Genomic DNA, 42,274 nt, shown 5'->3' on the forward strand with positions numbered 1-42,274 from the left:
CCGGTCAGTTCGCCGAACTTCGTGACCAGGCGGTGGAATCGCGCGTTGGACAGCGGATCCACCAGCTGGACGCGGGCGGTGCCGTCGACGTGGGTGACCGCGCCCAGCTCCGCCCGCCGCTCCGGCAGCACCGGGACCACGAAGGACATGAATTCGTACGCCGCAACCGTGTCGGGCAGGTCGAAATAGGACTTCGCGTCTTCGGCGGCGACCACCGGGGCGAACGGCCGGAAGCTCTCGCGCTTCTTCACCATCGCGTTGATCCGGGTCTGGTTCTCCGCGGGCCGCGCGTCGGCGATGATGCTGCGGTTGCCGAGGGCGCGCGGACCGAACTCCGACCGGCCCTGCGCCCACCCCAGCACCGCCCCGTCCGCGAGCAGCCGGGCCGCGGTGTCCACGACGTCGGCCTGCCGCTCGACCTCCACCACCGCGTCCCAGGCGGCGAGCCGCGCCTCGACCTGCGCCTCGGTGCCCAGGTCCGGCCCCACGCAGGCGTTGCGCAGCCGTTCGCCGGGCGGCAGCCGGTGCCCGAGCTCGGCCATCGCGACGAAGGCCGCTCCTTCACCCGCGCCGGCGTCGTGGGACGCCGGGTGGATGAACACCTCGCGGAACAGGCCGGAGGCCAGCAGCACGCCGTTCAGGCTCGAGTTGTGGGCCACGCCGCCGCCGAAGCACAGGCCCGGCAGGCCGGTCGCCGCCGCCCAGTGGCCGAACACGTGCAGCGCAATGGTTTCCACCGCCTCCTGCAGTCCCGCGGCGAAGTCCTTGTGCTCCTGGGTGAACGGCTCCCCCTTGCGCCGCGGCAGGAACCCGTGTTCCAGGAACAGCGGGCTGACCAGGTTCGGCACGGTCAGGTTGGGGTGCAGGTCGTAGGCTCCGTTTTCCCGCAACGTGTACAGCTGCGCGAAGAGCTTCCGGTAGGTCGCCGGATCACCGTAGGGCGCCAGCCCCATCACCTTGTATTCGTCGCCGAAGCCGTAGCCGAGCAGCTGGGTCGCGTTGAGGTAGAGCACCCCGAGGGACTGCATCACCGAGTAGTCCGCCAGCTTTTCCAGCCGGCCGTCGGACCCGTGGTAGACCGTGCCGGAGTTTTCCTCGCCCCGGCCGTCCAGCACCACCACCAGCGCTTCCCGCATGCCCGAGTGCATGTAGGTCGACATCGCGTGGGCGTCGTGGTGCGGGGCGTAGACCAGCTTTTCGTCGGGCAGGTCCCAGCCGAACTCCTCCCGGAGCCGGAGCTTGACGAGTTCCCGCGAAAAGCGGACCGGCACCCGCTGGTGTTCGGTGTAGAGGTGGTTGAGCACGGCGTCCATGTGGTTCTCGCGGAAGTAGAAGCCGACCGCGTCGATGTCGCCGGGCGTCACGCCGGCCGCGTCGAGGCACGCCCGGATCGCGTTGACGGGGAACTTGGTCGTCTTCTTGATGCGGTTGAGCCGTTCCTCCTCGACCGCGGCGACCAGTTCGCCGTCCCGGACGAGCGACGCGGAAGCGTCGTGGAAGAAGAACTCGGACATCGACGGCACGAGGTCGGCTCCCCCGGTCGAGAAGTTCCCGTTCAAGCCAAGCACCAACACGTTCGACCACCCACACCTTCGGCAACGGACAGAACATCCGGGCACCGGCCCGTGACCAGTCTTGCGCAGGATGCCGCGCCGCTTCCCCTAACTGGCCCCCCTGCATCCCCTGCATTGCCTGCCGGCACGGGCTTTCACGTGGTCCAGAACCCGATTTCGTCGGGCAGTTCCTCGCGCCGCTTGAGGCCGAGCTTGCGGAACACCCGGGTCAGGTGCTGCTCGACGGTGCTGGGGGTCACGAAGAGCCGCTCGGCGATCTCCCGGTTGGTGTAGCCGATGGCCGCGAGGGAAGCCACCCGGCTTTCGGTGTCGGTCAGCTGTTTGGCGCCCTCGGGCCGCTTCGCCGCGGCGGCCGGCTCCTCGCCGCCCGCCGGCAGCAGTTCGTCGCACAGCGGCTGCGCCTCGCACCGCTTGGCGACGTACCACCCCCGGCGCATCACCCGGCGCGCCTGCTTGTGCTCGCCGGCTTCGTAACAGGCGCCGCTGAGGTCGCGCAGCGCCCGGGCCAGCTCGTACTTGTCCCCCAGCTCCTCGAGGGTGTCGACCGCCTCGTTGAGCAGCTGCACCCGGCGCCGCGCCGAACTCGTCTCGGCCAGCAGCCGCAGCGACAGCGCCCGCGACCGGTCCCCGTCCGAACCGGGCCGGGCCAGCTGCTCGTTGATCAGCCGCTTGGCCTGGTCGCGGTTGCCGAGGGAAAGCCACGCCTCGGCCGCGCTGGTCCGCCACGGCACGAGGCCGCTGCCGTTGAGTCCCCAGGTGTCGATGAGCTCGCCGCACAGCAGGAAGTCCGCGAGGGCCGCCTGGCGCCGTTCCGCGGCGAGGGAGAACGTCCCGCGTGCGTGCAGGTAGTGCAGACCGTAGCGGTTCTTCAGGCCGGCCGCCGGAATCGACTGGTCGACATACCTGGCCGCTTCGCCGAACTTGCCCATCCGGGTGTACGCGACGATCAGGGCGCCGAGCGGCAGCCCGACCGCCGTGCCCCACGACGCCGGCGAAACCTCCGCGAACGCCTGGTTGGCGAAGCTCACCGCGTCCGGCAGGTCTCCCCGGCGCACCGCGATCTCGGCCTTGCAGGCCGAGAACAACGACCGCCACACCGGCAGCCGCGACGGCCCCGCCGCACCGAGCAGGTCGTCGCACCAAGAGTCCGCGGCGTCGAGCTGTTCGGCGTAGACGAGGGCCAGCACCGCCAGCAGCCCGTCCTCCTCCTGGCCCGTCACCCGGTGGGCGACGTGCAGTTCCCGGAGCACCTCCTCGGCCCGGGGCTTGATCTCCTGGCTCCGGCCCCGGACGAGGACGTCGGCCAGCACGCCCGACGCCCGGGGCAGGCTGACCGCCCACGCGGCGGCGGCCCCGCGATCGGCGGGCGGCCGGACGCCGCGTCGCGCGAGCCCCGGGTACGTGCAGGTGAGCCACTGGTCGACGAGGTAGAGCTCGTCGTCGATGCCCGGCGTCTCCCGCAGCCGCGCGAGCAGGTCCTCGGCTTCGTTCACCCGGCCGCGCCACAGCAGCTGCCGCACCACCGAAACCGATTCGGACACCGCCAGGTCACCGGCACCGGCCGCGTCGATCAGCGGCCCGAGGTGCCGCGCCGCGGTGGCCGGGTCGAGCCGCCATTCGGTCTCGGCGAGCTTGGCTTCGACGGCGGACCGCTCGTGCGGGGCGCACGAGGACAGCGCCCGCTCCAGCAGTTCGGCTGCGGCTCCGGCGTTCCCGGCGATCGACGCCAGGTCGGCGGCCTCCAGCAGCACATCCCGGCTCCACGGCGCGTCGACGGCGCCGGCGTTCATCAGGTGGCGCCCCACCGTGACCACGGGCGCACCCGTGTCGTGCAGCAGCTCGGCCGCCCGGCGGTGCAGGTCCGCACGCAGGCCCGACGGCATCTCGTCGAGCACGGACCGCCGGGCCGATTCGTGGCGGAACGAGCCGGAGTGCATCAGGCCCGCCTCGTTGACCGCGCGCAACGCCTGCGTCACGAGGGCCGGCTCGGTGCCGGCGACGCGGGCCAGCTCGGCGTCCGAGACGTCGGTGTCGAGCACGGCCAAGGCGCGCACCGTCGCCAGTGCGATCGGTTCGTTGCGGTACAGGCAGCTCAGGAACGCCCGGCCGTAGCCCTCGTCGCGCACGTCGCCGCATTCGGCGTAGTCGTCGATCAGCGCCTGGAGCAGCACCGGGTTTCCGCCGGACACCTTGCCGAAGTCGGTGACGCACCGGTCTTGGAGCTCACCGCCGAACCGCTGCGCCAAGATGCCGCCGAGGACCTCGGGCGGCAACGGCTCGACCTCCAGGTGCCCGACCTCCGGGCGGTGCAGCAACTCCGCCCGCAGCGGCGGGTACGACGGCCGCAGGGTCAGGTTGTCGCCCACGACCACCGTGATGGCGCTCCGGGCCACCCGGCGGATCAACTGGGCGAGACAGATGGCCGAAGCCAGATCGGCGTGCCGCAGATCATCGACCACCACCAGGATCGGCTCGCGGGCGGCCGCCTCGATCAGCTTGGCGCACAACCGGTCCCCGCGGCGGACGATCGCCGCCTCACCCGTTTCCGGCGCATCGGCCGCCGGTTGCCCGGGGCAACCCGACGGCAGCAGGTCAGCCGGAAACCCGCCCGCCCGGAGCAACTGCGCCATCACCCCGAACGGCAGCTCCCGCTCGGCGTGCGCACAACTCGCCGTCAGCACCGAAAAGCCGCGTTCACCCGCGTTCGCCGCTATTGCCCGCAATGCGGTCGTCTTGCCGCAGGCCATCGGGCCGGTGACCAGCAAAGCTCCACCCCGCCCCGCCGAACAGCCGGCCAGCAACCGGTCGACGCTGCCCGGGTCCACACCCTCCGCGATCAGGTTCACCAGTTCAGGCGCATAGGAAGTCATCCCCACCATCTCCACAGCGAATGGACCGAAGTCCACCTCGAAGATCCTCTCGCAATCCACCGTACTCCACGGAACCCATGCGTTCCCTGGAGCGATTCCACTTTCCGCCCCGGACCATGTTTCGAAACGCTGACATTTGCCGTCGAAATGTCTCACATGCCCGGATAAGCGCACCTCACACCATTGCTGGAGTAACTCCAACTCCAGTCGATCGCCTGCGAGGCAACGTGCTCAGATGAGCGGCCCCGGCCGCGAACCGGCGCCCGAAGGTCGGCTGTAACGTCGACGAAAGCTTCGTGCAATCGAGGTCACCATTACCACGGTCTCTCCCGGAATCCACGGCGGCAGCAGAGTTCACCACGTCCCCACACGGCATCGGCTTGAGCGCGAACACATAAAACCCGGACCCTCGGCAGTGGTTCGGAAAACACCACAAAGGGCCGGGCGAGAACTGGGTTGTTTTGCGAGCTGCGAAGTCTCCACGTCGTCGTGAAGAGAAGATCGGACTCAAGCTACTGCGACGCCAACATCCGTGGTGAATCCTTTACTGGTTGAGCGTCACACGACTCATCCTAGCGAGGAGACGCAAGTATTCGCAAGATTTGCCCATCCGGGTCACACCCGGGCGGCGAACACTCCGCACCCCGATCGGACCACCGATACCCGTCTCGCCTCGCCGCGCTGCAGGAAAGGTCCGCCACCCAGGCGGATTCCCACGAATTCGAGCGGATTCGACGCACACCGGCGTCGAATCCCGGACGGGTACCGGTCCGGGGCGGCGGTCCGGACCGAGGGTACGAAAGGGCCGATTTCGTGCCCGCCCGCGCCCCTTCGGCCGCGGGCGGGTTCACACCTTGGTTCAGGACTTCGACAAAGGCTTCGATCAGGGCGAACCGGTCACCAGGTCCGCTGCGTCACGACGGCTCCTCGGGAACGATCCAGCCGCTGGTCCACGTGATGTGCATCTCCACCGCCGAAAACCGCCATCCCTGCTCGGTTCTCCGCAGCGTCGCCTCGTACCAGCCGCCGGCTTGCGAATGCTTGTCCGGCTGGGCCGCATCGAACACGTTGGTCGCGATGACGTGCCACCGGGCCCGCGCTTCGTCGCCGTCCACCTCGATGCGCTGGGTGCCCACCAGGTGGTGCGAGGCGGTGGGCGGTGGCGCGGTGGGCATCGCGGCGATCGCGTCCCGCCCCTCGAACGTGCCGAACGGCAGCCGGAGCGTGGCGTCGCCGGTGAAGGTTCCGGTGTAAGCGGCGTGGTCGTGTGCGTCCATGCTGGCGGCCAAGACGCTGATCAACTCGGTGACAGCCACGTGGTCGGCCAGCCACCGGACCTGCTCGGCGGGTTCCACGGGTACGTCCACCAGACCTCCTCGGGTCGTCCGGGCCCGGTTCCGGGCCGTCAGCGCCGGAGCGTACGGCGTGCGCCGGCGCGTCGATGGGGGCGGCCGGAGATCGGTATGCCGTACGCCGAATGGCGCATGTCCGTGACATCCGCTTGCACGCCAACGGGTGCACGCCGCGCCGGGATAGGCTGGCCCGCATGTGGCCTGGGGTGTCGGTGTCCGGAACCGGTGGTGTCGTCGCGGCGGCCGGGATCGCCGCGTTCGCGCAGAAGCACGGGACGCCGCTGCCGGCCGCGTTGGCCGAGCTCTACCGGCAGGCGGGCGTCGGCACGTTCGGTGGGTTCCTGCACTTCGAACCGCCGGACGGCATGGGCACGCACCGGGAGCTCCTCGGGGACCTGATCGACGAGGACGACGAGGAGGACCTGGCACCGACCGCCGACGTGATCGTGTTCGCCCGCAGCGACAACCGGGACATGTGCGGCTGGCACGCCGCCGACCTCGCCGCGGGCGAGGACCGCGTCGTACGGCTCGACGGCTTCGACGAGGAACCGCTCGCCGGCTCGACACGTCAGTTCCTCGACGGCTTGCCCGGCACCGACTACTTCGGCATCGGTGTCCTCCCCCCGACCTACCGGCGCCACGGCTGGCTGGTAACTGAGACGTAACTCACCACGGTCCCGCCGGAAACGAAGCGGCCGACAATCGTCACCTATGACCGCGCGGATAGGACCGGTTCAGGCAGACCCCTACCCCTGGCCGTACGACTCGGTGGTGCCGATCGACCGGGTCGCGCTGCTGTGCATCGACTGGCAGACCGACTTCTGCGGACCTGGTGGCTACGTCGAGCGGATGGGCTACGACCTCGAACTCACCCGGGCCGGCCTGCCCGGCACGCAGAAGCTCCTGGCCCACGCCCGCGACGTGGGCATGTTGGTGATCCACACCCGGGAAGGTCATCTGCCGGACCTGACCGACCTGCCGCCCAACAAGCGGTGGCGTTCGGCCCGGATCGGTGCGGAGATCGGCAGTGCGGGGCCGGCTGGGCGCATCCTGGTCCGCGGTGAACCGGGCTGGGAGATCGTCGGCGAGGTCTCGCCGGCGCCCGGCGAGGTCGTGATCGACAAGCCGGGCAAGGGCGCGTTCTACGCCACCAACCTGGATCTGGTGTTGCGCGCCAACGCGATCAGCCACCTGATCCTGACCGGCATCACGACCGACGTGTGCGTGCACACCACGATGCGCGAGGCCAACGACCGCGGTCTGGAGTGCCTGATCCTGTCCGACTGCACCGGCGCGACCGATCCGGGCAACCACGCGGCCGCGCTGAAGATGGTGACCATGCAGGGCGGCGTGTTCGGGGCCGTGGCCACGTCCGATGCCGTGATCGGGGCGACCACCACCGACGGCTGACCGGAAACGAAAGGCACGAAAGCGGATGACCACTCCCCTCGCGGTCGGCGCCGACCCGACGTCGTTCCGGTTCGAGCCGGCCACGACCGCGCTCCTGGTGATCGACATGCAGCGGGATTTCGTCGAACCGGGCGGGTTCGGCGAAACCCTCGGCAACGACGTGAGCCGGTTGCGCGGGGTCATCGCCCCGCTCCGGCGCACCCTCGCCGCGACGCGGGCCGCCGGCGTGCGGGTGATCCACACCCGCGAGGGCCATCTGCCGGACCTGTCCGACTGCCCGCCCGCCAAACTCGAGCGCGGCCGCCCGTCGATGCGCATCGGCGACCCCGGTCCGAACGGCCGCATCCTCGTCCGCGGGGAACACGGCCACGGCATCATCGACGAACTCGCGCCCGTCGACGGCGAAACGGTGATCGACAAGCCGGGCAAGGGCGCGTTCTACCGCACCGGACTGGGCGAGGTGCTGTCCGCGGCCGGCATCACCTCGCTGGTGGTGACCGGCGTGACGACCGAGGTCTGCGTGCACACCACCGTGCGCGAGGCCAACGACCGCGGCTACGAATGCCTGGTGCTGTCGGACTGCGTCGGGTCGTACTTCCCCGAGTTCCAGGCCGCCGGCCTGGCCATGATCTCCGCGCAGGGCGGCATCTTCGGCTGGGTCGCCCCGTCGGCCGCCTACGTCGCCGCGCTTTCCGTCCTCGCCACCCCGGCCCGTTGAGACCCGCGGAAAGGTTCCGGTCATGTCGATGTTCGCGCGCAGCCGCTCCGAGTCCGATGTCCGGCTGCCGTTGTGGGTCAGCGGTGACCTCAACGCGTTCTTCGGTCTCGGCTTCAACGTCCTGGTGAACGTCCTGGTGCTCTCCGGCCTGTGCCTGGGCGTCGCGAAGATCTCCTCGGGCGACGTGTACGGGGTCATCCTGCCGGCCCTGGGCATCCAGCTGCTGATCGGCAACGTCTACTACACCTGGCTCGGCCGGCGCCTGGCCCACCGGGAGAACCGCACCGACGTCACCGCCATGCCCTACGGGCCCAGCGTGCCGCACATGTTCATCGTGACGTTCGTGATCATGCTGCCGGTGTACCTGCGCACGAACGACCCGGTCAAGGCGTGGCAGGCGGGCCTGGCGTGGTCGTTCATCATCGGGCTGATCGTGCTGGCCGGGGCGTTCATCGGCCCCTACATCCGGCGGTTCACGCCGCAGGCGGCGATGCTGGGCACGCTCGCCGGCATCTCCATCGCCTTCATCTCGATGCGCCCGGCCGGCCAGATGTGGGCGGCCGCGTGGATCGCGCTGCCGGTGTTCGCGTTGCTGCTCATCGGTTTCTTCGCCGGTGTGAAGCTGCCGTTCGGCATCCCGATCGGCCTGGCCGCGCTGGTGGTGGGCACCGCCGTCGGCTGGATCGGCGGCTACATGCACCCCTCGGACGTGTCGGCGGCCGCGCACGACATCGTGACCGGCCTGCCGTCGTTCCGGTTCGACCTGCTGGGGCACGGCCTGTCCGAGATCGGGCCGCTGCTGGCCACCGCGATCCCGTTGGGCATCTACAACTTCACCGAAGGCATGACCAATGTGGAGAGTGCTGCCGCCGCCGGCGACAACTTCAATTTACGCAGCGTGCTGCTGGCCGACGGCGTCGGCGCGATCGTCGGTTCGGCGCTCGGCTCGCCGTTCCCGCCCGCTGTCTACATCGGACACCCGGGGTGGAAGGAGGTCGGCGGCCGCACGGCGTACTCGATGCTGACCGGCGTCGTCATCGCGCTCCTGTGCTTCGGCGGCCTGTTCGGTCTGCTCAGCGCGCTGCTGCCGGTGCCGGCGATCGTGCCGATCCTGCTGTACATCGGCCTGCTGATCGGCGCGCAGGCCTTCCGGGTCGTCCCGCGGCCGCACGCGGTGGCGGTGGTGATGGCCATCATCCCCAACGTCGCGGCCTGGGCGACCGGCCAGATGGACAACGTGCTGTCGGCGGCGGGCACCAGCGCGGCCAAGGTGGGTGAACCCGCCCTGGAGAGCGCGGGCGTGGTCTACCAGGGCCTGCACCTGCTCGGCGACGGCGCGATCCTGGCCGGGCTGGTACTCGGCGCGATCACGGCGTTCCTCATCGACAAGCAGTTCTGGTGGGCCGCCGGCTACGCGGCGGCGGGCGCGGTGCTGTCGTTCGTCGGCCTGATCCACGCCGAGCAGGTCGGCTGGAACGCGGGTGGCGGCCAGGTCGCGTTGGGCTACCTGTTCTTCGCCGTGGTCTGCGCGGCGTTCGCCTTGTTCCACCGCGATCCGGCGTCCGGCACCGAGCCGCACCCAGCCGCCACGGACCTGATCGACGCGAAGGCGTCATGAGCACCACCGACCGGGTCGCGGCCGGCCCCGCGGTCGACGACCCGGCCGTGCACGCCGAGGTGGCGGCGGCCTTCGCCCGCTACGAAGCGGCCCTGGTGGCCGGCGACCAGGCGGTGCTGAACGAGTCGTTCTGGGCCAGCCCGGACACCGTCCGGTTCGGCATCGCCGACCACCAGCAGGGCATCGACGAACTGCGCGCGTGGCGCGCCACCCAGGGCCCACTCGACGGCCGGGACACCCACGACACCCGGATCACCACGTTCGGCACCGATACCGCCGTGGTGACCACCCTGTTCCGCTATCCCGGCCGTCCGGTCGTGGGCCGGCAGAGCCAAACGTGGGTACGAATGTCCGTGGGCTGGCGGATCGTCAGCGCCCACGTTTCGGAGATCGGAAGCGCCTCGACATAGCACCGCTTTAACAGTCGTTTCAGGTTCGCTCGATATCAAGACGTCAGCCGCCGGTCCCGTATCGGACCGCGGCTGCACCGTCCGCGCGCCCCTGAAAGGCAGCCGTTCATGATCTCTGTGCTCGTGGCAGGCTCCCAGCCGCTGCAGCGCTTCGGGTTTCGCATGCTGCTGGAGAGCACCCCCGACACCGAGGTCGTCGGCGAGGCCGAGACCAGTGCCGAGGCCGTTCGGCGGACCGCCGAGCTGCGTCCCGACGTGGTGCTGATGGGCATCCGCCTGCCGGGCGCCGACGGGATCGAGGCCACCCGGCGCCTCGTCGCCACCGGGGGGCGTTCGCGGATCCTGGTGCTGACGACGTTCGACGTGGACCGGTACGCGTTCGCCGCGTTGCGGGCCGGTGCAAGCGGTTTCCTGCTCGAGGACACCCGCCCGGAGGAGCTGCTCGCCGGCATCCGGGCCGTCGCCGCCGGGGACGCGGTGATCGCACCGGCGCTGACCCGGCGGCTGCTCGATGCGTTCGGCGACCGGCTCGGCGACGACCTCTGCGGGCCCGTGCGGGACCCCCGGCTGGACTCCCTGACCGGCCGCGAGCGCGAGATCCTCGTCGCCATCGGCCACGGCCTCACCAACGGCGAGATCGCGCACCGGTTCACGCTGTCGGAGTCGACGGTGAAGTCCCACGTCGGGCGGGTCCTCGCCAAGATCGGCGCGCGGGACCGGATCCAGGCCGTCATCCTCGCCTACGACCTGAAACTCACCCGGCCGGTTCAGCGCGGCCCGGTCATGCGGTGACGACCTGCCCGCCGACGACTCGCACCGGCACGGTGGTCAGGGGTTTCGTGGCCGGCCCGCCGGTGACCTGGCCGGTGCCGTCGAAGGTGGAGCCGTGGCACGGGCAGCGGAAGCCGGAACCGGCGGGCGTGACGGGACACCCCTGGTGCGTGCAACCGGCGAGGAACGCCAGGAAGGTGTCGGCCGAGGGGCGCACCAGGTAGGCGGCGGAACCGTCCGGCGTGGTGAAACTCGTCGACGAACCGACGGCGACGGCAGCCACCGCAGCGATCACCGTCGGGGAGTTCGTTCCCGGTTCCGCCGGCCGGCCGGGTTTCGGGTCGGTGCCGAGACGGGTGAGGGCGATGACGCCGCCGCCGAGGGCCGCGGCCGTCGCGGTGATCAGGCCGCCCCGGAGCAGCATGCGTCGCTCGTCGTCCGGGCTCAGGTCCGGCCGGTGACGGCGGATCGCGGCGCGCAGCCGAGCCGTCGTGGAGAACAGGCCGGCGTCACCGGCGATCAGCAGCGGCGTCCAGGCGACGGCGAAGACGATGTCGGCGCCGAAGTAGTACGGGCGGGTCGTCCAGCTGACGGTGAGGTAGAAGCTCAGCGCGAGGACGAACCCGCCCACTGCGGCGACCCGGGTGAACAGCCCGAGCAGCGTGCCCAGCCCGGCAGCGACCTCGCCGAAGGCGATCACCAGGCCGATGACGGTCGGGTGTTCGGCCGCGAAGGACACCAGCGGGCCGATCGGCGAGGTGGTCGCGGCCTGCAGCATCTGAGCGTGGACGCCGAGGGGTGAGGTGTCGTCCAGGTAGTGGGGGTCGAAGATTTTGGAGAGGCCTGCGTAGAGGAACGTGCCGCCGAGGAAGAGGCGCAGCGGCAGGAGTGCCCAGGAAGGCTGGAGGGACAACAGAAGTCGCCTTTCGGGTCGCAGGTTCGGCGATGAAAATCCCGGTGCGGACGTGGGTGAGCTCGATGAGCTCACCCACGTCCGTTCCTTCGTCAGGACTTGCGGGGCGAGACCGTCATGATGCCCGTGCACATCTCGTCGCTGGTGCCGTCGCCCCAGACCACGTAGCGCGGCGGCAGCTTGCTCAGCTGCGGCAGCCGCTTGCGCAGCCCCGCGTCGTGCGTGCACGTCACCCGCAGCGTGTCACCCGGGCCGATCTCCACCGGCGACGGCAGCTTCACCAGCCGCTGGTTGTCGAAGTCGAACTGCGGCACGTCCAGCACGACCTTGGCGTTCGGCGTGCCCGGGTTGAGTTCGACCTTGATGGCCCGCCCGAGCAGGTGCATGTGGCCGAACCCGGCGAACAGCGTCATCGGCGCCGGCACCTTGTGGTCGCACGTCTGGGTGGCACCGGGCTTCGGCGCGCTCTGGCCGCACTCCCTCAGCTGCTGGTCCGCGGTGCCGCCGACCTCCGGCCCGAACCGTTTCGTCACGTCCGCGATCGAAGTCGCCCGGTCGCAGAGCGGACCCGACTCCTCGGCGGTGCAAGGCAAATCGGTCGGCGCGTCGAGCGGCAAGGTGTCGAATTCCCGGGTCTGCGGCGTGCCGTCCGTCAGCCGCAGCCGCACCGCCGAGCGGTCCGAACCGGCCGGCTTGCCGTCGGTCGCGAGCAGGTTGTAGTGCATCTGGAGGACGATCAGGGTGCCCGGTTCCAGCTTGAAGCCGGCGTCCTCGGTGAACAGCGTCTCCGACGCGCCCGGCGCCCAGGTGTCCACCCACGCCGCTTCCCCCTTTTCCACCTCGGCGCCGTCCACGCCGGTCCCGCCGAAGCACTCCCAGCCGGGGCCGGGGGTCTTCGCGTCCTGCGCGCGCACCGCGGCCGCGCCGGCCGGCGGCACCGCGTACACGATGGCGTGGTGCGCGATGGCGACGTTCTCCGGCGTGACCTGGGTCCCGGTCAGGAAGGCCGTCGTGGTCAGGCCCGGATCGATCACCTGGCACCGGTACTCGTCGGTGCCGCCGCCCTCCGGCGGCGCGGGTGTGTAGGCCTCGGCCATCTTCAGGTCGACGAACCGCTCGCCGGCGCGCAGCGGCTGCGGTGGAGCCGCCGGCTGGCCCGCATGAGCGCCGTGCGGGCCGGCTGCGGGGGGCGCCGCCGTGGTGCCGGAGCCCGATCCGCAAGCGACGACAGCGAACGCCGTCGCCACCGCCATGGCGGCCGCCCCGAGCCTCCGCAATGGACTGTCAGGTTTCGTCATAACCTGAACGCTAGGCCCGATTCCGTCCCGTTTCATCGTACTGCGGTCGGCATTCCCGGGCGGGTGGTGGTACCACGGTACCTGGCCGATGTGCTTGCACACCAAGGACTCCCGCGGAAATCGACGGCGCCGGGAGGTCGACCCGGAGCAGCGCGCCACCGCGTGCGGACCGGGCGACGGCGACCCGGCCGCCGTGGGCGTCGACGACCCGCTGCACGATCGACAGCCCCAGCCCGGATCCCGGCAACGCCCGGGCGCTGTCGGCGCGGTAGAACCGGTCGAACACCCGCGGCACGTCGGCGGCGTCGATGCCTGGCCCGGCGTCGTCGACCTCGAGCACCGCCGACGCGCCCTCGGCGCGGAGCCGGACCTGGACCGGCTGGTCCGCGGGAGACCACTTGCCGGCGTTGTCGATCAGGTTGAGCACCGCCCGTTGCAGGCCGGCGGGACGCCCGCTCACCCACACGGAGGTCACGTCGAGCGCGACCTCGATGTCGGGCACCCGGGAACGCGCCCGGGCCGCGGCGGCCACCACCACGTCGGCGAGGTCGAGCACCTCGGTGCTCTCGTCGCTGACGTCACCGCGCGCCAGGTCGGTCAACTCGGCGGCCAGGGTGCTCAACTCGGCCACCTGGGCGCCGAGGTCGTCGAGCAGCCGGGTCCGGCTCTCCGGCGGCAGTGCGCTGTCCAGGGTGCCGCGCCGATCGAGCCGGATCAGCAGCTCGGCGTTGAGGCGCAGGCTGGTGAGCGGGGTCTTGAGCTCGTGCGCGGCGTCCTCGGCGAGCAGCCGCTGGGCCCGGCGGGATTCCCGGAGCGCGGCGAGCATGTCGTTGATCGACCGGATCAGCCGCCGGATCTCCCCACCGCCCTCGTCCGGGATGTCGGCGTCGAGATCCCGGGTGTGCGCGACACGGACGGCGGCGGCGGTCAGCCGGTCGATCGGGGCCAGCCCGGTCCGCGCCACGGTCCGCCCGACGAGAGCGCCGCCTGCCACGCAGAGCAGCCCGATCAGCAGCATGCCCAGCCCGAACTCGTTGAGCGGGCTGTCATCGGCGACGCGGGCCACCTGGACCGCGCCGCCGCCCGCCCGCAGCGTGTAGACGAGGTAGCCGTCGTCGTCGGCGTCGCCCGACTCCATCAGGTCGGCCGACGCGCCCTGCGCCACGCGCCCGGCGGCCTCGCTGACCGGGGGCAGCGCGGGCTGGCCGGCCGGCGTCCGGATCGAGCCGTCGGGCAGGATGACCCGCACCAGCGTGCCGAACCCGGGATACGGCGGGAGCTGGACCAGCGTCGGCCCGGCACGCTCGGTGTTCGCCGCCAGGACGCGGGAGTCGGCGCGCAGCTGGTCCTTCGCGGTGCCCTGCAGCTCCCAGGCCATCAGCTGGCTGGCCACCTGGAAGGCCACGAACACGCTGACCGCGATGGCCGTCGCCGCGATCACCGTCAGCCGGGTCCGCAGGGACTGCCGTCGCCACCAGCGGGTCAGCCGGCGCGGGCCCCGCCCGGGGAGCCTGCTCACGGAGGAGTCTCCCGCAACGTGTACCCCAAGCCGCGCAGCGTGTAGATCAACCGCGGCTCGCCTTCGGCCTCCATCTTGCGGCGCAGGTAGCTCACGTAAACCTGGAGGTTGTTGGCGGTGACGCTCATGTCGAAGCCCCAGATCGCCTCGAACAGCGCGGCGCGGGTCAGCACCCGGGTGGCGTTGCGCACGAGGACCTGCAGCAGGGAGAACTCGGTCCGGGTCAGGCGAAGCGGCCGCCCACCCCGCCACGCCTCGAACCGGTCGGGATCGACCCGGACATCGGCGAAGGACAGGATCGGCGACTCGTCATCACCCGGCCCGCGGCGGCGCAGCAGGGCCCGCACCCGCGCCAGCAGCTCCTCGGTGGCGAACGGCTTGGGCAGGTAGTCGTCGGCACCCGCATCCAGCCCGGCAACCCGGTCGAGAACCTGATCCCGGGCGGTCAGCATCAGCACCGGCAGCTCCCGCCCCGCCGCCCGCAACCGCCGGCAGGTCTCCAGCCCGCCGAGCCGGGGCATCATCACGTCGAGGATCAGCAGATCCGGCGCGTCATTTCCCACGCCGTCGAGCACGGCGAGACCGTTGGCGACGGTGCTGGTGTCGTAACCCTCGACCTGGAGCACCCGCTCCAGCGACTCACGGATGGCCGCCTCGTCATCCGCGATCATGATCCGCACGCCGGCCCGCCCCCTTCCCGTCGATGCTTTGCCGCTTCATCCTTCCCGCTCAACCTGAAGGCAGGATTAAAGCGTCGGCGCTGTGGTGCTCGCGCCGCCGGTGGTCGGTGAGCTGAGGTGCTGGCCGCCGCGGCGGGCTGGCTCCTCGTGCAAGCGCCGCTCGACTGGCCGGTCGTGGGGCAGCTCGTAACACCACAGTCGATCAAAACGCCTTACCTATCACCCCTCAAAGGAAGGAACCGCCCATGGACACCGGCCCGTCGACCATGACCACGCCGAACGGCCGCCCGGCCAAGCCCAAGAAGCGTCGCCACCGGCCCTGGGTCCTGGGCGTCGTCGGGGCGCTCACGCTCCTCGTCGCCGCAGCATGCAGCATTCCCGCGAAGTCCTTTGTCGCCGCTTCGTCCAGCCAACCCGCCACGCCCACCAGCCAGGCCGCGGCACCCACGAGTCAGCCGGCCACGCCGCCGCAGTCCACTCCCGAGGTCGTCGCGGCCACGACGAGCGAGGCACCGCAGTACCCACCGCAGGTGGAGCAGGCCCGAACTTCCGCCGAGAACTACCTGAGCTTCACCGCGTTCTCGCGCAACGGCCTGATCCGGCAGCTGTCCTCCATGGCCGGCGAGGGATTTCCGAAAGACGTCGCAACCAAGGCCGTGGACAGTCTGTCGGTGGACTGGAACGAGCAGGCGGCCAAGGCCGCAGAGAACTACCTGAGCTTCACCTCGTTCTCCTGCTCGGGGTTGAAGCAGCAGCTGTCATCGTCGGCGGGTGAAGGCTTCACGAAGGCCCAGGCCGCTTTTGGAGCTGGCCAGACTGCCGCCTGCAAGTAACCTCGCTCGAGTACCCGGGCGTGACGCGGCCGGCGGGCCTGCCCGAGCGCAGTCGCGCCGTATGAGCGCCGGGCTTGCGAAGCACCGGTGCCACGGAGGCAGGCCGCGCGATCAGCCCAGCAGGAAGCCGAACACCGCCGTGCGCAGCTCGTCGCCTGCCAAAGCGCCCTGGTGGTCGCCGGGTACGTGCTGCAGCCGGGCCTCAGGGAGGCGGGCGGCCACCGTCTCGATGCCCGCCGTCATGGGATCGGCCGCGCCCGCGAGGACCAACGTCGGGACCTTCGGCACCCCCGCCGCCGGGTCGAAGGGCTCGCGGCCCAGGCCCTCCACCAGCCGCAGCAGGGAGTCCGCGTCCCCGGCCCGGATCAGCGCCGCGATCCCGGCCGTCAGCGGGTCCTCCGCCGCTCCGGTGCGGACCGCGGCCCGCAGCGCCGCCGGGTCGAGTGCGGCGAAGGGGTCCATGCCGCTCAGGCCGCCGAGCACCAGCCGGCGGACCGGCAGCACCTCCTCCGCCGCCAGGCTCCACGCCAGCCGGGCGCCGAGGGAGTAGCCGACGACGTCGACCTCGCCGGCCGGCACGGCGGCGGCCAGCCGGCGCAGCAGCACCCCCGTCGTGACGTCCTCGACGGCCGCGACGGCGGGTCCGTCCGGGTGGCCCGGCAGGTGCACGACGAAGGTCTCGCGGCCGGCTTCGGCGAGGGGGGCGGCCCACCGCCGCGCGGGCCAGTCCCCGGCTCCGCTGGCGGCGAAGCCGTGCAGCAGCACGACGGGCGGTCCGGCGGCCGTGCCGGCCGGGGAAGTGCGGGTGACCGGAAGAGCAGGTTTCATTCTACGAGTGTAGACGAAAACCGCTCAGCCGGTGATCCGCGCCAGCAGGCTGTCGGTGTAGGCGCGGTACCGGGTGACCAGCTCGCCGACCGGGTACATCAGGCTCGACACCGTGGCCCCGATGGTCACCGAAATGATCTCGTCCGCCAGCACGCCGACCGCGCGCGCGGTCGGCCGCTCCCCCTTGCCCCGCGCGGCCGCGAGCCGGCGGCACAGCTCGGCCCGCCAGCTCGTCAGCAGCTCGCGGTACTGCGCCGCGAGGCCGGGGTTGGCCACGGAGTGGTCCCACAGCGCCAGCAGCACGCGCCCGGCCGCGATCCGGTCCGGGGTCAGCGGCAGGGCTCCCTCGACGAACCCCCGCAGCGCCTCGGCGGGCCCGAGCCCGGGATCCAGGCCGGCCAGCAGCGCTTCGGTTTCCCGCAGCACGCTCTCGAAGGTCGCCGCGATGATTTCGTCCTTGCTGGCGAAGTAGTGCTTGAGCGCGCCGTTGGCGAACCCGGCGGCGGTGACGATGCTGCGCATGGTCGCCGCCTCGAAGCCGCCTTCGATGATCAGCTTCTTGGCGACGGCCACGATTTCGCGGCGTCGTTCGTCGTGGTCGATGACCTTGGGCATGGCTACCGACTCTAGGTCATGCCGGCTCGCGCAGGCTGAGCCACGTGGCGCGGCGTTCGGCCTGGCGAGCCGGGTCGGCGACGGGGGACGCGAGCCGCAGGCGCTGCGTGTACGGGTGCTCCGGCACCTCGGTCACCGCGCGGGTCGGCCCCGCTTCCACGATCTTCCCTTGGTACAGCACGCAGACCCGGTGGCAGACCCGCCGCACGACGCCGAGGTCGTGCGAGACGAACAGGTACGAAACCCCGGTCTCGCGCTGCAGGTCGACGAACAGGTCGAGGATCGCGGCTTGGGTGGTCAGGTCCAGCGCGCTGACCGGCTCGTCGCAGACGACCAGCCGCGGCCGGCGCACCAGGGCCCGCGCGATCGCCACGCGCTGGCGCTGCCCGCCGGAGAACTCGCTCGGGTACCGGTGCACCGCGCCGGCCGGCAGCCGCACGCGGTCGAGCATCCCGGCCACGACCGCGCGGGCGTCGGCGCGGGACGTCCCGGCCACCAGCAGCGGCTCGGCCAGCACCTCCCCGACGGTCATCGTCGGGTCCAGCGAGCCGTACGGGTCCTGGAACACCACCTGGATCTCCCCGGCCAGCCGGCGGCGGGCGGCGCCGCGCAGGTGCGTGATGTCCCGGCCCGCGAACGTGATCCGCCCGGAGGTGACCCCGGCGAGGCCGAGCACGGCCTTCCCGAGCGTCGACTTGCCCGAGCCGCTCTCCCCGACCAGGCCGACGCACTCCCCCGGCCCGACCGACAGCGAGATGCCCTCCAGCGCGCGGAACCCGGCGCCGCGGCGCAGCCGGTAGTCCACCACGAGGTCGTCGACCTCCAGCAGTGCGGTCATCGGGCGGCTTCCTCTCCGCGCGCCCCGGCCGGGGACCACGCTTCGTCGAGTTCGTCGCGGCAGGCGGCGTCGTCCAGCGAGGCGCCGATCAGCTCCGCGGTGTAGGGGTCCTCCGGCCGGCGGAAGATCCGCTCGACCGGGCCGGTCTCCACGACGCGGCCGTCCTTCATGACGACGACGCGGTCGCAGATGTCGGCCACGACCCCGAAGTCGTGGGTCACGATGACCAGGGCCATCCCGTACTCGCGCTGCAGCTCGCGCAGCAGCTCGAGGACCTCGGCCTGGACCGTGACGTCGAGCGCGGTCGTCGGCTCGTCGGCGACCAGCAGCGACGGCCGCCCGGCGACGGCCCCGGCGATGAGCACGCGCTGGGCCATCCCGCCGGAGATCTGGTGCGGGTAGGCCTTCAGCACCCGGTCCGGGTCCTGGATGCCGACCCGCACGAGCACGTCCCGGGCCCGCTGCCGGGCCGCCGCCTTCGACAGCCCGTGCACCCGCCGCAGCGGCTCGGCCAGCTGGTGCCCGATCGCGTAGCTCGGGTCGAGGTTGGTCATCGGCTCCTGCGGCACGTAGCCGATCGCCCGGCCGAGCAGGGCGGCCCGCTCCTTCGGCGACCGCTTCCCGACCTCCTGGCCGCCGACCCAGATGCCGTCGGCGACCGCGGTCCCCCCGGCCGGCAGCAGGTCGAGCACGGAGAAGATGGTCTGCGTCTTGCCCGAGCCCGACTCGCCGACGATCCCGAGCACTTCGCCGGGCGCCGCGTCGAACGACACCCCGCGCACGACCTCGCTGACCCCGTCCCGGGTCGCGTAACCCACCCGGAGGTTTTCGACGCGCAAAGCGCTGTCCGCGACCTCGTGCACGTGCGTGCCGCTGGCCACCGCCTCGGGCAGCGCGGACGGCGCGGCGGCCAGCTCACGGCGGACGCGGGCGCGGCGGCGCGCGGTGGGCAGCTCGACCCGGACGCTGACCAGGTCGGCGAGGGTCGACCCGATGAACGCCAGTGCGGCGATCGTGAGGCCGAGGGCGATCGACGGCCAGAGCAGGATCAGCGGGTAGCTGAGCATGGTCTGGAAGCCGTCGTTCATCATCTGGCCCCAGCTGGGCGTGGCCGCCGACCCGACGCCGAGGAACTGCAGCCCGGCCTGCAGGCCGATGGCGATCCCGGCGGTCAGCGCCGTCTGCACGATGACCGGGGCGTACACCGCGCGCAGCATGTGCGTGCGCAGGATGCGCAGGGTCGTCACGCCGGACACGCGCGCGGCGTCGATGTAGGGCTCCCGGCAGACCGTCAGCGCCCGTGCCCGGGCGATCCGGTAGTGGCCGGGGGCGAGCAGCACGCCCAGGGTGACCATCAGGACCGCGAAGTTCTGCCCGGTGCCCGCGGCGACCACCAGGAGCACGATCATCACCGGCACCGACTGCAGCGCGTCGCTGATCCAGGACGCGATCCGGTCGGTCACCCCGCCGAAGTAGCCCGCGGCGACCCCGGCGGGCACCCCGAGCACCACGCAGGTCAGGCAGGTGATCAGGGCGCCGTAGAGCGTGGTCCGGGCGCCGAAGAGCAGCCGGCTGAGGATGTCGCGGCCCGCCGAGTCGCCACCCAGCGGGTGCCCGTTGCCCGGGGTGGCGTGGGACAGCGCGAAGTCGAGGTGGTCCGGGTCGAACGGCGCCAGCCAGGGGGCGAGCACCGCGACCGCCACGACGATCGCGAACACGGCGAGGGCAGCCACGCCGAGCGGGCGGCGCAGGAAGCGCCGGCCCAGGGAAACCCGCTTGACGGGGGCCGGGCCGACGGGGAGCGGAACGGCGGTCATCGCTGGCGCACCTTCGGGTTGACCCACCCGAGCACGAGGTCGAGCAGGAAGTTGACGACGACGACGAACACCACGGTCACGGCGGTCAGGCCGAGCAGCACCGGGATGTCGCCGATCTGGGACGCCGACTGCGTCAGGCTGCCGATGCCGGGCAGGTTGAACACGATCTCCACCACGATCGCGCCGCCGAGCAGGCCGACGAACAGCAACGCCAGCACGGTCAGCGCGGCCGGGGAGGCGTTGCGCAGCACGTGCGCGGTCACCCGGCGCTTCGACAGGCCCCGGGCCCGCAGCGTCCGGACGAAGTCCTGCCCGGCGACCTGCAGGAAGCTGTTGCGCAGCTGCTCGGCGATCATCACGATCGCCCCGAGCGCCAAGGCGATCGCGGGCAGCGTGATCGACTGCAGCCAGCCACCCACCGACTCCTCCGGCGAGACGTACCCGACCGCCGGGAACCACTTGAGCCGCAGCGCGAACCAGGTCACCAGCACCAGGCTGAGCCAGAACCCGGGCAGCGCGAACAGCACCACCGACGCCAGCTTGAGCACCCGGTCACCGAGGCCGCCCGGGCGCAGCCCGCACGCCACGCCCGCGGCGACGCCGACCACCGCGGCCAGCACGGTGGCGGCCACGACCACCGACAGCGTCACCGGCACGCGCAGCGCGATCTGGTCGCCGACCGGCTGGAAACTGCGCCACGACGTGCCGAAGTCGCCGGTGACGGCGTGGGAGAACCAGGTCCAGAACTGGGACAGCAGCGGCTGGTCGTAGCCGATCTTGGCGCGCAACGCCGCCTGCTGGGCGGGGGTCGCGCTGTTGCCGAGCAACCCGGCGGTCGGGTCGCCCACGGCGAGGTGCGCGAGGAAGAAGGTCCCGCTCGTGACGAGCACGAGCAGCAGGACCCCCGACGCCAGGCGCTTGAAGACGAAAGTCAGCATTTCCGGCTCCCTCGGCGGCGGGTCCGTCCGGTGTGGACGGACCCACCGCGGGACGGGCGCGTCAGCCGCGCTGGATGAACCGCAGGGTCGGGAACATCATGCCGGTGACCGGGGTGACCGTGATGCCCTTGACGCTGTAGTAGAGGTTGTCGGCCTGGTACCAGACGTCCCACCAGGCGAGGTCCACGAGCTTCGTGTTGAGCTGCTTGAGCAGGGCGGTCTGCGCCGGCCCCGGCTCGGCCTGCTCGGCCTGGTCGACGAGTGCCTTGACGTCGGGGAAGGCGTCGACCGACGGCTTGGGGTTGTACCACTGGGCCGAGGTGACCTGGTCGGTGAGCGTGGCCATGTCGTTGCCGTCCATGGCGATGACCGCGAGGAACATCGGGTAGGTCGGCGCGTTCTTCTGGTAGTCGGCCATCGCCATGTCCTGCCACTCGACCTTGATGCCGAGCTGGCCGAACGTCTGGTTGGCGGCGGGCTGCCACGCCTGGAAGATCGGCGACATCGGCATCTTCACCGAGAAGCCGCCCGGGTAGCCCGCGTCGGCCAGCAGCTGCTTGGCCTGGGCCAGGTCGGTCTTGTACTTGCCGTTGAGGCCCTCGTCGTAGGTCGCGCTGCCGACCGGGAACAGCTGGTCGGTGACCGTTCCGGCGTCGTTGCCGACCGCCTTGAGGATGCCCGCGGCGTCGAAGGCGTGGCTGATCGCCTGCCGGACGCGCGGGTCGCCGAGCGCCTTGACCTGCTCACCGGTGCGGTCGGCGAACTGCACCCCGACCCACGAGGCCGCCTTCTTGGCGACGTTCCAGCCGTTCTGCTGGGCCTTGGGCAGGTTGGCCGCGTTGGCGAACTGGACGTTGAGCTGGCCCGAGAGCATCGCGTTGAAGGCCGCGGTCTGGTCGGTGATCGGGAACAGCCGCACGGTCGGGAACGGGTAGGTCGCGCTGTCCCAGTGGTTCGGCTTCTTGGTGAACACGTACTGGGACTGCGGGGTCGACTGGCCCTTGTCGTAGGTGTAGGGCCCCGAGCCGGCCGGGCCGTTCGCCAGCGTGTTCGCCTGGATCGCCGCGGGCGAGGCCATCCAGCTGCGGCCGAGGCCCATGAAGTACAGCAGCGCGTCGTCGCGTTTGGACAGGTGCAGCTCGACGGTGTCGGTGCCCTTGGCGTCGATGCTCGCGACGTTGAGGTAGGCCTGCCCGGACCGGACGCCGGACTTGAGGTGCTGCAGGTTCGCGACCGCGGCGGCGGCGTCGAACTTCTGCCCGTCGTCGAAGGTGACCCCCGGGCGCAGGTGCAGGGTCAGCGTCTTGCGGTCGGGCGTCCAGTCCCAGGAGGTGGCCAGCGCGGGCACCGGCTTGGCGTCCTTGTCCAGCGCGACCAGCGGGTCGTACACGGCCGAGAGGTACGGCCCGTCGAAGCCGATGTCGGCGTTGGCCGGGTCCCAGGACGTGACGTCCAGGAACACCCCCGCCTTCAGCTCGTCGGTGCCGCCCGCCCCGGACGCGGTGGCCCCACCGGATCCGGTGCACCCGGCGACCGCGGCGGCGACCAGCGCCACCGCCGCGGCGAACGCCGCTCTCCGTGTCCTCGTCATTGAGTCCTTCTTTCGGGTACTCCCGGAGTGCGGGTGAGACCCGGCTCACCCTCGTCCGGGTTAGTCTACGACTGTCGGCTATAAAATCAACGGGCCGCCGCCACGGCGTTGCACACTTTCGGGTCAGATCGCTTCGGCGACGAGCACGCGCGGGCTTCCCGGCAGGGCCAGAACTTCCCGCACCCGCCACCCGGCCTCGGTCAGCCAGCCGCGCACCTCGGCCTCGGGGTAGACCACCGTGCCGTCGATGACGAAGTACTCCCCCGCGTGCAGCGCGTCGATGGGCCGCTGCCGCTCGTCGTCGTCGAGGAAGAAGTCGAGCAGCAGCAACGTCGCGCCGGGCGCGGCGGCGGCACGGGCGTTCGCCACGATCGCCCGGTTCTGCTCGGCGGCGAACCGGTGGACCACGTGGTTCAGCAGGACGATGTCGTGGTCGCCGCCAGGGGCGGCCGTTTCGGTCTCGGCCGGCTCGATCCGCACCCGCTCCTCGAATCCGGCGGACTTCACGGCACTCGTGACGCCTTCGGTGAAGTCCGGCGCGAAGACGAATCGCACCGCCAGGTCCGGGTTGGCGCGCAACGCACCGAGGGCGAACTCGGGCGAAAGGCCACCGAGGTCGAGCAGCGAGCGGTAGGGCGTGAAGTCGAACGCCCGGGCCAGCATGGCGGCGTGCAGGGCGTTGTACCGCATCACCCCGCCCATGAACGTGGCCCAGCGCCCGTCGTCCATCTGCAGGTCGCCGGGCTCACCCGAGTCCACCGCGGTGTCGAACTGCAGCCAGTGCCCGTAGCTGATTTCGTTGAGGAACTGGACGAACGGCGTCAGATCGGTGGCTCCCCGGCCACCGAGGTACTCCTGGGCGTCGGCGGCGAGGCGATACCGGCCGTGTTCGCGGTCCAGCAGCCCGAGCGCGTTCATCGCGTCGGCGAGGATCCGGGCCAGCCGGGGGCTGACGCCGGTGGCGCCGGCGAGCTCGGCGGCCGTCCGGGGACCGTCGGCCAGCGCCGGGAACAACCCGATCCGCGACGCGGCGAACAACTGCTTGGCTCCCATGTAGCCGATCGCGATGTCGACGATGCGGTCCGGGACGGGGGCGGTCATCGGGGAACTCCTCTCGGGAGGGCGGGAAGTTTCTACGACTGTAGACATAAACCGGCGCCGTCACCAGGTCCCGTCGGCCGCAACTTCGCGATCGAGCGAGAATTCTTCGGTGAGCGCGCGGATCCGCTCCGCACCGAGGGTGTCCGCCAGCTCGACGACGGCGGCGTTTTCCTCCAGCTGCGCCAGCCGGGACGCCCCGACGAGCACGTTCGCCGTCGCTGGATTCGCCAGGCAGAAGGCGATGCCGAGCTGCGCCGGGGACACGCCGAGCTCGCCGGCCGCCCGCCGCACCGCCGGCCACGCGCCGGCGATCCGCTCCCGGATCCCGCCGACATCCGCCCCGATCTTGCGGTCCGGCCGCAAATTACCGACCAGCAGACCGCCTTCGAAGATGTCCGACGCCTGCAGGGCGAGCTCCCCTGATGCAAACAGGGGCGCGTAGTACTCGCCCTCGGCCATCGACCGGCGCACCAGGCTGTACTTCAGCTGGGCGAAGGACGGCGGCACCAGACCGCGGCGGCGCGCGATGTCGATCGCCGCGCGCACGTCGGCGAACCGCCAGTTGTTGACGCCCCAGGCGGTGAACCGGCCGGCGTCGAGCTGCTCGGCGACGTCGGCGACCACGCGTTCGACGTCGAGCTCGCCGAAGTAGTCGCCCACCACGACGAAGTCGGCGTGGTCGGTGCCGACCCGCTCCAGCGCGGTGCGCAGCTGCGGCCCGAACCCGGTGCGCGGGTAGTCCCAGAGCCAGAGTTTCCCGCAGTAGAGCCAGTCTTCGCGGGCCAGGCCCGCCTCGCGCACCGCCTCGCCGAAGATCAGGTCGGTGCGGGCGTTCTCGGCGTGCGGGCCCATGTCGTAGTGGGCGACGTCGAAGAACGCGCAGCCGAGCTCGGCCGCGCGGGCGATCATGGTCACCGCCTCGCCGAACTCCACCCGGTCCCAGGTGTTCCACGAACCCAGGGACAGGACCGGGACCGCCCGGTCGCCGAGCTGACGTCGTCGCACTGTTTCCTCCCGCGCGCCGATGGTTTATTTTCTACGTTTGTATACTATAAAACGCTTTCCGCGAAAGGAATCGCTGATGAGCACTCCCCGTACCGTGCTGGTGACCGGAGGGGCGGGCGGGATCGGCCGCGCCATCGCCGCGGCGTTCCGCGACGAGGGCGACGACGTCGTGCTCGCCGACGTCCGAGGCGCGGGCGAGGCGGCCGCGGAGCTGGGCGTGCGGGGCGTCGACGCCGACATCACCGACGAGGACTCCATCGCCCGCGCGCTCGCCGAAGCCGGTCCGGTCGACGTCCTGGTCAACAACGCGGGCCTGCTCAGCGTGCACGGCACGCTGCTGGACCTGCCCGCCGACGCCATGCTCGACATCCTGCGCACGAACGTCCACGGCACCTTCCTGGTGACCCAGCAGGTGGCGCGGCAGCTGGTCGCCGACGGCCGGTCCGGGGTGATCGTGAACCTGTCCTCGATCGGCGGCCGCCAGCCGACCCCGGGCATGGGCGGCTACGAAAGCAGCAAGGCGGCGGTCGACGCGCTGACCCGCTGGGCGGCGGTCGAGCTGGCCGCGCACGGCATCCGCGTCAACGCGGTCGCCCCGGGCCCGGTGCTCACGCCGATGCTGGCGGCGGGCATGCCGGAGGGCTCGCCGGCGCGGGAGGCCTGGGTGAACCGGATTCCGTTGCGGCGCATGGCCTCCGTCGAGGACGTGGCCGGGCTGGTGGTGTTCCTGGCGAGCGAGCGGGCCGCGCACATGACGGGCACGAGCGTCCCCGTCGACGGCGGCCAGCTGCTCACCTGACCGGCCGGGGTGGCCGCCCGCGAGCGGCCACCCCCGTCACCGCTCGTACACCACACGGCCGCCGAGGATCGTCAGGTCCACCTCGACGTCCGGCAGCTCGGCCGGGGTCAGGGCCAGCGGGTCCGCGGACAGCACGCAGAGGTCGGCCACCATGCCTTCGGCCAGGGTGCCCTTCCACGTCTCGGCGCCGTCCTGACGCGCGGGGTGCACGGTGTAGCAGCGCAGCAGTTCCGCCATCCGCTCGCGCGGGTCGGCCGCCGGGCCCATCCAGGCGTCGGCCGCCGCGATCTCGCGCCGCCAGTCGGGGGCGAGGACCGGGGCGTCCGACGTCAGGCACAGCGGGATACCCGCGTCCAGGGCCGCCCGCAGCGGCCAGGCCTGTTCGGCGTGGCCCGTCCCGAGCGCCGCGTCCACCACACCGGCGGTCCGGACGGCGATCCCGGCCTGCGCGGACAGCCCGACCCCCAGCCGGGCCATCCGCGTCAGCTGCGCCGGGCTCACCAGGTCACCGTGGATGACGTAGTGCCGCAGGTCGGCGTCGTGTTCGGCGCGGGCCCGCGCCACCGCGTCCAGGACCAGGTCGACTGCGCGGTCTCCGGTCGCGTGCACACCGACCTGCAGCCCGGCGCGGTGCGCGGCGAGGATCATGTCGGTCAGGTTCGCCTCGCGGTCGGCGTCGCTTTCGCCGTGCACCAGCAGCTGCGCCCGGCTGCCGTCGGCGTAGCAGCGGTGGGTGTAGGCCGAACGCATCGGCGGGATGCCGTCGGCGAAGATCTTCACCCCGGCGAACCGCAGCATCCGCTCGTCGGGGCTGTGCGCGTCCAGGGCGGCCAGACCGGCCCGGTAGTCCTCGACCGTGCTCGGGCCGTCCAGCTCGCCGTAGAGCCACAACGCCGTGACGCGCGCCCGAAGCAGTCCCTCCGCCGCGAGCGTCCGGTACTCCTGGACGACGGAGGTGCCGAACGCGCCGGTGCTGCCCGCGTCCTCGCCAGGGCCGAGGCCTGGCTCGGTGTAGCTGGTGATGCCGAGCCGGGCGAGCAGGTCGCCGGCCTTCAGGATCGCGGCCCGGCGTTCGGCGCCGGTGCGCAGCGGCCGCTCCGGCCCCGGGCCGGGTGCGCCGTGGTCGCCGAACAGAGTGTCCGGCCACAGCGCGCCCAGCCAGGTGGCGTGCAGGTGGGCGTCGTTGATGCCGGGCAGCACCGCCCGGCCGGCCAGGTCGACCACCTCGGTGTGCAGGCCGGTCAGCGCGCGGACGTCGGCGTCGGTGCCCGCGCGCAGGACCCGCCCCGAACGCACGGCCAGCGCGGTGGCCCCGCGCGTGCCGTCGAAGGTGTGGACGGCACCGCCCCGCAGGACCAGATCAGCGACAGGTGTCGGCACAGGCGCTCCCCGAAGTTCGTGTGAGGTCTCGACATTTTCGTCAACGGCCGTAGACTAACCCATCACGCGGCCGATCTCCTACGGCCGCGGCCGGAAGGAGCGCGATGAGCATCCCCACCTCCACCCGCGCGGCGGTGCTGACCGGGCACGGCGAACCGCTGCACCTGACCGATCTGCCGCTGCCCGCCGAGCTGGAGCCCGGCGCCGCGCTCGTGCGCGTCTCGTGCGCGACGCTCTGCGGCACCGACGTGGAAATCTGGTCGGGCAAGATGTCCTTCCCGGGCATGCTGCCGATGGTGCTGGGCCACGAAATGGTCGGCGAGGTCGTCGCCGTCGGCGAGTCCACCCGGGACGCGCTCGGCCGCGAAATCCCGGTGGGCGCCCGGATCGGCTGGTCGGAGTCGACGTGCGGCGAGTGCCACGGCTGCACCGTGCTGCGCCAGCCGGTCGCGTGTTCCCGGCGGGGTTACGGGTTCCTGCAGCGTTCCGACGTCCCGCCGTACGCCACGGCCGGGCTGAGCGAGTACGCCTACGTCGTCCCGAACGCGGCGAAACTGCTGCTGCCGGACGAAGTCCCGGACACGTGGGCGGCCATGGCGGGCTGCGCGGCCAAGACGGTGCTGCGGGCCTACGGGCGCGCGGGCGGAGTACGTCCAGGGTCGGCCGTCGTCGTCCAGGGTTCCGGCGCACTCGGCCTGTTCGCCACCGCCGTCGCCCGGATCTCCGGCGCCGGCACGGTGCTCACGGTCGGTGCCCCCGCGTCCCGGCTCGCCCTGGCGGCGGAGTTCGGGGCGGACGCCACCGTGGACGTCGGCGGCACCGGCTCCGAGGAGATCGCCGAGCGGGTCCGGGAGCTGACCGGCGGGCACGGCGGCGACCTCGTCCTCGATTTCGCCGGCGCCCCTTCGGTGGGCCGCGAAGCCGTGGCGATGGCCGCGCAGCGGGGCACGATCGTGGTCGTCGGAACCACCGGCCCCGCCGATGTCCCGGTGCCGCTCGGTGCGGTGATGGGCAAGGAGCTCACCGTCGTCGGTTCGCTCAACGGCGACATCGCCGACTACCACGAGGCGATCTCGTTCTTCCGCACCTTCGCCGGCCGGATGCCGTGGGACAAGCTCTTCGGGACGCCGTCCGGGCTGTCCTCGGCGTCCGGGCGGATCACCGCCATGCACCGGCTCGACGAAGTCAAAGCCGTCATCGACCCCCGTCTTCCCTGATCTCCGAGGAGGTTCCGTGCCCACCCTGCCCCGCCGCCGCGTCGGTTCGTCCGATGTGGAGGTTTCCGCGCTTTCCCTCGGTTCGTGGCACATCTACGACCGGATCCACTTCGGCGACGCCGTCGACATGGTGCGCGCCGCCGTGTCCGCGGGCGTCACCCTGTTCGACGTCGGCGTCTACGGCGGGCCCGGGATGCCGCCGGCCCACACCGACGTGCTCTGGGGCGCGGTCATGCGCGCGTCCGGCATTCGGCGCGACGAGTACCTCGTCTCGGCCAAGCTGTGGATCGAAGCCTTCGGCGACGACGGCTTCCGCCCGCAGCTGGAGAACGCTTTCTTCCGCAGCGGGCTCGACCGGGCCGACCTGGTGATCCTCGGCGACCTGCGCCGCGACGACGTCGCGCTGGAGGACCTGGTCGACGACCTCGCCGGGCTGGCCCGCGCCGGCCTGATCCGCGCCTGGGGCGTCAACAACTGGTCGGCGGCCAACATCCGGCGGCTGCGCGAGATCGCCGCCGCCCGCGGGGTCGACGGGCCGCAGATCGCCCAGCTGAAGTACAGCGTCGCCCGGCGGTCCATTCCGGACGGTGAGCCGTTCGCCCGGCTGTTCGCCGACGGCTTCACCATGCAGGCGTCCGACGTGCTCGAAGGCGGCATCCTCGCCGGGCGCACCGAACTGACCCGCGAAATCGGCCGCGACCCCGGCGGCGTCCGCGAAGCCATCAGCCGCACGGCCGCCGACTTCGTCGCGACCGCCGCAAAGCTCGGCACCAGCGCCGCCCGCTTGGCCGTCGCCTTCACCCTGACCCACCCCGCGAACGTCACCACGCTGGTCGGCACGAGCACGACGGCCCAGGTCGAGGACAACCTCGCCGCGGTCGAGCTGGTCGAGCGGATCGGCGCGGAGGAGCTGCGTGCCCTGGTCGAGCCGTTCTGGGCCGACCGCGGAATCGTCGACCCGGAAGGCCCGTGACCATGCCCGAAGACACCACCACGACTCCGGTCCCCTTCGACCCGGCGCTGCTCCCGGTGCTGGCCCAGGTGACCCAGCCGGACGCGCCGCCCTTCACCCCCGAGACGATCCCGGAGCTGCGCCGGGCCATGGCCGCGCAGTTCCCGCCGGCCGCCGAGGTGGTCGGCGACGCGCCGGTCGACGTCGAAGAGCGGACCATCCCGGGTCCCGAGGGTGCGCCCGACCTCACCGTCACCATTCTGTCGCCGCGGGAGCGGACCGGGGCGGTGCCGGCGCTGTACAACATCCACGGTGGCGGCATGATGGTCGGCTGCCGCGCGATGGACACGCCCCGGCTGCTCGCGCTGGTCCTGGAGCTGGGTGTGGTCGCGGTCAACGTCGAGTACCGGCTCGCGCCCGAGCATCCGCACCCGGCGCCGGTCGAGGACTGCTACGCCGGTCTCGTGTGGACGGTCGGGCACGCGGCCGAGCTGGGCGTCGACCCCGAGCGCGTCGTCGTCATGGGCGGCAGCGCCGGGGGCGGGCTGTCCGCGGGCGTCGCCCTGCTGGCCCGCGACCGCGGCGGCCCGCACCTGGCCGGGCAGCTGCTGCTGTGCCCGATGATCGACGACACGAACACCACCGTCGCGAGCCGCCAGTACCGCGGGCTCGGCACGTGGACGACGGAGGCGAACGAGGCGGGCTGGCGGTCGCTGCTCGGCGACGCCGCCGGCACGGACGCGGTGTCCCCCTACGCGGCTCCGGCCCGCGCCACCGACCTGTCCGGGCTGCCGCCCGCGTTCGTCGAGGTCGGCAGCGCCGAGCCGTTCCGCGACGAGGACGTCCGGTACGCGCTGCGGATCTGGGCGACCGGCGGCGAGGCCGAGCTGCACGTCTGGAGCGGCGCGTGCCACGGGTTCGACATCTACGCGCCCGGCTGGCCGGTCACCGCGGACGCGCTCGCCACGCGCAGCTCCTGGCTGCGCCGGATCCTGGAGATCGCCCGGTGAAGCCGGTTCCCTACGACCCGGAGCTCGAGCCGGGCCTGGCCGCGTTCCTCGACCTGGTCGAACGGATCCCGCTGCGCGCGGACACGATCCTCGAGAACCGGGCCCACTTCGCCACCATCGTCCCCTCGCTGGAGCAGCAGGTCGGCGACCGGCCCGTCGACGTCGAAGAGCGCACGGTCCCCGGGCCGCCCGGGGCGCCGGACATCGTGCTGACGATCATCCGCCCACGCGGCGGCGTCACCGGCGCGCCCGCGTTCTACGCCATCCACGGCGGCGGGATGATCCTCGGCAACCGGTTCTTCGGCATCGACGGCCTGGTCGACGACGTGCTGCGGTTCGGCGCGGTCGGGGTGTCGGTGGAGTACCGGCTGGCGCCGGAACACCCCGCCCCGGCCGCCGTCGAGGACTGCTACGCGGGCCTGGTGTGGCTGGCGGAGCACGCGGCCGAGCTGGGCGCCGACCCGGCGCGGATCGTCGTGACCGGGGCCAGCGCGGGCGGCGGCCTGTCCGCGGGCGTCGCGCTGCTGGCCCGCGACCGCGGCGGCCCGCACCTGCTCGGGCAGGTGCTGCTGTGCCCGATGATCGACGACCGGAACGCGACGGCGTCGGCCCGGCAGTACGACGGGATCGGCGCCTGGGACCGCCACAACAACGACACCGGCTGGAATGCCCTGCTCGGCCCGCTGCGCGGCACCGACGAGGCGTCGCCGTACGCGGTCCCGGCCCGGGCGAAAGACGTCTCGCACCTCCCCCCTGCCTACGTCGACGTCGGCGCGGCGGAGGTGTTCCGCGACGAGGCGACCGAGTACGCGCTGCGGATCTGGGCCACCGGCGGGCAGGCGGAGCTGCACGTCTGGAACGGCGGCTACCACGCGTTCGCCGGCTTCTCCCCCGGCGCGGAGGTCTCGCGCGCCGCCGTCGCGGCCCGGTTGTCCTGGCTGCGGCGGCTCCTCTCGTGAACCGGCGCCGGCTGGCGGTGGTCCTCGGGCTGCTCGAGATCTTCGGGCCGATCTCGATGGACCTCTACCTGCCCGCCCTCCCCCGCCTGGCGGCCGACCTGCACACCTCGACGAGCCTCGCCCAGGCGACGATGTCGATCTGCATGCTCGGCCTGGCGTTCGGCCAGCTGGCGGTGGGCCCGCTCAGCGACCGCTTCGGCCGACGGCGCCCGCTGCTGGCCGGGACGGCGCTGTTCGCGGTGCTGTCGCTGGTTTGTGCGGCGGCGCCGTCGATCGAGGTGCTGCTGGCGGCCCGGCTGCTGCAGGGCCTGTGCGGCTCGGCGGGCATCGTGCTGTCCCTGGCGATCGCCCGCGACGTCGCGTCCGGGATCGAGCTGGTTCAACTGCTGGCGGTGCTCACCACGGTCGGCGCGCTGGCCCCGATCGTCGCGCCGCTCGCGGGCGGCCTGCTGGAGCCGTGGATCGGCTGGCGGGGCATCTTCGTCGTCCTCGCCGGCGTCGGGGTGACGCTGTTCCTGCTGGCGCTGGTTTCCCTGCCGGAGACGCTGGCACCGGGCTCCCGCGACCGGCCGAGCGAGTTCGGCGTGCTGCTGCGCGACCGGCTGTTCGTCCGCTACCTGCTGGTCGGCGCCTGCGGCGGCGCGGGCTTCTTCACGTACCTGACGTCGGTCAGCTTCGTCCTGCAGGACGGCTTTTCGCTGTCGGCCCGGACCTTCAGCCTGTGCTTCGCGGCCAACGCGGCGATGTCCATCCTCGGCGCGCAGGTCAACCGCGCGCTGGTCCGCCGGGTGGGACCGGCCCGGATGTACCTCGTCGCCACCACGGTCACGGCCCTGGCCGCGGCGGCCATGCTGTCGGCGGCGCTCCTCGGCGCGGGCCTGGCCGGAGTGCTGATCCCGCTGGCGGTCATCCTGTTCACCGGTGGCGCGACCCAGCCCAACGGCTCGGCACTGGCCCTGGCCGACCACGGCACCCGCGCCGGCGCGGCCGCGGCCCTGCTGGGCATGTCGGCCTTCGCGGTCGGCCCGCTGGTCGGCCCGCTGGTGTCGCTGAACGGCCTGGGTCCGGTATCGATGAGCGCGACGATGACGGCGGCCTACGTCGCCGCGGCGCTGCTGGTGTGGACCACGATCCGGCCCCGCCGCGGCGCCCTGACTTGAGCGCAGGCGCCTCAGCCGTCCTTGGCCGCCTGCCTCAAGGCCGTCAGCGCCGTCACGAAGCCCTCGTCGTGGCCGGTCAGCAGCCGTTCCTCCGTCTCGTGGACCCGCGCCGCCAGCCGTTTGTGCGCCGCCTTGCCACGGGGGCTGAGGTACACGCGGACGCGGCGGCGGTCCTCCGGGGCGACCTCGCGGTAGACCAGCGCGTTCGTCACCAGCCGGTCGACCACCCGGGTCAGCGTCGGGCCGGTGACCAGCGTATCCCCCGCCAGCTCGGTCATCGTCAGGCCTTCGCCCGCCGCCAGCGCCTGCAGCACCAGCCAGTGGTCCAGGCCGAGCCCGTCCGGCTTCAGCACCGCCTCGACCACGGCCGCGACCCCGCGGGCGGCGGTCGTCAGCGCGCTCGTCAGCGACGTCCCCGCCTGCGGCCCGGCGGCCACGTCCTCGCGCATGCGCGTCACCCCTTGCGTAGATCCCTCGCGATTGTAAGACTTCCAGATGGAAGAAAGCCATCCCGACCGGGGGAGCGGACGTGCCCGGTACCGTGCGGACCGACCGCGACACCTGGACCGTCGCCATGGTCGTGCCCCTGCGCGGGCCGGCCGGCCTGTTCGGGCCGTCCTGCGAGGCGATCACCGGGCTGGCCGCGCACGAACTCAACGAGAGCGGCGGCGTCCTCGGCCGCGAAGTGCGCTACGAGATCGTCGACGGCGGCGCCCCGCCGGCCGAAGTCGCGCGGCGGGTCGGCGCGCTCGTCGCCACCGGAGCGGTCGACGCGGTCAGCGGCTGGCACATCTCCAGCGTCCGCAACGCGCTCGCGCCGGTGGTCGCCGGCCGCGTCCCGTACGCCTACACGTCGCTGTATGAAGGCGGCGAACGCCGGCCCGGGATCTTCTGCACCGGCGAAACCCCGCGGCTGCAGGTCGCGCCCGCCCTGCGCTGGCTGCGTGACCACCTCGGCGTCCGGCGCTGGTTCGTCGCGGGCGACGACTACGTGTGGCCGCGGCTGTCCACTGTGGCCGTCCGGGGGTTCGTCCGCGAACTCGGCCTGCGCGTGGAAGCCGAGGCGTTCGTCGGGCTCGGCGCGGGTGACATGGCCCGGCTGGTGCGCCGGGTCGAGGCCAGCGCGTGCGACGCCGTGCTGATGCTGCTCGTGGGCGACGACGCCGTGCGCTTCAACCGCGAGTTCGCCCGCCGCGGCCTGCACGAGCGGGTGCTGCGCTACAGCCCACTGATGGAAGAGAACATGCTGCTCGCCAGCGGGGCGGCGGCGACGAGGAACCTGTTCGTCTCCGCCGCCTACTTCCGGTCGCTGGCCGGGGCCGACGCGCTCGACCTCGTCGGGCGCTACACGGGCCTGCACGGCAGCACCGCGCCCGCGCTCAACAACGCGGCCGAATCCTGTTACGAAGGCTTGCACACCCTGGCGCACCTGATGCGCCGCGCGGGCAGCGCCGAGCTGCCCGCGCTGAACGCGGCCCTCGACGGCGCCGCCTACCACGGTCCCCGCGGGACGGTCGAGTTCCGCGGCGGCCTGGCCCGCCAGCCGGTGCACCTCGCGGTCGCCGACGGCTACGACTTCGACGTCGTCACCCGGCTCTGACCTCCGCGTGAACCGGCCCTTGACGGCACCGGTGTCACCACTTACTTTCATCTGAAGATTTTCCGGACGAGGATAATCGGAGGCGCCGATGAACGACGTCGGACTGCTCTACGTGGGTGCGGTACTCCTGGTCAACGGCCTCATGCTGCTCGGGACGGTCCCCGCGCGCTCGGCCGCCGTGCTCAACCTGCTCGTCGGCGCGCTGCAGTGCGTCACGCCGACCGTGCTGATCATCCAGGCGGGCGCGGACCCCGACGCCATCCTCGGCGCGTCCGGCCTGTACCTGTTCGGCTTCACCTACCTCTACGTCGGCGTGGCCAACCTCGCCGGGCTGGAACCCGCGGGCATCGGCTGGTTCTCGCTGTTCGTCGCCGGTGCCGCGCTCGTCTACGCCGGGCTCTCGTTCTGGCGCTCCGGCGACCCGGTCTTCGGCGTCATCTGGCTGGCGTGGGCCCTGCTCTGGACGCTGTTCTTCCTGGTGCTCGGGCTCGGCCGGGCCGGCCTGACCCGGTTCACCGGCTGGGTCACGGTCCTGCTGAGCCAGCCCACCTGCACGCTGCCCGCGTTCCTCGCCCTGACCGGCGGCTACCGCACCGGCGCCGCCGAGGCCCTGGCGGCCGCGGCCGCCGCTGTGCTGCTCGTCGGCGCGGCGGCCTACCTCGCCCGCGACCGTCCCGCCGTTCCCGGACCCGTCCGCCCGACCGCTCTCGTCAAGGAGAACTGATGCGACACGGAGACATTTCCGCCAGCCCCGACACCGTCGGCGTCGCGGTGGTGAACTACAAGATGCCCCGCCTGCACACCCGCGAGGAGGTCCTCGAGAACGCGCGGAAGATCGCCGAGATGGTGGTCGGGATGAAGACCGGCCTGCCCGGCATGGACCTCGTCGTGTTCCCCGAGTACTCGACCCAGGGCATCATGTACGACCCCGAGGAGATGTACGCGACCGCGGCGACCGTTCCCGGCGACGAGACCGACATCTTCGCCGCCGCCTGCCGCGAAGCGCGCACCTGGGGCGTCTTCTCGATCACCGGCGAGCAGCACGAGGACCACCCGCACAAGCCGCCGTACAACACCCTGGTGCTCATCGACGACCAGGGCCGGATCGTCCAGAAGTACCGCAAGATCCTGCCGTGGTGCCCGATCGAAGGCTGGTACCCGGGTGACCGCACCTACGTCTCCGACGGCCCGAAGGGCATGAAGATCTCGCTGATCATCTGCGACGACGGCAACTACCCCGAGATCTGGCGCGACTGCGCGATGAAGGGCGCCGAGCTGGTCGTGCGCTGCCAGGGGTACATGTACCCGGCGAAGGACCAGCAGGTGCTCATGGCCAAGGCGATGGCGTGGGCGAACAACTGCTACGTCGCGGTCGCCAACGCGGCCGGCTTCGACGGCGTCTACTCCTACTTCGGCCACTCCGCGCTGATCGGCTTCGACGGGCGCACGCTCGGGGAAACCGGCGAAGAGGAGTACGGCATCCAGTACGCGCAGCTGTCGCTCTCGGCCATCCGCGACGCCCGGAAGTTCGACCAGTCGCAGAACCACCTGTTCAAGCTCCTGCACCGCGGCTACTCCGGGGTGCACGCCGCCGGCGACGGCGACGCGGGCGTGGCCGACTGCCCGTTCGACTTCTACAAGCTGTGGGTCACCGACGCCGAGAAGGCCCGCGAGACCGTCGAAGCCCTGACCCGCGACACGGTCGGGGTCGCCGAGTGCCCGGTCGGCGACCTGCCGGCCGAGAAGACGCGGCAGGCCTGATGCCCTTCCTCGCCGAACGCCACCAGAGCCAGCACAGCGGGCGGCCGCGCCCGGCCGGGTTCGACCCGGCCGGACTGGCGGCCCGGCTGGGCGAGCGGGTGCTCGGGCAGGAGCCGGCCGTCGCGGCGGCGGTGCGCGCGCTGTCGCTGGCGGCGGTCGGCGCGACCGACCCCGACCGGCCGCTGGCCACGCTCCTGCTGGTCGGCCCGACCGGCGTCGGCAAGACGGAACTGGTCCGGCGCGTGGCCGCGGAGCTGCGCACCGGACCGGACGACCTGTGCCGGGTCGACATGAACGCACTGGCCCAGGAGCACTACGCGGCGTCGTTCACCGGCGCACCGCCGGGGTACGCGGGCAGCAAGGAGGCGTACAGCCTGTTCGACCGGACGACCGTGGAGGGCGACCCGTACCGGCCGGGGATCGTGCTCTTCGACGAGGTGGAGAAGGCGCACCCGACGGTGCTGCGGGCGCTGCTGCACGTCCTCGACAGCGGGACCCTGCGGCTGGCGTCGGGGCAGCAGACGATCTCCTTCCGCAACAGCCTCGTGTTCCTGACGTCCAACCTGGGCTCGGCCGAGCTGGCCCGCCGGCGCCGGTCACCGTGGCGGCGTGTCTTCGGGGCCCGCGCCGGTGCCCGCGGCGACCGGGCGGCGCTGGACGCGGCGGTCCGCCGGTTCTTCGACCCGGAGTTCCTCAACCGCATCGACGAGACGGCGGTGTTCACCGCACTCAGCCGCCCGACGGCCCGGCGCGTCGCCCGCCTCGAACTCGACCTCCTGGCCGCCCGGCTGCGCAAGCGCTCGGTCGAGCTGACCACGGCCGACGCGGTGACGGACCTGGTGGTCGAGGCGGGTTTCGACCCGGTCTACGGCGCCCGGGGCGTACGCCGCGCAATCCGCACCGTGGTGGCGGCCCCGGTCGCGGCGGCACTGCTGGACCTCCGCGGAACCACGGCGGCTCCCGCCCGGGTGCACGCCACGGTGGCCGAGGGGGTGGTGCGGGCCGAGGCGTCGGTCACGCGGGGCTAAGCCGGGTTCTCCGCGACGGCGAGGTAGTCCGTGTAGATCTGCGGCGAGCCGGAGAACGAGGCCAGCTGCTTCCACTCCTCGTACATCTGCTTGGTGTCGCGGTGGGCGGCCGCGAACTCCGCCGCCTCGCCGGTGGCGATGTCGGGCTCGGGGTAGAACACGTCCAGCGCGGCCAGGCTCGCGATCTCCATCATCATCACGTACTGGTCGAGGCGGTTGCCCCGCTCGCCCTTGAGCACGTGGAACCGCCAGTCCGGGTAGTCGTCGATCCGGTGGTGGTTCTCGGCGATGAACCGGTCGAACACCTCCTCGGTCACCCCGGCGCGCAACGCCAGGTTGTGGATCCCGATGACCCGGGCGACCGGCTCCTCCCCCGGCCGGTCGCGGTAGCGGGGGCCGGGCGTGACCGTGCTCCGCGGGTTGTCGGCCAGCAGCCGGTAGTCGGTGAACAACGTCGGCAGCTCGGCGAACGTGCCCAGCCGCCGCCACCGCGCCAGCACCGCCTCCGCTTCCGGGTGCCGCGCCCAGAACTGCCGGGCCGCCTCGGTCTGCTCGCCCCGGGCCGTGACGTACCGGTCGCGCTGCTCGGCGCTCTCGATCTCGTACAACATCAGGTACTGCCCGGTCCGCTCGCCGCGCAACCCGCGCAGCAGAGTCCACCGCCACCCCGGGTACACGGGCAGGTGAACGCCTTCGCCCCGCACGAAGGTCTCGAACTCCTCCGGCGTGACACCAGCTTCGGTGTCGATGGCGATGTACTGGAAGGTGAACACCGGCATCCGGGTCATCCGTCCACCTCCATGGCGTCCGGGTCGGCGTTCCAGTCCGGTCCGCGCCCGGCGCGCTGCTGGCCGACCAGCTGGTGCATGCGGTCCTGCTGCGCCTGGATCCGGTCCCGCACCGCCTGGTCCGACATGTCGACGTCCTTGACGTCGTCGTCCCAGTACTTCTGCTTGTCCGCGTCGGTCGGCTGCCCGAGGCGGTGGCCCATCTCCTTGTCGTGGAGGAACATCGGCATGTCCTCTTTGGACACGTTGGCGCCGTCGCGCACGACGTCGCGCGCCGTGTGCATCTCGATGACGTCGTCGTGCGAGACCGGCGGCGTGTGGGTGGTGCCGCCCGGCTTGCCGACACCGCCGGTGCCGTCGCTGTACTCGACCGACTTGCCCTCCATCTTGTCCACCATGTGGTGGTAGGAGTCGTCGGCGACCTTGCCCTGCGTCGTCCCCGCGGTCGGCCGGAAGCTGTCCCGGTCGGAATTCTCCATCGCGTGGGTCTGCTTCGGCTCGTTCGGCGTCTCGATGTCGTTCTTGTAGTGCGGGTTGGGCTCCCAGGCTTGGACCTTCTTCGGCTCGTCCGGGGTCATGCTCTTGCTGACGAAGTCGGGGTTGTCCACCATCTTCGGCTGCGTGTGCTGGTGGGCGTAGGTGAGCTGGTTGAGCTGGACGCCGTCGCTCGGCCGGCCTTCCCGCAACGTGTTGCCGAGGGATTCGCGGTAGCTGTCGGCGTTGAACCCCGAGCCGTCCTTCTCGCCGCGCACGCCGGTGCCGATGTTGTCGCGGTGCGCCTGCGCCGACTCCTGGTAGGCGGGCGCGTCGTCTTCCATGCGCCTGGCGTCCTTGATGTTGGCGGCCTCGTCCGCGGTCTTCGGCCCGCGATCGCCGGCCTTGACGCCGTCACGGATCTGGCTTTCGTGGGCGTTCGCCCGCTGGAACTCGTCGCCGCCGATGGCCTTGTACCCGATCGGGTGCTCGGACTCGTGCGTCTTGCCGCTGACGAGCTTGTTCGGGTCCTTCCAGGTCGAGTCGTTCTTGATCTCGTTCTGGTACTTCTCCCAGGTGCGCGCCTGCTCGTGCTTCGTCGTGCCGTACGAGCCGTCGGACTTCGCGGGGTTGCCGTCCGGCTTGGTCTTCACCTTCGGGGCCTTCTTGCTCGACCCGGCGGTGTTGCCGATCAGCTGCTGCTTCGACTTGCTCACCTTGGACTTCGAAGAACCTGAAGCGGCCGCCTGCGCCTTCTTCTTCGCCGCGCACGGGGTGACGGTCGGAGCGAGGCCGAGCGGGTCGGCCAGCGCGGTCGGGTTGTGGACGTAGGCCTGCGAATCCGGGCCGGGGTCGAGGCCCAGCGGGTCGTGGGACAGGTAACGCCCGACCTCGGGGTCGTAGTAGCGGTTGAGGTTGTAGTGCAGCCCGGTTTCGGCGTCGTGGTACTGGCCGGGGAACCGCAACGGCGTGGTGGTGCGGCCCGGTCCGTCGAGGACCTTGCCCCAGAGCGTGGCCTGGCGGTGCCACGCGACTTCACCGGATTCCTCCAGCAGCTCGCTCGGGGTGCCGGCGAGGTCGGTGACGATCGTGTGGAACCGCTGGTCCGGCGCGCCCAGGACGCCCTCGGTCTGGGTGAGGGCGCGGCCGGTGCCCGGTTCCCACTCCCACACGGTGGCGACCGGGGGCTGACCGGGTCCGGAGCGCACCTGTTCGGCGAGCGCGTCCCCGTCCCAGGCGAACTGGACCTGCTCGGCCACCCGGCCGTCCGGCGTGAGGCGCTGCTTGGCGACCCGGCGGCCCAGTGCGTCGTAGCGGTAGCGCCAGTGCTCGCCCCGGGGCGTGAGCACCGAGGCCAGGCGGCTCTCGGCGGTCCACCGGAACTGCCACTGCGGGCCCGACGGCCCGGCACCGCGCAGGGTGGTGCGGCCTTCGGGGTCGTGGGCGTAGCGGACCGCGCCCGCGGCGGTGAGCAGGGTGCCGCGGTACTCGCGCGGCCCGGCCGTCGGCGCGCCCGGCGTCTGCGCCTGGGCGATGACACCGGTCTGGTGGTAGACGTAGTTCTCCTGCCAGCCGCGGCCCACGACGGCCTGGACACGGCCCGAGCGGTCCACCTGAAAGGTGCGGGGACCGGTGATCGCGTCGGCCACCGAAGCCAGGTAGCCGTCGGCGAGGTAGCCGTATTCGCGGTGCTGGGTCGTGCGGGTGCCCGCGACGACCGTCTGGGCCACCAGCCGGTCGCCCGGAGCCCAGCTCTGGCGCAGCTCCGCGGCACCGAAGCGGCGGACCCGCTCGTGGCCGGCGAGGTCGTGCTCGAAGCGCAGCGAGCGGTTCCCGACGTGCAGCGCGGCGAGCGTGCCGGCCGGTCCGTACTCGAAGCGCGACACCGCGCCCGACGGCGTGTGGCGCGCGCGGCGGCGGCCGAGCTCGTCGTACTCCGAGCGCACCACGCGCCCGTCCACCGTCTCGGCGACCACGCGGCCCAGCGCGTCGTAGGCGAAGGTGACCTCGGCGTCGGCGTTGCGCGCGGAGACCATGCGGCCGGCCTCGTCGTAGGCGAAGGTCGCGACGTCGTCGCCGGTGACGCGGCGGACCACCTGGCCCATCACGTCGCGCTCCAGCGTCGTGGTCTCCCCCGCACCGTTCGTCCGGCCGATCAGCTGCCCGGCGGCGTCGTAGCGGTACTGGAGGGTGCGGCCGTTGAAGTCGGTCTCGCCGACGAGGTTCCCGGCGGGGTCGTAGCGGTAGTGCCAGACCAGGCCCTGCTCGTTGGTCACCGACACCAGGCGCAGCTCGGTGTCGTAGGCGTAGGCGAGCCGCGAGCCGTCCGGGCCGGTTTCGGCCACCGGCAGGTCGAACTGCGCGTACTCGGTGCGGGTGGTGTTGCCGCGCGCGTCGGTGCTTTCGCCGGTGTTCCCGACGGCGGAGTCCTGCCACCGCCACGTCGCGCCGTCCGGCTCGACCCGTTCGGCGAGCCGGTCGCCCGCCGCCCAGGCGAGCCGGGTGACGGCGCCCAGCTCGTCGGTCATCGACGTGGTGCGGCCGAGCAGGTCGTAGGTGTACCGGGTGACGGCGCCGTCCTCGTCCTCGACGGTCAGCGCCCGGCCCGCCGCGTCGGAGGTGATCCGGGTGGTGCCACCGAGCGCGTCGGTGACCACGGCGACGTTGCCGCGCTCGTCGTAGGCGTAGGAGGTCCGGGCCCCGAGCGGGTCGACGACCCCGGTGAGCTTGCCGCGCTCGTCGTACTCGTAGCGCCACGTGGCGCCGTCGGGGCCGGTCGCGGCGACCGGGCGGCCCTGCTCGTTGTACTCGGTCAGCGACCGCGTGCCGTCCGGCGCGGTGATCGCGACCACCCGGCCGGCCCGGTCCCGCTCGTAGCGGACCTGGCGGCCCAGCGGATCGGTCCGGGTGAGCAGCCTGCCGTGCTCGTCGTAGGCGAGGCTGGTGGTGTGGCCCAGCGCGTCGGTCTCGGCGATCACGGCGAGCCGGTCGTCGAGGTGGAAGCGGCGCACCGCGCCGAGCGAGTCGGTGACGCTCGTGATGAGGTTCACGCGGTCGTAGTCGATGGTGCAGTCGAGGTAGCCGTCGGTGCCGCCGGCCCGCACGACCCGGCCCGCGGCGTCGAAGCCGTAGCTGTACCAGCGGCCGTTGACGTCTTCCCAGCGCACGATCCGGCCGTCGGCGTCGTAGGTGAAGCGGGTGGGGGTGCCGGCGGCGTCGACGACCTCGGCCAGCCGGCCGCGCGCGTCGTAGGAGTACCTCGCGACGACCGTGCCGTCGGCCGCCCGCAGCGCGGTGATCCGGCCGCCCGCGCTGTCGAACAGCACCCGGTCGCCGGAGGAGTGGGCCAGCTCCGCCGGCACCCCGTTCGCCCCGGGCACCACGTCGATGCGGTTGCCGTCGCCGTCGAAGATCGTCCGCAGCGGGCACACGCCGTCGGCGGACTCCGCGAAGAACAGCGTGTGCTGCTGCTCGGGGTGCTCGACCAGGTAGCCGCCCTCGACCCGCCGCAGCGGCCGCGCCGGGCCCGCCACCGGCAGCACCGGGGAGCTCACCGGCACGGGGTAGCTCTGGAGGCTCCCGTCGGCGAGCGCGACGTGCACGCCGTCGGCCTCGACCTCGAGCCGCTGGTCCACGGTGGAGGCCCACGACGGGCCGAACCAGCGGCCCGCGCGGTAGGACGAGATGTGCGTGCGCGAGACCTCCAGCGGCAACGCACCGGGGATCTCCAGGTCGGTCTGCGTCAGCAGCATCCACCCGGTCGCCACGTCGATCGGGTCGCCGCACACCGACCGGTCCGGTGGTGGGGTGCCGTTCTCGTGCGGGTTCGCGTTGCTGTCCTTGACGCTCTTCCCGCCGCCGGAACCGCCGGAACCCGAGGTGACCGTCTTGTCGTCCCCCGGCCCCTTCGGGGTCTGCGCCGGAGGTGGTTCGGGATCGGTCTTGGGCGGCGCCTCGTCGGTCTTCGGCGGTGGCGGGGTGCCGCCACCCTTGGAGCCGCCGTCGCCGGCGCCGGAGGCGTGGGTGGTGTCGTCGCCGCCCTTGGCCGCCGGTGGCGGTGTGTGGTCCTTGGGGGTGCCGCCGCCGTCGCCACCGGGGGTTTTCGTCGGTGGGGCCTTCGGGGTGGCGTTGATGTCGCCGGCCTTGGGGGGCGGGGCGGTCTTGCCGACCTTGATGTTCTTGAGCGCCTTGCCCGCGTCCTCGAAGAGCGTGCCGGCCTTCTTCAGCAGCGGCACCAGCGCCTTGAGCGCCTTGACCAGCTTGGTGACCAGGTCGGTGATCTTCGAGGCGGTTTTCGCGACGGCGGTGACGACCTGCGGCACGACCCAGGTGAGACCGATGCCGAGGGTGAACACGACCTGCAACGCCCAGCTGATCAGGTGCCCGACGAGCTCGGAGATGATGTCGCGCACCAGCGTGCGGACCGCGGCCACGACCTCACCGGCGG

The 42,274-nt window shown here is 72.1% G+C and carries 36 protein-coding genes (1 of these 36 running past the window's edge); 17 read left to right on the top strand and 19 right to left on the bottom strand.

All coding sequences use genetic code 11. From position 1 onward, the window contains the following. From OO60_RS37660 to OO60_RS46985, 3 genes are all read right to left on the bottom strand, one after another. On the bottom strand, nucleotides 1–1,568 hold the 5' portion of the coding sequence (locus OO60_RS37660) for a carbamoyltransferase family protein (protein WP_240490821.1). 436 nt of this gene lie to the left of the window's left edge; 1,568 of the gene's 2,004 nt are visible here — the first part of the coding sequence; its start codon is at nucleotides 1,566–1,568; its stop codon lies off the left edge, out of view. A gap of 140 nt (nucleotides 1,569–1,708) precedes the next feature. After that, entirely contained in the window at nucleotides 1,709–4,444 is a 2,736-nt protein-coding gene (locus tag OO60_RS37665; protein ID WP_063749450.1) for an AAA family ATPase, read from the bottom strand. 914 nt (nucleotides 4,445–5,358) lie between these two features. After that, the gene (locus OO60_RS46985) at nucleotides 5,359–5,811 is read right to left on the bottom strand and encodes a nuclear transport factor 2 family protein (RefSeq protein ID WP_003065379.1); all 453 of its coding nucleotides are present in this window, start codon (nucleotides 5,809–5,811) and stop codon (nucleotides 5,359–5,361) included. 179 nt (nucleotides 5,812–5,990) lie between these two features. On the opposite strand from OO60_RS46985, the gene OO60_RS46990 reads away from it, so the two are divergent. From OO60_RS46990 to OO60_RS37700, 6 genes are all read left to right on the top strand, one after another. Then, the gene (locus tag OO60_RS46990) at nucleotides 5,991–6,461 is read left to right on the top strand and encodes an SMI1/KNR4 family protein (RefSeq protein ID WP_162146207.1); all 471 of its coding nucleotides are present in this window, start codon (nucleotides 5,991–5,993) and stop codon (nucleotides 6,459–6,461) included. A gap of 46 nt (nucleotides 6,462–6,507) precedes the next feature. Further along, a complete protein-coding gene (gene biuH, locus OO60_RS37680; protein WP_033263155.1) occupies nucleotides 6,508–7,206 on the top strand; it encodes a biuret amidohydrolase in 699 nt (232 codons plus the stop codon). A gap of 25 nt (nucleotides 7,207–7,231) precedes the next feature. After that, the gene (locus OO60_RS37685) at nucleotides 7,232–7,924 is read left to right on the top strand and encodes a cysteine hydrolase family protein (protein ID WP_003065372.1); all 693 of its coding nucleotides are present in this window, start codon (nucleotides 7,232–7,234) and stop codon (nucleotides 7,922–7,924) included. Between the two features lie 22 nt (nucleotides 7,925–7,946). Beyond that, complete coding sequence (locus OO60_RS37690; RefSeq protein ID WP_003065369.1) at nucleotides 7,947–9,542, top strand: hypothetical protein; 1,596 nt, start codon at nucleotides 7,947–7,949, stop codon at nucleotides 9,540–9,542. Beyond that, nucleotides 9,539–9,952: an oxalurate catabolism protein HpxZ gene (hpxZ, locus tag OO60_RS37695; protein WP_003065366.1), complete on the top strand. Its 414-nt coding sequence runs from the start codon at nucleotides 9,539–9,541 to the stop codon at nucleotides 9,950–9,952. Before OO60_RS37690 ends, hpxZ begins: the two co-directional genes overlap by 4 nt. A 108-nt stretch (nucleotides 9,953–10,060) precedes the next feature. Continuing rightward, a complete protein-coding gene (locus tag OO60_RS37700) occupies nucleotides 10,061–10,744 on the top strand; it encodes a response regulator (protein ID WP_003065363.1) in 684 nt (227 codons plus the stop codon). Here OO60_RS37700 and OO60_RS45230 read toward each other — a convergent pair. The 4 genes from OO60_RS45230 to OO60_RS37720 form a co-directional block, all read right to left on the bottom strand. Beyond that, nucleotides 10,734–11,636 (bottom strand): Rieske 2Fe-2S domain-containing protein, encoded by a 903-nt coding sequence (locus OO60_RS45230; RefSeq protein ID WP_003065360.1) that lies wholly within the window; start codon nucleotides 11,634–11,636, stop codon nucleotides 10,734–10,736. The genes OO60_RS37700 and OO60_RS45230 overlap by 11 nt on opposite strands. A 92-nt stretch (nucleotides 11,637–11,728) precedes the next feature. Next, complete coding sequence (locus tag OO60_RS37710; RefSeq protein WP_051767910.1) at nucleotides 11,729–12,934, bottom strand: monooxygenase; 1,206 nt, start codon at nucleotides 12,932–12,934, stop codon at nucleotides 11,729–11,731. Nucleotides 12,935–12,944: 10 nt separating this feature from the next. Continuing rightward, on the bottom strand, nucleotides 12,945–14,453 hold the full coding sequence (locus tag OO60_RS37715; RefSeq protein WP_003065358.1) for a HAMP domain-containing sensor histidine kinase: 1,509 nt from the start codon (nucleotides 14,451–14,453) through the stop codon (nucleotides 12,945–12,947). Continuing rightward, complete coding sequence (locus OO60_RS37720) at nucleotides 14,450–15,133, bottom strand: response regulator transcription factor (RefSeq protein WP_003065356.1); 684 nt, start codon at nucleotides 15,131–15,133, stop codon at nucleotides 14,450–14,452. The genes OO60_RS37715 and OO60_RS37720 overlap by 4 nt, the downstream gene beginning before the upstream one ends. A gap of 245 nt (nucleotides 15,134–15,378) precedes the next feature. On the opposite strand from OO60_RS37720, the gene OO60_RS45605 reads away from it, so the two are divergent. After that, a complete protein-coding gene (locus OO60_RS45605) occupies nucleotides 15,379–15,966 on the top strand; it encodes an Ltp family lipoprotein (protein ID WP_003065354.1) in 588 nt (195 codons plus the stop codon). 111 nt (nucleotides 15,967–16,077) lie between these two features. On the opposite strand, the gene OO60_RS37730 is transcribed toward OO60_RS45605, so the two are convergent. The 8 genes from OO60_RS37730 to OO60_RS37765 form a co-directional block, all read right to left on the bottom strand. Beyond that, a complete protein-coding gene (locus OO60_RS37730) occupies nucleotides 16,078–16,794 on the bottom strand; it encodes an alpha/beta fold hydrolase (protein ID WP_033263157.1) in 717 nt (238 codons plus the stop codon). A 24-nt stretch (nucleotides 16,795–16,818) separates the two neighbouring features. Then, nucleotides 16,819–17,409 (bottom strand): TetR/AcrR family transcriptional regulator, encoded by a 591-nt coding sequence (locus tag OO60_RS37735; protein ID WP_003065350.1) that lies wholly within the window; start codon nucleotides 17,407–17,409, stop codon nucleotides 16,819–16,821. A 16-nt stretch (nucleotides 17,410–17,425) separates the two neighbouring features. Then, on the bottom strand, nucleotides 17,426–18,247 hold the full coding sequence (locus tag OO60_RS37740) for an ABC transporter ATP-binding protein (RefSeq protein WP_003065348.1): 822 nt from the start codon (nucleotides 18,245–18,247) through the stop codon (nucleotides 17,426–17,428). Then, a complete protein-coding gene (locus OO60_RS37745; protein ID WP_003065346.1) occupies nucleotides 18,244–20,064 on the bottom strand; it encodes a dipeptide/oligopeptide/nickel ABC transporter permease/ATP-binding protein in 1,821 nt (606 codons plus the stop codon). Before OO60_RS37745 ends, OO60_RS37740 begins: the two co-directional genes overlap by 4 nt. Continuing rightward, nucleotides 20,061–21,002 carry an ABC transporter permease gene (locus OO60_RS37750; RefSeq protein ID WP_003065345.1) on the bottom strand — a complete coding sequence of 314 codons (942 nt, stop codon included), beginning with the start codon at nucleotides 21,000–21,002 and terminating at the stop codon, nucleotides 20,061–20,063. The genes OO60_RS37745 and OO60_RS37750 overlap by 4 nt, the downstream gene beginning before the upstream one ends. A gap of 61 nt (nucleotides 21,003–21,063) precedes the next feature. Beyond that, nucleotides 21,064–22,593 (bottom strand): ABC transporter substrate-binding protein, encoded by a 1,530-nt coding sequence (locus OO60_RS37755; RefSeq protein ID WP_003065343.1) that lies wholly within the window; start codon nucleotides 22,591–22,593, stop codon nucleotides 21,064–21,066. Nucleotides 22,594–22,716: 123 nt separating this feature from the next. Further along, nucleotides 22,717–23,694 carry a methyltransferase gene (locus tag OO60_RS37760; RefSeq protein ID WP_003065340.1) on the bottom strand — a complete coding sequence of 326 codons (978 nt, stop codon included), beginning with the start codon at nucleotides 23,692–23,694 and terminating at the stop codon, nucleotides 22,717–22,719. Nucleotides 23,695–23,754: 60 nt separating this feature from the next. Next, nucleotides 23,755–24,699, bottom strand: coding sequence for an aldo/keto reductase (locus tag OO60_RS37765; protein WP_003065337.1), 945 nt, complete (start codon nucleotides 24,697–24,699; stop codon nucleotides 23,755–23,757). A 76-nt stretch (nucleotides 24,700–24,775) separates the two neighbouring features. Between OO60_RS37765 and OO60_RS37770 the strand changes: the two genes are divergently transcribed. Continuing rightward, on the top strand, nucleotides 24,776–25,498 hold the full coding sequence (locus tag OO60_RS37770) for an SDR family NAD(P)-dependent oxidoreductase (protein ID WP_081655751.1): 723 nt from the start codon (nucleotides 24,776–24,778) through the stop codon (nucleotides 25,496–25,498). 36 nt (nucleotides 25,499–25,534) lie between these two features. On the opposite strand, the gene OO60_RS37775 is transcribed toward OO60_RS37770, so the two are convergent. After that, the gene (locus tag OO60_RS37775; RefSeq protein ID WP_003065332.1) at nucleotides 25,535–26,878 is read right to left on the bottom strand and encodes an amidohydrolase; all 1,344 of its coding nucleotides are present in this window, start codon (nucleotides 26,876–26,878) and stop codon (nucleotides 25,535–25,537) included. Between the two features lie 104 nt (nucleotides 26,879–26,982). Between OO60_RS37775 and OO60_RS37780 the strand changes: the two genes are divergently transcribed. Genes OO60_RS37780 through OO60_RS37800 form a run of 5 tightly spaced genes read left to right on the top strand, consistent with a single transcriptional unit; the run spans nucleotide 26,983 to nucleotide 32,176 of the window. Next, nucleotides 26,983–28,095: a zinc-binding dehydrogenase gene (locus OO60_RS37780; RefSeq protein WP_003065330.1), complete on the top strand. Its 1,113-nt coding sequence runs from the start codon at nucleotides 26,983–26,985 to the stop codon at nucleotides 28,093–28,095. Nucleotides 28,096–28,111: 16 nt separating this feature from the next. Continuing rightward, nucleotides 28,112–29,068: an aldo/keto reductase gene (locus tag OO60_RS37785; RefSeq protein ID WP_003065326.1), complete on the top strand. Its 957-nt coding sequence runs from the start codon at nucleotides 28,112–28,114 to the stop codon at nucleotides 29,066–29,068. A gap of 2 nt (nucleotides 29,069–29,070) precedes the next feature. After that, nucleotides 29,071–30,057: an alpha/beta hydrolase gene (locus OO60_RS37790; RefSeq protein WP_033263158.1), complete on the top strand. Its 987-nt coding sequence runs from the start codon at nucleotides 29,071–29,073 to the stop codon at nucleotides 30,055–30,057. Next, on the top strand, nucleotides 30,054–31,016 hold the full coding sequence (locus tag OO60_RS37795; RefSeq protein WP_004558718.1) for an alpha/beta hydrolase: 963 nt from the start codon (nucleotides 30,054–30,056) through the stop codon (nucleotides 31,014–31,016). Before OO60_RS37790 ends, OO60_RS37795 begins: the two co-directional genes overlap by 4 nt. Beyond that, nucleotides 31,013–32,176, top strand: coding sequence for a multidrug effflux MFS transporter (locus OO60_RS37800; RefSeq protein WP_004558717.1), 1,164 nt, complete (start codon nucleotides 31,013–31,015; stop codon nucleotides 32,174–32,176). Before OO60_RS37795 ends, OO60_RS37800 begins: the two co-directional genes overlap by 4 nt. A gap of 11 nt (nucleotides 32,177–32,187) precedes the next feature. On the opposite strand, the gene OO60_RS37805 is transcribed toward OO60_RS37800, so the two are convergent. Then, nucleotides 32,188–32,625, bottom strand: coding sequence for a MarR family winged helix-turn-helix transcriptional regulator (locus tag OO60_RS37805; RefSeq protein WP_004558716.1), 438 nt, complete (start codon nucleotides 32,623–32,625; stop codon nucleotides 32,188–32,190). 80 nt (nucleotides 32,626–32,705) lie between these two features. Between OO60_RS37805 and OO60_RS37810 the strand changes: the two genes are divergently transcribed. The 4 genes from OO60_RS37810 to OO60_RS37825 all read left to right on the top strand — a co-directional run bounded on the left by OO60_RS37810 (nucleotide 32,706) and on the right by OO60_RS37825 (nucleotide 36,565). Continuing rightward, nucleotides 32,706–33,776, top strand: a complete 1,071-nt coding sequence (locus OO60_RS37810; RefSeq protein WP_276204621.1) for a substrate-binding domain-containing protein — start codon at nucleotides 32,706–32,708, stop codon at nucleotides 33,774–33,776. Nucleotides 33,777–33,864: 88 nt separating this feature from the next. Beyond that, on the top strand, nucleotides 33,865–34,500 hold the full coding sequence (locus tag OO60_RS37815) for an AmiS/UreI family transporter (RefSeq protein ID WP_004558714.1): 636 nt from the start codon (nucleotides 33,865–33,867) through the stop codon (nucleotides 34,498–34,500). After that, entirely contained in the window at nucleotides 34,500–35,537 is a 1,038-nt protein-coding gene (locus tag OO60_RS37820; protein ID WP_004558713.1) for an aliphatic amidase, read from the top strand. Before OO60_RS37815 ends, OO60_RS37820 begins: the two co-directional genes overlap by 1 nt. After that, nucleotides 35,537–36,565 carry an AAA family ATPase gene (locus tag OO60_RS37825; protein WP_033263159.1) on the top strand — a complete coding sequence of 343 codons (1,029 nt, stop codon included), beginning with the start codon at nucleotides 35,537–35,539 and terminating at the stop codon, nucleotides 36,563–36,565. The genes OO60_RS37820 and OO60_RS37825 overlap by 1 nt, the downstream gene beginning before the upstream one ends. Here the strand turns inward: OO60_RS37825 and OO60_RS37830 are convergent. Both OO60_RS37830 and OO60_RS37835 read right to left on the bottom strand, forming a co-directional pair. Further along, on the bottom strand, nucleotides 36,562–37,353 hold the full coding sequence (locus OO60_RS37830; protein ID WP_033263160.1) for a hypothetical protein: 792 nt from the start codon (nucleotides 37,351–37,353) through the stop codon (nucleotides 36,562–36,564). The genes OO60_RS37825 and OO60_RS37830 overlap by 4 nt on opposite strands. Continuing rightward, nucleotides 37,350–42,274: DUF6531 domain-containing protein (locus OO60_RS37835; RefSeq protein ID WP_483294833.1), on the bottom strand; the 4,925-nt coding region annotated here is incomplete at its 5' end. The genes OO60_RS37835 and OO60_RS37830, both read right to left, overlap by 4 nt.

This window comes from Amycolatopsis vancoresmycina, assembly GCF_000716785.1.
In the GTDB taxonomy this organism is placed as follows: domain Bacteria; phylum Actinomycetota; class Actinomycetes; order Mycobacteriales; family Pseudonocardiaceae; genus Amycolatopsis; species Amycolatopsis vancoresmycina.

Bases quoted from the DNA above. Each gene is read 5' to 3' on its own strand.
- OO60_RS37665 (WP_063749450.1), bottom strand. From the start codon at position 4,444: ATGACTTCCTATGCGCCTGAACTGGTGAACCTGATCGCGGAGGGTGTG.
- OO60_RS46990 (WP_162146207.1), top strand. From the start codon at position 5,991: ATGTGGCCTGGGGTGTCGGTGTCCGGAACCGGTGGTGTCGTCGCGGCG.
- biuH (WP_033263155.1), top strand. From the start codon at position 6,508: ATGACCGCGCGGATAGGACCGGTTCAGGCAGACCCCTACCCCTGGCCG.
- OO60_RS37685 (WP_003065372.1), top strand. From the start codon at position 7,232: ATGACCACTCCCCTCGCGGTCGGCGCCGACCCGACGTCGTTCCGGTTC.
- OO60_RS37690 (WP_003065369.1), top strand. From the start codon at position 7,947: ATGTCGATGTTCGCGCGCAGCCGCTCCGAGTCCGATGTCCGGCTGCCG.
- hpxZ (WP_003065366.1), top strand. From the start codon at position 9,539: ATGAGCACCACCGACCGGGTCGCGGCCGGCCCCGCGGTCGACGACCCG.
- OO60_RS37700 (WP_003065363.1), top strand. From the start codon at position 10,061: ATGATCTCTGTGCTCGTGGCAGGCTCCCAGCCGCTGCAGCGCTTCGGG.
- OO60_RS37710 (WP_051767910.1), bottom strand. From the start codon at position 12,934: ATGACGAAACCTGACAGTCCATTGCGGAGGCTCGGGGCGGCCGCCATG.
- OO60_RS45605 (WP_003065354.1), top strand. From the start codon at position 15,379: ATGGACACCGGCCCGTCGACCATGACCACGCCGAACGGCCGCCCGGCC.
- OO60_RS37730 (WP_033263157.1), bottom strand. From the start codon at position 16,794: ATGAAACCTGCTCTTCCGGTCACCCGCACTTCCCCGGCCGGCACGGCC.
- OO60_RS37735 (WP_003065350.1), bottom strand. From the start codon at position 17,409: ATGCCCAAGGTCATCGACCACGACGAACGACGCCGCGAAATCGTGGCC.
- OO60_RS37740 (WP_003065348.1), bottom strand. From the start codon at position 18,247: ATGACCGCACTGCTGGAGGTCGACGACCTCGTGGTGGACTACCGGCTG.
- OO60_RS37745 (WP_003065346.1), bottom strand. From the start codon at position 20,064: ATGACCGCCGTTCCGCTCCCCGTCGGCCCGGCCCCCGTCAAGCGGGTT.
- OO60_RS37750 (WP_003065345.1), bottom strand. From the start codon at position 21,002: ATGCTGACTTTCGTCTTCAAGCGCCTGGCGTCGGGGGTCCTGCTGCTC.
- OO60_RS37755 (WP_003065343.1), bottom strand. From the start codon at position 22,593: ATGACGAGGACACGGAGAGCGGCGTTCGCCGCGGCGGTGGCGCTGGTC.
- OO60_RS37760 (WP_003065340.1), bottom strand. From the start codon at position 23,694: ATGACCGCCCCCGTCCCGGACCGCATCGTCGACATCGCGATCGGCTAC.
- OO60_RS37770 (WP_081655751.1), top strand. From the start codon at position 24,776: ATGAGCACTCCCCGTACCGTGCTGGTGACCGGAGGGGCGGGCGGGATC.
- OO60_RS37780 (WP_003065330.1), top strand. From the start codon at position 26,983: ATGAGCATCCCCACCTCCACCCGCGCGGCGGTGCTGACCGGGCACGGC.
- OO60_RS37790 (WP_033263158.1), top strand. From the start codon at position 29,071: ATGCCCGAAGACACCACCACGACTCCGGTCCCCTTCGACCCGGCGCTG.
- OO60_RS37805 (WP_004558716.1), bottom strand. From the start codon at position 32,625: ATGCGCGAGGACGTGGCCGCCGGGCCGCAGGCGGGGACGTCGCTGACG.
- OO60_RS37815 (WP_004558714.1), top strand. From the start codon at position 33,865: ATGAACGACGTCGGACTGCTCTACGTGGGTGCGGTACTCCTGGTCAAC.
- OO60_RS37820 (WP_004558713.1), top strand. From the start codon at position 34,500: ATGCGACACGGAGACATTTCCGCCAGCCCCGACACCGTCGGCGTCGCG.
- OO60_RS37825 (WP_033263159.1), top strand. From the start codon at position 35,537: ATGCCCTTCCTCGCCGAACGCCACCAGAGCCAGCACAGCGGGCGGCCG.
- OO60_RS37830 (WP_033263160.1), bottom strand. From the start codon at position 37,353: ATGACCCGGATGCCGGTGTTCACCTTCCAGTACATCGCCATCGACACC.